The 57671-nt window shown below is 33.4% G+C and carries 51 protein-coding genes and 2 pseudogenes (2 of these 53 running past the window's edge); 29 read left to right on the top strand and 24 right to left on the bottom strand.

The window, feature by feature from the left end; genetic code table 11:
* Nucleotides 1-226 (bottom strand): annotated as a pseudogene (locus GSY47_RS22885) (cystathionine gamma-synthase); its annotated part reaches 920 nt to the left of the window's first position; the annotation flags it as partial.
* 192 nt (nt 227-418) lie between these two features.
* Here GSY47_RS22885 and GSY47_RS22890 point away from each other — a divergent pair.
* The gene (locus tag GSY47_RS22890) at nt 419-1162 is read left to right on the top strand and encodes a DUF3298 and DUF4163 domain-containing protein (protein WP_179004224.1); all 744 of its coding nucleotides are present in this window, start codon (nt 419-421) and stop codon (nt 1160-1162) included.
* A 92-nt stretch (nt 1163-1254) separates the two neighbouring features.
* Here GSY47_RS22890 and GSY47_RS22895 read toward each other — a convergent pair whose 3' ends face one another.
* The 3 genes from GSY47_RS22895 to GSY47_RS22905 all read right to left on the bottom strand — a co-directional run bounded on the left by GSY47_RS22895 (nt 1255) and on the right by GSY47_RS22905 (nt 4352).
* Nucleotides 1255-2400, bottom strand: a complete 1146-nt coding sequence (locus GSY47_RS22895) for an ATP-binding protein (RefSeq protein ID WP_179004223.1) — start codon at nt 2398-2400, stop codon at nt 1255-1257.
* 121 nt (nt 2401-2521) lie between these two features.
* The gene (locus GSY47_RS22900; protein WP_179004221.1) at nt 2522-3277 is read right to left on the bottom strand and encodes an SDR family NAD(P)-dependent oxidoreductase; all 756 of its coding nucleotides are present in this window, start codon (nt 3275-3277) and stop codon (nt 2522-2524) included.
* A 199-nt stretch (nt 3278-3476) separates the two neighbouring features.
* On the bottom strand, nt 3477-4352 hold the full coding sequence (locus tag GSY47_RS22905) for an aldo/keto reductase (protein ID WP_179004219.1): 876 nt from the start codon (nt 4350-4352) through the stop codon (nt 3477-3479).
* A 212-nt stretch (nt 4353-4564) separates the two neighbouring features.
* On the opposite strand from GSY47_RS22905, the gene GSY47_RS22910 reads away from it, so the two are divergent.
* The 8 genes from GSY47_RS22910 (at nt 4565) to GSY47_RS22945 (ending at nt 13936) form a co-directional block, all read left to right on the top strand.
* Nucleotides 4565-5569 carry an AAA family ATPase gene (locus tag GSY47_RS22910; RefSeq protein ID WP_177211766.1) on the top strand — a complete coding sequence of 335 codons (1005 nt, stop codon included), beginning with the start codon at nt 4565-4567 and terminating at the stop codon, nt 5567-5569.
* A gap of 141 nt (nt 5570-5710) precedes the next feature.
* The gene (locus GSY47_RS22915) at nt 5711-6574 is read left to right on the top strand and encodes a DUF58 domain-containing protein (protein WP_179004217.1); all 864 of its coding nucleotides are present in this window, start codon (nt 5711-5713) and stop codon (nt 6572-6574) included.
* 64 nt (nt 6575-6638) lie between these two features.
* On the top strand, nt 6639-8273 hold the full coding sequence (locus GSY47_RS22920) for a hypothetical protein (protein ID WP_179004215.1): 1635 nt from the start codon (nt 6639-6641) through the stop codon (nt 8271-8273).
* Entirely contained in the window at nt 8273-9274 is a 1002-nt protein-coding gene (locus GSY47_RS22925; protein WP_179004213.1) for a vWA domain-containing protein, read from the top strand. The genes GSY47_RS22920 and GSY47_RS22925 overlap by 1 nt, the downstream gene beginning before the upstream one ends.
* Nucleotides 9275-9417: 143 nt before the next feature.
* Nucleotides 9418-10452 (top strand): vWA domain-containing protein, encoded by a 1035-nt coding sequence (locus GSY47_RS22930; RefSeq protein WP_179004211.1) that lies wholly within the window; start codon nt 9418-9420, stop codon nt 10450-10452.
* A gap of 39 nt (nt 10453-10491) precedes the next feature.
* The gene (locus GSY47_RS22935; protein ID WP_179004210.1) at nt 10492-11259 is read left to right on the top strand and encodes a tetratricopeptide repeat protein; all 768 of its coding nucleotides are present in this window, start codon (nt 10492-10494) and stop codon (nt 11257-11259) included.
* 89 nt (nt 11260-11348) lie between these two features.
* Nucleotides 11349-13094: a BatD family protein gene (locus GSY47_RS22940; protein ID WP_179004208.1), complete on the top strand. Its 1746-nt coding sequence runs from the start codon at nt 11349-11351 to the stop codon at nt 13092-13094.
* A gap of 95 nt (nt 13095-13189) precedes the next feature.
* On the top strand, nt 13190-13936 hold the full coding sequence (locus tag GSY47_RS22945) for a tetratricopeptide repeat protein (protein ID WP_179004206.1): 747 nt from the start codon (nt 13190-13192) through the stop codon (nt 13934-13936).
* A gap of 83 nt (nt 13937-14019) precedes the next feature.
* On the opposite strand, the pseudogene GSY47_RS22950 reads toward GSY47_RS22945, so the two are convergent.
* The 3 genes and pseudogenes from GSY47_RS22950 to GSY47_RS22960 form a co-directional block, all read right to left on the bottom strand.
* Nucleotides 14020-15422: pseudogene (locus GSY47_RS22950) on the bottom strand (vWA domain-containing protein); the annotation flags it as partial.
* Nucleotides 15423-16006: 584 nt separating this feature from the next.
* Nucleotides 16007-16576, bottom strand: a complete 570-nt coding sequence (locus tag GSY47_RS22955) for a 5-formyltetrahydrofolate cyclo-ligase (RefSeq protein WP_179004203.1) — start codon at nt 16574-16576, stop codon at nt 16007-16009.
* A complete protein-coding gene (locus GSY47_RS22960; protein ID WP_179004201.1) occupies nt 16563-17540 on the bottom strand; it encodes a succinylglutamate desuccinylase/aspartoacylase family protein in 978 nt (325 codons plus the stop codon). Before GSY47_RS22960 ends, GSY47_RS22955 begins: the two co-directional genes overlap by 14 nt.
* 138 nt (nt 17541-17678) lie before the next feature.
* Between GSY47_RS22960 and uvrC the strand changes: the two genes are divergently transcribed.
* From uvrC to GSY47_RS23030, 14 genes are all read left to right on the top strand, one after another.
* A complete protein-coding gene (uvrC, locus tag GSY47_RS22965; RefSeq protein WP_179004199.1) occupies nt 17679-19478 on the top strand; it encodes an excinuclease ABC subunit UvrC in 1800 nt (599 codons plus the stop codon).
* Nucleotides 19479-19484: 6 nt separating this feature from the next.
* The gene (locus GSY47_RS22970) at nt 19485-20021 is read left to right on the top strand and encodes an XAC2610-related protein (protein ID WP_179004197.1); all 537 of its coding nucleotides are present in this window, start codon (nt 19485-19487) and stop codon (nt 20019-20021) included.
* A 52-nt stretch (nt 20022-20073) separates the two neighbouring features.
* Complete coding sequence (locus tag GSY47_RS22975; RefSeq protein WP_179004196.1) at nt 20074-22356, top strand: patatin-like phospholipase family protein; 2283 nt, start codon at nt 20074-20076, stop codon at nt 22354-22356.
* A 320-nt stretch (nt 22357-22676) separates the two neighbouring features.
* Nucleotides 22677-23834, top strand: a complete 1158-nt coding sequence (locus tag GSY47_RS22980; protein WP_179004194.1) for a homogentisate 1,2-dioxygenase — start codon at nt 22677-22679, stop codon at nt 23832-23834.
* Nucleotides 23835-24055: 221 nt separating this feature from the next.
* On the top strand, nt 24056-25216 hold the full coding sequence (hppD, locus tag GSY47_RS22985; RefSeq protein WP_179004192.1) for a 4-hydroxyphenylpyruvate dioxygenase: 1161 nt from the start codon (nt 24056-24058) through the stop codon (nt 25214-25216).
* Between the two features lie 298 nt (nt 25217-25514).
* Nucleotides 25515-26288: a DUF3108 domain-containing protein gene (locus GSY47_RS22990; RefSeq protein ID WP_179004190.1), complete on the top strand. Its 774-nt coding sequence runs from the start codon at nt 25515-25517 to the stop codon at nt 26286-26288.
* Nucleotides 26285-27226, top strand: coding sequence for a tryptophan 2,3-dioxygenase family protein (locus GSY47_RS22995; protein ID WP_179004188.1), 942 nt, complete (start codon nt 26285-26287; stop codon nt 27224-27226). Before GSY47_RS22990 ends, GSY47_RS22995 begins: the two co-directional genes overlap by 4 nt.
* Before the next feature lie 24 nt (nt 27227-27250).
* A complete protein-coding gene (locus GSY47_RS23000) occupies nt 27251-28471 on the top strand; it encodes a peptidoglycan DD-metalloendopeptidase family protein (protein ID WP_219071545.1) in 1221 nt (406 codons plus the stop codon).
* A 38-nt stretch (nt 28472-28509) separates the two neighbouring features.
* Nucleotides 28510-29130 carry a hypothetical protein gene (locus GSY47_RS23005; protein ID WP_179004184.1) on the top strand — a complete coding sequence of 207 codons (621 nt, stop codon included), beginning with the start codon at nt 28510-28512 and terminating at the stop codon, nt 29128-29130.
* 4 nt (nt 29131-29134) lie between these two features.
* Nucleotides 29135-29581 (top strand): hypothetical protein, encoded by a 447-nt coding sequence (locus tag GSY47_RS23010; protein WP_219071546.1) that lies wholly within the window; start codon nt 29135-29137, stop codon nt 29579-29581.
* Nucleotides 29582-29694: 113 nt separating this feature from the next.
* The gene (pgi, locus tag GSY47_RS23015; RefSeq protein ID WP_179004180.1) at nt 29695-31338 is read left to right on the top strand and encodes a glucose-6-phosphate isomerase; all 1644 of its coding nucleotides are present in this window, start codon (nt 29695-29697) and stop codon (nt 31336-31338) included.
* Nucleotides 31339-31667: 329 nt separating this feature from the next.
* The gene (locus GSY47_RS23020; RefSeq protein WP_179004179.1) at nt 31668-34985 is read left to right on the top strand and encodes a TonB-dependent receptor; all 3318 of its coding nucleotides are present in this window, start codon (nt 31668-31670) and stop codon (nt 34983-34985) included.
* A 115-nt stretch (nt 34986-35100) separates the two neighbouring features.
* Nucleotides 35101-35523 (top strand): hypothetical protein, encoded by a 423-nt coding sequence (locus tag GSY47_RS23025; protein ID WP_179004176.1) that lies wholly within the window; start codon nt 35101-35103, stop codon nt 35521-35523.
* A gap of 91 nt (nt 35524-35614) precedes the next feature.
* Entirely contained in the window at nt 35615-36106 is a 492-nt protein-coding gene (locus tag GSY47_RS23030) for a septal ring lytic transglycosylase RlpA family protein (RefSeq protein ID WP_179004173.1), read from the top strand.
* 30 nt (nt 36107-36136) lie between these two features.
* Here the strand turns inward: GSY47_RS23030 and GSY47_RS23035 are convergent, their stop codons facing one another.
* Complete coding sequence (locus GSY47_RS23035) at nt 36137-36592, bottom strand: DinB family protein (protein ID WP_179004170.1); 456 nt, start codon at nt 36590-36592, stop codon at nt 36137-36139.
* 81 nt (nt 36593-36673) lie between these two features.
* Between GSY47_RS23035 and GSY47_RS23040 the strand changes: the two genes are divergently transcribed.
* The 6 genes from GSY47_RS23040 to GSY47_RS23065 all read left to right on the top strand — a co-directional run bounded on the left by GSY47_RS23040 (nt 36674) and on the right by GSY47_RS23065 (nt 40629).
* Nucleotides 36674-37021, top strand: a complete 348-nt coding sequence (locus GSY47_RS23040) for an arsenate reductase family protein (RefSeq protein ID WP_179004168.1) — start codon at nt 36674-36676, stop codon at nt 37019-37021.
* Between the two features lie 274 nt (nt 37022-37295).
* Entirely contained in the window at nt 37296-38156 is an 861-nt protein-coding gene (locus tag GSY47_RS23045; protein WP_179004166.1) for a YicC/YloC family endoribonuclease, read from the top strand.
* A gap of 54 nt (nt 38157-38210) precedes the next feature.
* The gene (locus tag GSY47_RS23050; protein ID WP_179004165.1) at nt 38211-38594 is read left to right on the top strand and encodes a hypothetical protein; all 384 of its coding nucleotides are present in this window, start codon (nt 38211-38213) and stop codon (nt 38592-38594) included.
* Between the two features lie 69 nt (nt 38595-38663).
* Nucleotides 38664-39236, top strand: coding sequence for a guanylate kinase (gene gmk / locus GSY47_RS23055; protein ID WP_179004163.1), 573 nt, complete (start codon nt 38664-38666; stop codon nt 39234-39236).
* A gap of 109 nt (nt 39237-39345) precedes the next feature.
* Nucleotides 39346-39927: a nicotinate (nicotinamide) nucleotide adenylyltransferase gene (gene nadD, locus GSY47_RS23060; RefSeq protein ID WP_219071547.1), complete on the top strand. Its 582-nt coding sequence runs from the start codon at nt 39346-39348 to the stop codon at nt 39925-39927.
* Nucleotides 39928-40629 (top strand): hypothetical protein, encoded by a 702-nt coding sequence (locus GSY47_RS23065; protein ID WP_179004161.1) that lies wholly within the window; start codon nt 39928-39930, stop codon nt 40627-40629.
* 38 nt (nt 40630-40667) lie between these two features.
* Here the strand turns inward: GSY47_RS23065 and GSY47_RS23070 are convergent, their stop codons facing one another.
* The 16 genes from GSY47_RS23070 to GSY47_RS23145 all read right to left on the bottom strand — a co-directional run.
* Nucleotides 40668-42137 (bottom strand): nicotinate phosphoribosyltransferase, encoded by a 1470-nt coding sequence (locus GSY47_RS23070; RefSeq protein WP_219071548.1) that lies wholly within the window; start codon nt 42135-42137, stop codon nt 40668-40670.
* Between the two features lie 13 nt (nt 42138-42150).
* Nucleotides 42151-43086 (bottom strand): ADP-ribosylglycohydrolase family protein, encoded by a 936-nt coding sequence (locus tag GSY47_RS23075; RefSeq protein ID WP_179004157.1) that lies wholly within the window; start codon nt 43084-43086, stop codon nt 42151-42153.
* Between the two features lie 17 nt (nt 43087-43103).
* On the bottom strand, nt 43104-43556 hold the full coding sequence (locus GSY47_RS23080; protein ID WP_179004155.1) for a nucleoside 2-deoxyribosyltransferase domain-containing protein: 453 nt from the start codon (nt 43554-43556) through the stop codon (nt 43104-43106).
* A 2-nt stretch (nt 43557-43558) separates the two neighbouring features.
* On the bottom strand, nt 43559-44290 hold the full coding sequence (locus tag GSY47_RS23085) for a metallophosphoesterase family protein (protein ID WP_179004153.1): 732 nt from the start codon (nt 44288-44290) through the stop codon (nt 43559-43561).
* Nucleotides 44291-44292: 2 nt separating this feature from the next.
* Nucleotides 44293-44835, bottom strand: coding sequence for an RNA 2'-phosphotransferase (locus GSY47_RS23090; protein WP_179004151.1), 543 nt, complete (start codon nt 44833-44835; stop codon nt 44293-44295).
* 42 nt (nt 44836-44877) lie between these two features.
* A complete protein-coding gene (locus GSY47_RS23095; protein WP_179004149.1) occupies nt 44878-45384 on the bottom strand; it encodes an O-acetyl-ADP-ribose deacetylase in 507 nt (168 codons plus the stop codon).
* Complete coding sequence (locus GSY47_RS23100; protein ID WP_179004147.1) at nt 45381-45794, bottom strand: ADP-ribosylation/crystallin J1; 414 nt, start codon at nt 45792-45794, stop codon at nt 45381-45383. Before GSY47_RS23100 ends, GSY47_RS23095 begins: the two co-directional genes overlap by 4 nt.
* Nucleotides 45795-45800: 6 nt before the next feature.
* Nucleotides 45801-46328, bottom strand: coding sequence for an NADAR family protein (locus GSY47_RS23105; protein ID WP_179004145.1), 528 nt, complete (start codon nt 46326-46328; stop codon nt 45801-45803).
* A 9-nt stretch (nt 46329-46337) separates the two neighbouring features.
* Nucleotides 46338-47420 carry an adenylosuccinate synthetase gene (locus GSY47_RS23110; protein ID WP_179004143.1) on the bottom strand — a complete coding sequence of 361 codons (1083 nt, stop codon included), beginning with the start codon at nt 47418-47420 and terminating at the stop codon, nt 46338-46340.
* 176 nt (nt 47421-47596) lie between these two features.
* Entirely contained in the window at nt 47597-48472 is an 876-nt protein-coding gene (locus tag GSY47_RS23115) for a hypothetical protein (protein ID WP_179004141.1), read from the bottom strand.
* Between the two features lie 2 nt (nt 48473-48474).
* On the bottom strand, nt 48475-48807 hold the full coding sequence (locus tag GSY47_RS23120) for a hypothetical protein (RefSeq protein WP_068842008.1): 333 nt from the start codon (nt 48805-48807) through the stop codon (nt 48475-48477).
* A gap of 148 nt (nt 48808-48955) precedes the next feature.
* Nucleotides 48956-49789 carry a ribose-phosphate diphosphokinase gene (gene prs, locus GSY47_RS23125; RefSeq protein ID WP_179004139.1) on the bottom strand — a complete coding sequence of 278 codons (834 nt, stop codon included), beginning with the start codon at nt 49787-49789 and terminating at the stop codon, nt 48956-48958.
* 92 nt (nt 49790-49881) lie between these two features.
* Entirely contained in the window at nt 49882-55287 is a 5406-nt protein-coding gene (locus GSY47_RS23130) for an AAA domain-containing protein (RefSeq protein WP_179004137.1), read from the bottom strand.
* A 1-nt stretch (nt 55288) separates the two neighbouring features.
* Nucleotides 55289-56491, bottom strand: coding sequence for a M48 family metalloprotease (locus GSY47_RS23135; RefSeq protein ID WP_179004136.1), 1203 nt, complete (start codon nt 56489-56491; stop codon nt 55289-55291).
* 9 nt (nt 56492-56500) lie between these two features.
* Nucleotides 56501-57193, bottom strand: a complete 693-nt coding sequence (locus tag GSY47_RS23140) for an NUDIX hydrolase (protein WP_179004134.1) — start codon at nt 57191-57193, stop codon at nt 56501-56503.
* A gap of 114 nt (nt 57194-57307) precedes the next feature.
* Nucleotides 57308-57671, bottom strand: the 3' portion of a protein-coding gene (locus GSY47_RS23145) for a PKD domain-containing protein (RefSeq protein ID WP_179004132.1). 8 nt of this gene lie beyond the right edge of the window; 364 of the gene's 372 nt are visible here — the last part of the coding sequence; the start codon falls outside the window, past its right edge; it ends in the stop codon at nt 57308-57310.

A 57671-nucleotide genomic window follows, 5' to 3' on the forward strand; every position in this document is an offset into this window, starting at 1 on the left:
CAGAAGAAAATGCTAATCCGCGTGTACCATTTTCAATACTCGCCAATGCGTCTTCTAAAGCGGTACGAGTAGGGTTTGAAGCTCGGCTGTATTCGTAATCTGCTAAAGGTTTTCCTGGACTTGTCTGTACAAATGTTGATGTTTGATATACGGGAGGCATAACAGCACCTGTACTTGGATCATGATGTTGACCACCATGTATTACTTTTGTATTGAATTTCATATGTAAATGTTTATTATTTTTTTATTGGTTATATGTAATTAGCATATCTCCATTGGTATTTGCGACCAATTTATGGTCATGCTCATTTCATATAGTTATAAATTTTAAATCCTTAATTCTTTTACAAATTTACCGCTTAATTTATTTTATCGCGTCACAAGTTCTTACCTTTGTAGATAATTAACACTTTTTGATATGAAAAATTACATATTTATAATCTTTTTGTGTTTGATTTTTACAAGTTGCAAAAAAGACCTTTCATTTGAAAATGAAACATTTGAAGAAAAATCTACTAAGCCGTGCAAAAATGATTGCCCGAGTATCACAATAGAAGTTCCAGTTGCCAAAAATAAAAAAGTAATATCAGACAGTATCAATAAGAGAGTTTTTGCTGTCATTAAAGAGATTGTATTTTTTGAAGAAGATTCGGTAAAAGTCGACGATTATAAATCATTGGCAAAATCTTTTATTGCTTCTTATGAAGAAATGCACCAGAAATTCCCTCAAGACACTTTTGGCTGGGAAGCCAAAATAATTGGGAACATAGAATTTCAATCGGAACAGATTTTAAACTTAAAAATTGATCATTACACTTTTACAGGAGGTGCTCATGGCTATCAAGGTTACCGCTCTTTGTTATTTAATCCGAAAACAGGAAAAGCTATTTTCAACAATCAATTATTCAAAAACGAAAAAGAGTTTAAGGCTTTCGCCGAAAAGGCATTCCGTTCAAAATATAAAATTCCTGAAACAGCCAACATTAATGCAACAGGTATGATGTTTGAAAATGATAAATTCCAATTGCCACAGAATATCTTTTACACTTCTCAAGGTTTACTTTTATATTACAATTCATACGAAGCTGCTTCTTATGCAGACGGCCCAAAAGAGCTTATATTTTCTTATGATGAAATAAAAAAATATTTGAATTTTCAATAGACAACAATCCAATATTTCAATATTCTGTATGCAACAGCACTATGGCTTATCTCTAGAGAAAAACCTTTGTTTCTCTGAACCTTTGCCCCTTTCTACTGCACATCATATTTCATCTTACGCAAAACCCTTAATGCTTCTTTAAACGAAGAGTATACCTGTTTATAAGGTTTTAGAAGTAATTTAGCGTCAATTAATTTTTGTCTCGCATCTTCAAAACCATTCAAATGACAAATCATAAAAGTGGAAGGCAGATTTTCGAGATCTTTCATTTCGCGCTCCGATAATGTAATTTCTTTTTGAAGTTTTGCCAGCAATGCCATATTCGAATTGTAAATATGATATAGCATTTTTCTATTAAACTCCGGTGGCTGAAAAAGCATCTGACGATCTATTTTATAATAACCATTATCAAAGAAATGAATGGTTTGCTCTTCCAGCGGATAATAACTCGTTTTGTCATTTAAACCTAGAGGCACATATTCTGTAATGGTAAAGGTATCATCGTTATATTCAATAGTAACAACATCTTGTGCCGAATAAAAAAGTTTAATTTGTTCGTTGATTAATTCTATATCAACACGCGACAGAAACGTTTTTTCTCGCATTGTTTTTGGAACTCCAGCCCAGCAAATCACAAATAATTCTTTAAAGACATAGTATTTGGGCGACATATCTTTATGTCTGAAATTCATAAAATCGATAACGCCGTCAAGAGTATATTGAATACTGTTTCGGGAACTATTTTCGATTCCAATAACCGTTTCTGTATTCTGATTGCTTTTTTCGATTTCCTCGTGTTCTTCCAGCGGAATCGAGTTACTACCACGTCTTATGAAAACACTATTTGCTAAAATCGTATGAATTCCTTTTTTAAAGTATGAGATTTTACTTTTAGGTTTAATGGTAACCAAACCAATTACTTTGTCTTTTGGAAGATTTGGAAAAGGGACATTTTCGTATTGAATTTTAGGAGGATTTTCGAGAAAGGCATTGACCAGATTCTGAATTCGGCTGTCATCGAAGAAATCATCACCGACAATTTCATTATCCTGATCTTCTACTCCAACTACGATATAAGAATTATTGTTTGGATTTGAGTTTGATAAAGCACAAATGTGTTTCAAAAACTTACCTTTTCCTTCTCGAGAATGAAGATTCAACTGCCTTTTTTTATCATAAAAACTGCTTTCGTCATTATGAGCCAGAAGATTTTTAATTAAAAGGCGTTTATTGATCATAATCTAGTTTTTTGGCTACTAATTTACATTAATTAAAACTCGTAATCATTTAAATTTCATTCCATTTCATAACTCTAAATATAAAAAAGACGCACTCAAGTGCGTCTTTCTACAAATTTCATTAAATACTTTTCTTGACAATCGTCGAAGAAGCCTGTGCGGTACTCATTACGACTAAATCTGCAATATTTACATGATAAGGTCTTGAAATCACAAAATGAATAATATCGGCAATATCTTCTGCCTGCAGCGGATCAAATCCTTTATAGACATTTGAAGCTCTTTCGGCATCGCCTTTAAAACGAACTTCACTAAACTCGGTCGCAACCATTCCGGGATGAATACCGCCAACCCTAATTCCGAATGGATTTAAATCGATTCGCATTCCAGCTGTAATGGCATCAACTGCATGTTTAGAACCACAATACACATTTCCGTTTGGATAAACTTCTTTAGCGGCTGTTGAACCAATATTGATAATATGTCCAGATTGTCCCTCCACCATCTGCGGAATTATCGCTTTTGAAACATATAAAAGTCCTTTTACATTAATATCGATCATCGCATCCCAATCGTCTAAATCTCCGTTTTGAATGGGATCTAAACCGTGGGCATTTCCGGCATTATTAATTAAAACGTCGATTGTTGAAAAATCATTTGGTAAAGAACCAATCTTCTCTAAAACATCTTCTTTATCACGAACATCAAAAGCTAGAGAATGAACTTCTGTAAAAGCCGAAAGTTCTTTTTCAAGTTCTTCTAAACGATCTTTACGTCTTCCGCAAAGAATCACTTTATAATTGTTTTTTGCCAGAATCTGGGCAGTTGCTTTTCCAATTCCGCTTGTGGCACCAGTAATTAAAACTGTTTTTTTCATTTTAAATATTTTGTTTTAACACATAGAAACATAGATATACTTTGCTTAAAAAGGCATTTCATTTGCATAAATTCACATAGCTATGTGTAAGTGAAACGCTAAATTCATCTTTTTAAAAATATAAAAAATCTATGTTTCTATGTGTTTATTTTTTTGCACTCTAACTGAATACTAAAAACTGTAAACTGAACACTAAAAATTAAGGCACATCGTCGCCCATACTTTCTGTCCAGATTGCAAACCAGTCTTCTGTATCCATATCCAATTCAATTGCTTTTGACAAGGATTGAATTCTTGCAATATTTACAGTTCCTGCAATCGGAATTACTTTTGCAGGATGTTTTAAAATCCATGACAATAAAAGTGTATCAGCGCCTAAGTGATATTTCTCCAATAAAGTGGAGAACAATTTTTTCAAACGGCGAGTTTGTTTTGTGTCTTCTCTAAAAACAGTTCCAAGCGGATTCCATGATAAAGGACGAATTCCGTTAGTCTGCATATAATCTAAACTTCCGTCAGTCATAGCTTCGTAATGTGTTGCTGAAAACTGTACTTGATTATAGCTTACTTCTGTTTTTTGGCGAATTAATTCAGTTTGTGAACTTGTAAAATTTGAAAGTCCGAAATCAATAATTTTACCTTCTCCTTTTAATTTCTCAACTGCTTCAGCGATTTCATCAGCCTGCATTAACGGACTTGGTCTGTGCAGTAAAAAAACATCTACATAATCAGTCTTTAAATTTTTCAAAGATCCTTCAACCGACTTAATAATATAGTCTTTAGAATAATCGTAATGTTTGATTTTGTTTTCAGGGCGTTTATCCGCAATCATCTGAATACCGCACTTCGTAATTAATTGTAATTTTTCACGTGCAATCTTGCTTGCGTGAAAGGCTTTTCCAAAATCGGCTTCGGTCGTGTACGAACCGTAAATATCCGCGTGATCAAAAGTCGTAATTTTGTTTTCGATACTTACCTGTATCATGTTTTCCATTTCTTTGGTTGTAAGGTTTTTATCCCAAACTCCCCAATTCATAGTGCCTGAAATTATAGGCGATAAGACTGTTTTGCTCATAATAGTTATGCGTTATTTTTGGTAATAATTATGCTTTAATAAAACATAATCATCAAAGTTCTTAAAAATATAAAAATAGATTCACAATTAGTCCTTAAAATTAGGTGTTTGGTCGAAGTTTTAACCATTCTTTAACATCTTACTTATTAAAAAATATTCAATTTGCACTCTCAAAAATTAGGCGTTAAAATCAAGGTTTTAAAAATATTTATATGGAAGAAAATACAACGACTTTAGACATTAGAGCGATAAATGAAAAAATTGAAAGAGAAAGTGCTTTTATAGACCTTCTTACAATGGAAATGAACAAAGTTATTGTGGGTCAGAAACATATGGTCGAGCGTTTATTAATCGGATTGCTTGGACAAGGACATATTTTATTGGAAGGAGTTCCAGGTCTGGCAAAAACTTTGGCGATTAATACGCTTTCACAAGCGGTTCAAGGTTCTTTCAGCCGTATCCAGTTTACGCCGGATTTATTACCTGCCGATGTTATCGGAACCATGATTTACAACATTAAAGCAAACGAATTCTCTATTAAAAAGGGACCAATTTTCGCCAATTTCGTACTTGCCGATGAGATTAACCGTGCTCCTGCTAAGGTTCAGTCAGCACTTTTAGAGGCGATGCAGGAAAAACAAGTTACAATTGGTGACACTACTTTCAAATTAGACCGTCCATTTTTAGTATTGGCAACTCAAAACCCAGTTGAACAAGAAGGTACTTATGCACTTCCTGAAGCACAGGTTGACCGTTTCATGCTAAAAACTGTAATTGACTATCCAAAAATTGACGAAGAGCGTTTTGTAATCCGCCAAAACTTAAAAGGATCTTACGAGAAAGTAAATCCGGTAGTTTCTGTAGATCAAATTTTACGTGCGCAAGAAGCGGTTCGTGAAGTTTACATGGACGAAAAAATTGAGAAATACATCTTAGATATTATTTTCGCTACGCGTTACCCAGAAAAATACAAATTAGCCGATTTAAAACCGCTTATCAGTTTTGGAGCTTCTCCTCGTGGAAGTATCAACTTGGCTAATGCTGCAAAATGTTATGCTTTCATCAAACGTCGTGGTTATGTAATTCCAGAAGACGTTCGTGCCGTTGTTCACGATGTGTTACGTCACAGAGTTGGAATCACTTACGAAGCAGAAGCAGAAAACATTACTTCTGTAGACATTATCAACAAAATCGTTAACGAGATTGAGGTACCTTAAAAAAAGTGCTCAGTGTTCAGGTTTTAGTATTCAGTCAGCAAACTGATACTTTGATTCTTGAACACTAACAAAAGACAGAAAGACCTTTTAGAATTTGAACTTACTGAACACTTTCTAACTGATCACTGAACACTAAAAAAAATGGATACAAAAGAGCTTTTAAAAAAAGTACGGAAAATAGAAATCAAAACGAAAAGACTGAGTAATCATATCTTTTCGGGAGAATACCACTCTTCATTTAAAGGACGAGGAATGACGTTTAGCGAGGTGCGTCAATACCAATACGGAGATGATATTCGTAACATCGATTGGAATGTAACCGCACGCTACAACGAAGCTCACGTTAAAGTATTTGAAGAAGAACGCGAATTAACCATGGTTTTAATGGTTGATATTTCGGGTTCGGAATCTTTTGGTTCTAAAAATCAATTTAAAAAAGACATCGTAACCGAAATTGCGGCAACGATGGCTTTTTCGGCTACACAAAACAATGACAAAATTGGTTTAATCTTATTTTCTGATACTGTAGAATTATATATTCCGCCCAAAAAAGGACGTTCGCATGTACTTAGAATCATTCGTGAATTGATCGAATTTGAACCAAAGAGTCATAAAACCGACATTGCTCAGGCTTTGAAATTTTTATCCGGAACACAGAAAAAGAAAGCGATCATTTTTATGATTTCCGATTTTATGTCTGATTCTTACGAGCATACTTTAAAAATAGCTTCTAAAAAACACGACATCACAGGTGTTCGAGTATACGATATCCGCGAAGAAAAAATTCCTAATTTAGGAATGGTAACGATGCTGGATGCGGAGACTGGAAAATTACAATTGGTTGATACACGTTCAAAAGCAGTTCGCATGAATTATGAGAAACATTATCAGGAAAAATTGAATTATTTTAAAGATACCTTCCGTAAATCTGGAGCAGGAATTGTCAACACCAGAGTTGACGAAAATTACGTAACTAAACTATTAGGCTATTTCAAATCACGATAAAAATCTGGCAATTTTGATTAACAAATCAAAAATCGTTAATCTAAAATCAACAATCGTTACTCAAATGAAATTTAAACTTTATATATATTTATTGTTCTTTTCTACTATGATTTTTGCGCAGCAAAAACCAGTAGAAACCAGCATTGATACTACAAAAAACAAAATTGGTGCAGAGTTTAAACTGACACTTAAAACTGTCGTAAGCTCAAAATCAAAAGTTGAATTTCCAAAACTTAAAAATATTGGGCCACTAGAAGTTATTCAATCTTATCCTGTTGATACGGTTAAGAAAGATGACAACTATGAGCTAGTTAAAAAATATGGTTTAACGCAGTTTGATTCTGGTCGTTACACGATTCCAAGTGTTAAGATTTTAATTGATAAAAAACCTTTTTATTCTGATTCTCTTAAAGTTGAAGTGGCTAATGTAAAGGTGGACACTTTACAGCAAAAAATGTATGATATCAAAGATATTTCTTCTGTAGATGAAGGAATGGGAACTTGGTGGATTTACGTTTTAATTCTTTTAGTTATTATCGGAATTGGGGCTTTTGTTTATTGGTATGTTAAAAAACGTCAGCTGAAAAAGATTGAAGAAGAAGTTTATAAAACTCCTATTGAAAAAGCGACAAGTTTATTAAACAACCTTGAGAAAAAAGAATTAGTTCAAAAAGGAGAAATCAAAGAATATTATAGTGAATTAACCGATATCGCCAGAAATTATATCGAAGAAGCCATTCACATTCCAGCAATGGAAAGCACCACTTCTGAATTGATTCAAGCCATCAGAACGGCATCGACTCAAAAGAAAATGACTTTGACGCCTGAAACGGTTGAGAATTTAGAACGCGTTTTACGTCAGGCCGATTTGGTAAAATTTGCTAAATCAAAACCATTAGATTTTGAAATTACTGATGATAGAAATAAAATTCAAAAAGTAATTTTAACGTTGGATAATGCAATTCCAACAGAAGTTCCTGAAGATGTTGAAGATCAATTATTGAATGAAGCGCAAAGACAAAAACAAATACAGGCACAGCTTTGCAAAAAAAGAAATGCACGAATTGGTTATTCTGTTGCAGCTGTAATCTTATTGTTGTTTGTAACTACAACTTATTTTGTGGTTACTAAAGGTTTCAATTATGTAAAAGACAATATAATTGGCCATCCTTCTAAAGAATTATTAGAAGGAGAATGGGTAAAAAGTGCTTACGGAAGTCCCGCTGTTTTGATTGAAACTCCAAAAGTTTTAAAAAGAATGGATACTGAAAAAGTACTTCCAAAAGAAACGATGGCGTTGATTAAAGAAATGCAGCTATTTGTTTATGGAAGCATGATTGACAATTTCTATGTAACCGTTTCTACCGCCAAATTTAAACAGCCAACTGATATCGATTTGGCAAAAGCCCTTGAAGGATCTTTAAAAGTAATGGAAGCTCAGGGTGCTCAAAATATTATTGTAAAACAAGAAGATTTCCAAACAAACGAAGGCATTCAGGGAGTTAAAGGTTATGGAACAATGTCTATTCTAAATCCGGCAACTAAAACAAGTACTAAAGCATATTACGAATTGCTACTTTTCAAACAAGATCAAGGTTTACAGCAAATCCTGATTTTACATGAAGAAGGTGATACTTATGCAAACGAGATTACCACTCGAATCTTAAATTCTGTTGAACTTCAAAGAGCAAACAACTAATGGGCAATTTCAGTTTTTTAAATCCAGAGTTTCTTTGGTTGTTTATATTAATTCCGATTGCGATAATCTGGTTTTTATTGAAACGCAACCAGCAGTCGGCTACCTTAAAAATGAGTTCGACGGCAGGATTCCAAAACAGCGAATCTTTATTGGTTAAATTAAGACCTTGTTTGTATGTTTTCAGAATTTTAGCTTTAAGTTCGCTGATTATTGCACTGGCAAGACCAAGAACTGTAGATATCAGCAATCAGACTAAAACAACAAAGGGAATTGATATTGTTATGGCAATTGACGTTTCCGGATCTATGCTGGCAAAAGATTTAAAGCCTAATCGTATGGAAGCTTTAAAAAGAGTGGCAGCCGATTTCGTTGAAGAAAGACCAAACGACAGAATTGGATTGGTTTTATACGCTTCTGAAGCTTACACCAAAACTCCGGTTACCAGTGATAAAGCAATCATTCTAGAAGCTATAAAAGGCATTAAATACGACACCACTCTTCAAGACGGAACTGGAATTGGAATGGGATTGGCAACTGCTGTAAATCGTTTAAAAGACAGTAAAGCAAAAAGCCGCGTTATTATCTTACTGACTGATGGTGTCAACAACGCAGGGTTTATTGAACCAGAAACTGCAGCCGATATTGCAAAACAATATGGAATAAAAGTATACACAATTGGTCTTGGAACTAACGGAATGGCAGAATCGCCATACGCTTATGCACCAAACGGAGGTTTCTTATTCAAAATGCAGAAAGTAGAAATCGACGAAAAACTGATGAAAAATATTGCTCGTAAAACAGATGGAACCTATTTTAGAGCAACCAGCAACGATAAATTAGCAGAAATATACAACGCAATCAACAAATTAGAAACCACTGAAATTCAGGAATTGAAATTCTATGATTATGATGAAAAATACAGAGCTTTTGTTTTATTTGCAGGCTTTTTATTATTGCTTGAAGTGGGTTTAAGAAATACAGTATATAGAAGCTTCATTTGATTTTTTCAAAATCAAAAAATTCCAATTTTAAAATTCCAAATAACAAATTGGAATTTGGGATTTTTAGAATTGGAATTTAAAACAAGTTTGGAATTTGGAATTTATCTCAACAGTTATTTGAGATTGGAATTTTAAAAATATTTATGGAATTAGACGAAAAAAAATATTTATATCTTTTAATACTTATCCCAATTGTGGTGTGTATTTTCTTTTTCAACATGTATTGGAAAAGAAGAAAACAGCTGGAGTTTGGAGATTTGGAAATGGTAAAAAGATTAAGTCCTGAGAAATCAGTTTTTAAACCGGTTTTAAAAATTGTTGTAATTCTTTTGGCACTTACCTGCTTGATTATTGGTTTAGTAAATCCGAAAATCGGAACTAAAATGGAAACCGTAAAACGAGAAGGTATTGATATTGTTTTTGCGGTCGACGTTTCTAAAAGTATGCTTGCCGAAGATGTTGTCCCAAGTCGTTTAGAAAAGAGTAAACAATTGGTTTCTCAGATTATAAACAATCTAGGAAGCGACCGAATCGGAATTGTGGCCTACGCAGGAAGTGCTTTCCCTGTTTTACCGATAACATCAGATTACAGTGTTGCCAAAATGTTTTTGCAAAGTATGAGTCCGGATATGGTTTCGTCACAAGGAACTTCTTTGGATGAAGCCATTCGATTATCAGCTACTTATTTTGATGAAAAAAGCAAAACCAGCAAACTATTAATCCTAATTTCTGATGGGGAAGATCATTCTGAAGGTGCGACAGCTGCGGCAGAAGAAGCCAATAAAATAGGAATGAAGATTATTACAATTGGTGTTGGAACAGAAAAAGGAGGAACTATTCCGTTAAAAGAAAATGGTGTTGTAAGAGGATATCAAAAAGATCAAAACGGACAAACTGTAACTACCAAATTAAATCAGGAAGGTTTAAAAACAATTGCCAAAGCAACTAAAGGTGGTTATGTTTATGGCGGAAGCACCAAAGAAGTTTTAGAATATATAAAAAATGCTTTGAACAATATTCAGAAAACTGAATTTGAAGCTACGCAAATGGCAGAATTTCAATCCCAGTTTCAATGGTTTATCGGATTTGCATTTTTACTGCTTTTCCTTGATATTTTCTTATTGGAAAGAAAAACAAACTGGATCAAAGAGTTGGATTTATTTAACGAAAAGAAATAAATGTTCAGAGTGAAATTCAGAACAGAAAACAAAATTAGAATGAAAAATTTACTTCTTTATATTTTACTAACGGTTTCTTTTGCGGTTTCTGCACAAGAGAAAGACAAATCATTGCCTGGAGCCAATGAAGAATATAAACAGAATAAATTTGTTGATGCTGAGGCAAACTATAGAATTTCGGAATCCAAATTTCCTAAAAGAGCAACAGCGCCATATAATTTAGGAAACACCATTTACAGACAAAATCAGATTTCGGAGGCGAAATACGCTTACGCGAAAGCAATAAAAAATGCCAAAACAAGACCTGAAAAACATAAAGCTTTTCACAACCTTGGAAATACTTTCATGAAAGAGAAAGATTATACGCAGGCAGTTGAAGCTTACAAACAAGCCTTACGTAATGATCCAACAGATGAGGAAACGCGTTACAATTATGCTTACGCCAAACAAAAACTAAAAGAAAATCCGCCGAAAAACGATAACAAAGACAAAAATAAGGATAAGGACAAAGACAAGGATAAAAACAAAGATAAAGACAAGGACAAAAATAAAGATCAGAACAAAGACAAGGATAAAAAAGACGACAAAGGCGATAAGGACAAAGACAAAAAAGACGGTAAAAATGATCCTAAGAAAGACGACAAGTCTGACAACCAAGGACAGCCAAAACCACAGCCAGGCGGAATATCTAAAGAGCGTGTTCAGAATTTATTAGATGCGGTAAACAACGAAGAAAAGAAAATTCAGGATAAAGTTAACGCTCAAAAAGTAAAAGGAAACCCTAAGAAAACAGAAAAAGACTGGTAAAATAAGTTGAATCGTTTAATCGTTTTATTTGTTAATTACAAAACGGTTAAACGATTAAACAGTTAAAACAAACAACGATTAAACAAGTAATGAAAAGATATTTAATTCTATTTCTACTCACTTTTCAAGGACTTATGGCTCAGGTGCAATTTGAAGCCAAAGTCAGCAAAAACACACTTGGATTGAACGAAAGACTTCGTATAGACTTCATCATGAATGTTGACGGGGATAACTTCGAACAACCTGCTTTTGAAGGATTCAGACTTGTTGCAGGACCAAGTCAGCAAATCAGCCAGTCTTGGATAAACGGAAGAAGTTCTTTTCAAAAAATTTACTCTTATATTTTACAGCCGGAAAGAAAAGGAGCACTTCTAATTAAACAAGCTGCGATAGAATACAATGGACAAGTTTATAAAACTTCTCCGATAAAAATTACCGTTACCAACGCTGTTGCACAAGAAAGAGATCCTAGCGACAGACCTCCTGGATCACCAAACGAATTATTGAATTTGGTTGCCGAAATTTCAAAAACAAACCCGTATTTAAATGAACCAATTACAGTCGTTTACAAACTGTATTTCAATAACATTGGTGTTACTGGTTTTAAAGAATTGGCTAAACCAAAATACAATGATTTTTGGAACCAAAATATAGACATTAAACAATTGGCCATTGAAGAAGGAACTTTTCAGGGACAGAGATGTTATTATGTCATCTTAAAGAAAACTATTCTATATCCTCAAAAATCAGGAAAACTCACAATTGAACCTCTTTCACTCGATATTGGGGTACAATTACCAACAAATCGACGCGATATGTTTGGCCAGATAATTATTACTGAAGACAATAAAATAGTATCTGCAGGAGCAAAAACCATAAACGTAAGACCACTTCCTGAAAGCACAAAACCAGAAGGTTTTACAGGTGCTGTTGGTAAACTGAACTTTACCGTTACACCATCCAAGACAACACTTAAAAATGGCGAAGGTCTTGATTTAATTGTTAGTGCACAGGGAACTGGAAATATGAAGTTATTTACGCTTCCAAAACCTGTTGTGCCGAATGCATTGGAAATGTACGATCCTGTTCATGATGAAAGTGTAACCACTTCATTGGCCGGAATGTCTGGAAGAATTTCAGATAAATATACTATCGTTCCTCAATACAGAGGAAAATATGCGATTAAACCGATGCAATTTTCATATTTCGATTTGAATTCTGGTACTTATAAAACCATAACCTCAAAAGAAATTATGGTTGATGTTCTGGACGGACCAACACCGGCAGAGGCAAATACCGGATCTGCTTCTAAAAATGCAACTGCTCAAACGGATCATTTTAAAAACATCAAATCTAAAACAGTTTTAACAGCTATTGCTAAAAAAGAGTTTTACGGTTCTAATTTATATTTAGGTTTATTATTTGCGCCTTTTATCATCATTCCGCTTATTATTTTAGCTAAGAAGAAAAAAGAGGCTATCGATAGTGATGTTACTGGAAACAGAATTAGAATGAACAATAAACTGGCGAAAAAGTATTTGTCGCAAGCGAAAAAACATCTTAACAATAAAGAACCTTTCTATATCGCATTAGAAAAAGCAATGCATAATTTCTTAAAAGCGAAATTGCATATAGAAACTTCAGAAATGAGTAAAGACAATATCAGAGAATTATTATTGTCTAGAAATGCTAATGCAGAAACCGTTCAGAATTTTATTGATCTGACTGAAAACTGTGAATTTGCACGTTATGCTCCGGCATCAAGCGCTTCGATTCAACAGGATTATAACAAAGCGGTGTTGATTATTTCTGAACTAGAAAAACAGATTGTTTAGTTTTTTTTTACCGCAAAGTACGCTAAGAAAATTGATTTAGATTGCGTCGAATTTAAGTTCGCAAAGTTGAAGATCTTATTACAATATTTTAGAAAATGAAAAATATACTATATCTCTTTTTATTCATCTCACAAGTTTTCTTTGCGCAAGGACGCTTTGAAGCAGGAAATGCGTTATACCAAAAAGGGCAATACAAAGAAGCTGTACAGGTTTATGAAAACATAGTAAAGGAAGATAAATTACATTCGGCTGAATTGTATTTTAATCTTGGAAACTGTTATTACAAACTAAATCAGGTCGCACCCTCGATTTACAATTATGAAAAAGCGTTGGTTTTAAAACCAAATGATCCTGAAACTTTAAACAATTTGAAGTTTGCAAAAAAGCTGACAATTGACGAAATTAAAGAAGTTCCAAAAGTTGGTTTTGCCAAACTGATTCAGAACTTTACTTCTATTTTTGATTACAATATGTGGGCAAAAATTGCTGTCGCAATAGGTTTTGTCTTTTTACTAAGTTTCATTGGTTATTACTTTTCAAAAGCGACCATTGCAAAAAGAATCTATTTTGTGGGAATGTTTATTTTTTTAGTTGCTTTTGCGTTAAGCATTTCAGCTGCTGTATCTGAAAAACGTCATTTTGATAACGATCGTGTTGCCATTGTTTTTTCTGAAATGAGCCAAGTTCGTGCAAAACCTCAAAAGTCTGCAAATGGCATTATACTATTGCACGAAGGAGCAAAAGTTTATGTTCTGGAAACTACAGCTGAATGGAAAAAAGTAGAATTAACAGATGGAACACAAGGCTGGATTGAATCTTCTACAATTAAAGAAGTTAAATAAAGTTTTATAATATTTAAATAAAGAAATCCCAAATTCCAAAACAACATTGGAATTTGGGATTTCTTATTTTTTGGAATTTCAAATTAATTTACAGCATCAACCAATCGAACAAATTCTGATCTATAACCATCTTCATCATTTTGCAAACCAGATTTTGCCAGTTTTTTAATCTCTGAACTTGAAGTGTTAGCAATGTATTTTGACTCACGAAGTTTTAATCCGAACCAGGAAACAGCAGTTGAAAATTTGAAATCAGGAGAACTGTTTTCCAGATTTGTTTTCTTATCTGCTATTACATTTACTATTTCAATACTTCTATCGCCATCAGGTTTTTATATCTGAATTTCACAGTTGCCAGTTCATCACTGTAGTTTCCGTCTGCCTTTTGTGTTTTGGTATATTTCAAATCTGACGGAACATAATCGCTTTCTACACCAACAGGAATAATTTCATATAAAGCTGTAACCGAATGTCCGCTTCCTAATTCGCCCGCATCAATTTTATCATTTTTAAAATCTTCTGCATTTAGTTTTCGGTTTTCATAACCAATCAATCGATACGCCTGCACATGTTTCGGATTAAACTCAATCTGAATTTTTACATCTTTCGCGATAGCGAACATTGAACCTTTAAATTCTTTTCCAAGAAAACGATTTGCTTCCTGAATATTATCGATATAAGCATAATTTCCGTTTCCTTTATCGGCAAGAATTTCCATTTTAGAATCTTTGTAATTTCCCATTCCAAAACCTAAAACGGTTAAGAAAACACCCGATTCTCTTTTCTGCTCAATCAATTTCAGCATATCATCATCGCTTGACGCACCAACATTAAAATCACCGTCAGTAGCTATCACTACTCTGTTGTTTCCGCCTTTGATAAAATTTTCTTGCGCCAGTTTGTAAGCCAACTCGATCCCTTCTCCACCGGCTGTGCTTCCACCCGCATGTAAATCATCAAAAGCATCCATAATTTCCTCTTTATCTTCTCCCGAAGTTGGTTCCAAAACTACTCCAGCCGAACCTGCATAAACTACAATCGAAACCCGATCTGTACTACGAAGTTCTTTAACTAAGATTTTCATAGATTCTTTCAACAATGGGAGTTTATTTGGTTCATCCATCGAACCCGAAACATCTACTAAAAAAACCAGATTAGTAGCTGGCAAATTTGCCATTGGAATGTCCTTTCCCTGCAAACCAATTTTCAGTAATCGGCTATTTTTATTCCACGGACAGTCACTGTATTCTGTATTAATTGCAAATGGATGCTGTCCGTTTGGCTGTGGATATTTGTATTTAAAGAAGTTGATCATTTCTTCCACACGAACTGCATCTTTTGGAACTTTCTGTCCTTCATTAATAAAACGGCGAATATTGGTGTAAGATGCATTATCAACATCTATAGAAAAAGTAGAAAGTGGTGTTTTAAGCGGAGATTCAAACGGATTTTCTTCTAATCCCGCGTAACTTTCTGTGTTTGGCTCGGGAATATATTCTTCGTCTAAAGCGGAATCAGTTGTTGCTACTGCAATTTCACTTGCATCTGCACTCTCTTCTGGCGCATACGCTTTCTTACAGCTGAAAATAGTAAGTACGAGGAATGCCATCATAAAGAAATTAAGATTTCTCATAAAGTAAATTTTAAAAAAATTAGTAAATAGATTTTGGTTTCAAATAAGGACTAGCATTCCGGATGTACTAGAAGTGATTATTTGCAATTTTCGAGTATGCAAAATCGTGCCAAAAATTTTACAAATATTTTTCTGACTTAAAAATAAAATGAGAAACCTTGATTTTAGAGGAAATTATGCTCGATTTTTTTTCCAAAGAGTAAAAGAAAGTGGTTAAACTTTGGCAAAACGTTGCTAAGAAAAAGGGCGAGATGGAATTATTACAAAATTTCAATTTTAGTTTTTCTCAAAATGCTAAAAATAAAGCCCGTGGTTTCAACCACGGGCTATATTTTGAATATTAGGATTTTTATTAGACTTTGAAAAGAGTTAGATAGAATTAAAATGGATTAATCTTTGAAATCCTTTTAATCTGTGGCAACTATATTTTGTAAAATTTAAAACTGGTAAACTTTCTCTGGCGTAACACAATAATCCAATTTAATATCAGATTCAAAAACATCATCGATCTGGTTTACAGCTTCAAAGAATGAAAGTCCTATTTTGATGGTTTCGGGTTTGCATTCAGCGAGAAATTTATCGTAGAAACCTTTTCCGTAACCAATTCGGTTTCCAAAAATATCAAAAGCCAAAAGCGGTACAAAAACTACTTCAACTTTTACAGAAGGTACTTCGATTCCGTCAACAGGTTCGGGAATATTGTATTCGTTCTTTTTGATTTTGGTATTATCTGTTAAAAGAAAATGAGTCATTTTTCTAGTGTCAAAATCACTTTTAGAAATCAGGATTTCTTTGTCTTTTCCAGAAAGTAAATGCAGGACAAATTCTGTATTGACTTCTTTATGTTCTTCGATTGGGAGAAAAACATGATAATAAATTTTGTCCCAAATGGGCATTTGGATTAATTGATTGGCAATCGCCAGACTTCTTTCTTCTATTTCATCAAAAGAAAGTGCTTTACGGAGATTTTTATATTGTATTCGGAGTTCTTTTTTACTCGTCGGCATTGTCTGGAGTTTTAGATAAATGGTAAATGGCATCGCCTTCATAAACAATTGGCGAATGATTGGCATTGATCACATAACCATCGTGCGGTGCTTTGATTTTCTGTTCAAATTTCCCAAACGGATCTGTAATAATCGCTAAGATAGTGCCTTTGGTTACAAATTTTCCAATCAAATTAAAATCATGCAATAAACCAGAACATTTCGCACGTAGCCAAACCGATTGTTTAATATAAATCGAAGGTGTTAAAGCGGGCTCCGCAATTTGCTTCGAATCCAACATCTGTAAGTAATGAAGCAAACGTTTGGTTCCTAGAACGCCTTGATTGGCAATTTCATTATTGATGTCTAAAGATTTTCCGCCTTCAAAAAGAAGCATTTTTACATTGGCATTTTCAGAAGTTTTTCTAAAAGAGCCATTAATATTTTTAGAATACAAAGTAAACGGCGCATTAAAAACATCGGCCAAAACTTTTAACTCGGGATTATTTTCAGTAATTCTAATTTGAGGCGCATTGAAACGGCTTGCTCCTCCCGCATGAAAATCGATCGCATAATCTAAAATCGGTAAAATTTCTTCGACAATATGATAAGCAAATCGGCTGGCAAGCGAACCTTTTTTACTTCCCGGAAAAACTCGGTTTAAGTCACGGCCATCTGGAAACTCTCGCGATTTATTGACAAAACCATACATGTTTATTACCGGAATGCAGATAATCGTCCCGCGTGAAGGTCTGTTGATTTTTTTACTGATAAGCTGGCGCACAATTTCAACACCATTTATTTCGTCGCCATGAATTCCTGCCGAAAATAAAACAGTCGGCCCTTCATGTTTGGAACGACGGACAATAACAGGAATATTTAGTTTTGTTGTAGTATGAAGCCGAGCAATTTCGACGTTTATCGTTCTGTGTTCTCCCGGCAAAATTGATTCGCCAAAAATAACCAATGGAGTACTATTTTTCATTTGGAATTATAAAATCTAAATATAGAAATTATTCTTTTGATTTCGTAAATTTGAAACTAATTCAATGTTAAGCTTCATTTTCAAATCGGAATGGTTTTTGAAAAAAGCTTTTTCAAATATCTTCAGAAATAAAATAGAATGCAAAAACCAGCCTTAGATCTTCAAATTTTAACTTTGCCAGACAATCCGGGCGTTTATCAATATTATGATAAGGACGGGAAAATTTTATATGTCGGCAAAGCCAAAAATTTAAAAAAAAGGGTTTCTTCCTATTTCAATAAAATTCACGATACAGCGAAAACCAATGTATTGGTAAAGAAAATTGTAACTATAAAACACATCGTAGTTCCAACCGAAACCGATGCGCTTTTATTGGAAAACAATTTAATAAAAACACTTCAGCCGAGATATAATGTATTGCTTCGTGATGACAAAAGTTATCCGTGGATCTGCATTAAAAAAGAACCTTTTTCGAGAATATTTTTGACAAGAAGAATGGTCAAAGACGGCTCAGAATATTTTGGCCCGTACACGAATTTCAAAATGGTTTATACGATTCTGGACTTGATTAAAGAATTGTATCCGCTTAGAACTTGTAATTATGATTTGAGCGAATCCAATATTAATTCCGGTAAATTCAAAGTTTGTCTGGAATATCATATTGGTAATTGCAAAGGCCCGTGCGAAGGTTTGGAACCTTTGGAAGAATACCAAAGACAAGTCAATGCGATTCGCGAAATCCTGAAAGGAAACTTCAAAGAAAGTTTAAAAGATTTCAAGAAATTGATGAACACTTATGCGCAGAATCTTCAGTTTGAAGAAGCACAGAAAATCAAGGAAAAGATTGAAGTTCTAGAGAATTATCAATCCAGATCTACGATCATCAATCCTAAAATTACCAATATTGATGTTTTCTCTATTGTGTCTGACGAAAGTGCGGCTTATGTCAATTTCCTTCAGATTTCTCACGGTTCGATTATTCGTTCTCATACTTTAGACATCAAGAAAAAATTGGATGAAAGCGATGAAGAATTATTAGAATTAGCGATTGTAGAATTGCGTGAACGCTTTCAGTTATTATCCAAAGAAATCATAGTTCCTTTCGAATTGGATTTAGGCGAAAACATAAAAGTAACCGTTCCGCAGCTTGGCGACAAAAAACAAATTCTGGATTTATCGATTCGAAATGCCAAATTCTATCGCATCGAGCAATTGAAACAATTACAAATTGTTGATCCAGATCGACACGTTAACCGAATTATGGCACAAATGCAGAAAGATTTACGTCTTCCTGTTGAGCCTCGACATATCGAATGTTTTGACAACTCGAATATTCAGGGAACAAATCCAGTTGCGGCCTGTGTCGTATTTAAAGACGGAAAACCAAGCAAAAAAGATTATCGCCATTTTAACGTCAAAACCGTTGAAGGCCCAGACGATTTTGCTTCGATGACCGAAATTGTGTACCGCCGTTACAAAAGATTATTAGACGAAAACGAACCACTTCCACAGTTAATCATTATTGACGGTGGAAAAGGGCAACTTTCTTCGGCTTTAAAAAGTATTGATGAATTAGGATTACGAGGTAAAATTGCCATAATCGGAATTGCAAAACGTTTAGAAGAACTTTTTTATCCGGGCGATTCTATTCCGTTATATCTCGACAAAAAATCAGAAACTTTGAAAGTAATCCAACAGTTGCGAAACGAAGCGCATAGATTCGGAATCACTTTTCACAGAGACAAACGAAGCAAAGCCGCATTGAATTCTTCTGTAGAAAGCATTCCGGGAATTGGAGAAAAAACCATGACAACCTTAATTCAGCATTTTAAAAGTGTTAAAAGATTAAAACTGGCTACAGAACAAGAAATTGCAACCGTTATAGGTGTTTCTAAAGCCAAAAAAATTGTCGATTTTTATCATCCAAAAGAAAACTAATTCACTTTGAAAAAAAACTTTTTACATATCATCCTGTGTTTGTTTTTTTCTATTTCGTATAGTCAAAGCGATATTTCATTTGTACAAAAAGACAAAAGTAAAATCGAAATAAGCTTTAAAAATAAAATTGGCACTAGCGACGAAGAATATGAGCAAGCAGCAGAAATAAAAAATATTCGAACCGGAAAAACTCAAATTATCAATAACATTGAAGTTTCGATCACAGGAAAACCATCGCATTTAGAAATAAACGATTATAATTTTGATGGTTTTACTGATTTCGCTTCTTATCATACTGATGACGGAATGGGAGTTTATACCATTTATCAGATTTTTGTCTTTAATCCGATAACAAAACAATTCGAAAGCTTGCAATTTCCGTCGAACTTTAGTCCAAAATGTGATATGTTTTGCGATGTGAAAGTTGATAAAATCAAAAAGACATTAACCTCGAGTTGCAGAGGCGGTGCAAGAACTCATTCTGATGTCTGGAAGTACGATAAAAACAAAAAGTTAATACTTTCAAAAACAGAATCATTTTAAGAATAAACCAAAAAAAATTGCCGACTTTTACAAAACTAACTTGCAAATTTTTATGCGCCAAAATCAGCTGTCTTTTTTAAATATCTCATCAAAAGAACTTCTTTCAAATACCATTTGGAAAGCGGTTTCTGTGATGTTTGCCTTGTTAGTACTTTTTTCACAAAACTCCTTTTCGCAGGAAGTGAAAAAAGACAGTGTAAAAAGACCTAAAATTGGATTGGTTTTAAGTGGTGGTGGCGCCAAAGGTTTTGCGCACATCGGAGTTCTTAAAGTTTTGGAAGAAGCAGGAATCAAAATCGATTACATCGGCGGAACAAGTATGGGATCTGTAATTGGTGGATTGTATGCTTCTGGTTACAATGCCTCACAAATTGATTCTATTTTCAAAAAAACCAATTTTGATGAGCTGATAAGCGATTATATTCCGCGTTCCTCCAAAAACTTTTATGGTAAAAAGAATGACGAATTGTATGCGATTGTTTTACCGTTCAGTAATTTCAGGGTCGGCATTCCGGAAGCACTTTCTAAAGGAATGTACAATTACAATTTATTGAGCAGTCTAACTCGAAATGTTCGTCATGTTCGTGATTTCAATCAATTGCCAACTCCTTTTTTATGTATTGGAACAAACATCGAAACAGGCGAAGAAGTTTTATTGAATAAAGGAAATCTAGTTCAGGCTATGATGGCGAGTGCGGCTTTTCCTTCCCTGTTTACTCCCGTAGAAATTGATGGAAATTTATTAGTCGACGGTGGTGTTGTAAACAATTATCCAATTAATGAAGTTCGTAAAATGGGTGCCGATATTATTATTGGTGTCGATGTTCAAGACGATTTAATGAAGAGGAAAAACCTAAAAAACGCCACTCGTATTTTGGTTCAGATTACCAATCTGCAGTCTATTGACAAAATGAAAAACAAAATAAAAGACACTGATGTTTACATTAAACCAGACATTCGTGATTATGGCGTAATTTCATTTGATAAAGGAGAAGAAATCATCCGAAAAGGAGAAGAAGCTGCTTTTGCCGTTTATGAAAAAATCAAATCATTGTCTAATGAAACTACTTTTTATAAAAAACCAAAACTGAAAATTGCTTCAGATACACTTCAAATTCAGAAAATTAATACGGACCAATTAGATAATTATACCAAAGAATATATTCGCGGTAAACTTCGTTTTAAACCTGGAAGCACCATTACGTATGATAATCTAAAAACCGGAATTAACAATTTAAATGCAACGCAAAACTTTAGTACCATTTCCTATTGCTTACAGCCCGACGGCGAAAAAGATGATTTGGATTTAGTTCTTAGAGAAAACCCAACGCAAACCTATTTAAAATTGGGACTTCATTATGACGGACTTTATAAAAGCGGTATTTTATTGAATCTTACTCATAAAAAAACATTTCTAAAAAATGATGTTACTTCTTTGGATATTATTTTAGGAGATAATTTCAGGTATGATTTAAATTATTATGTTGAAAATGGATTCAATATCAGTTTTGGTTTCCGTTCACGACTGAATCAATTTAATCGAAATGTAACTACTAGTTTGAGTAATCTTGTTTCGCAAAATCCGAATGTCAATTTGATCAATGTCGATTTTATGGATCTGAACAATCAGGCTTATTTTCAAACTATTTTTGTACAGAAGTTCCTTATGGGCGGTGGTTTAGAATATAAATATCTGAAAATAAATTCTCCAACTCTTTCCAATGTAGAAAACATAATAGATAAAAGCAGTTACTTTAGTGCCTTTGCCTATTTAAAATACGATTCATTTGACGATAAATATTACCCAAGTTCTGGATTGTATTTTTCTACAGATCTGCAAACTTATCTGGCATCTTCAGATTATACCAATACTTTTAAGCCATTTTCTATGGCAAAAGCTGAAATTTCTTTTGTGGATACCTTATTTAAAAGAGCAACCTTTAAAATTGATGCCGATGCTGGTTTTACTTTTGGGAACACCAGTGTCCCTTTCTTTAATTATATATTAGGAGGTTACGGTTACAGCAAAATCAACAACTTCAATTATTTTTATGGATATGATTTCTTAAGTATTGCCGGAAACAGTTTTATCAAAACCGGGATTACGTTAGACTACGAAATTTTAAGAAAAAATCATATTAACCTTTCTGCCAATTTTGCTAATTTAGGAAATGATATTTTCAGCGGTGTCGATTGGATTTCGATGCCAAAATACACCGGTTATGCTATAGGCTACGGATTAGAAACGATTATTGGCCCAATTGAGATTAAACAATCCTGGTCTCCAGAAATGTCAAGAGGTTTCACCTGGTTCAGCATTGGATTTTTGTTTTAGGATTTTATTGAGGAATAGTTCAATAAAATCGTGCTATTTTTTTACTATGTAAAAATTATATCAAAAAAAATTACAATATCTTATAGTTATAAATAATATAATTTCTATTTTTACTCGCGAAAATTTACGACATTTGTTATAATGAAAACAAAATGGACAGGTTTATTAGAGTATCTTCAATTCCTCATCAAGAGAAATCCTGAATGAAGCTATCGAATTGAGATAATTAGTCAATACTAAAATTGACTTGATTATCTGTTCACACAATTCAAATTTTTCGAATTATCTAATTAATTTAAAAATTATCTAATTGAAAAGCCATGCCATTATATCATAAACTTGGAGATTTTCCTCAAAAGAGACACACCCAATTTGAAAAACCAAACGGAGGTTTTTACTACGAACAATTATTTGGAACCGAAGGTTTTCACGGACATTCGTCATTATCTTATCATGTTCATAGACCTACACAGGTTAAAGAAATTTTAAACTCTTATTCGGTTGAACCAAAAATTGCAATCGGAAAAAATATAAAATCATTACTTTTTAAAGGTTTTGAATTAAAACCAGAAAACGACTTTTTAGACAGCCGAAAAGCCATGTTAGTCAATAAAGACTGTATTATTGGTTTAGCAGCACCAAAAGAATCGCTTCGAAATTATTTCTACAAAAATGCCGATGCCGATGAAATGCTTTTCATCCATAAAGGAAAAGGAAAATTAAGAACCATGTTAGGAAATATTCCGTTTGAATATGGCGATTATTTGATTATTCCGCGCGGTATTATTTATCAAATCGAATTTGAAACAGAAGAAAACAGACTATTTTATGTAGAATCGTATTCTCCATTTTATACTCCAAAACGATACAAAAATCAATCAGGTCAGCATTTAGAACATTCTCCTTTTTGTGAGCGTGATTTTATTCTGCCAACTGAATTGGAAACACACGACGAAAAAGGCGATTTTTTAATTAAAATCAAAAAAGAAGGCATGATGCATGAAGTTATTTATGCCACACATCCTTTCGACGTTGTAGGCTGGGACGGCTATAATTTTCCTTACGGATTTTCAATTCACAATTTCGAACCTATAACGGGGCGTGTCCACCAACCGCCACCGGTACATCAAACTTTTGAAACGGCCACTTTTGTCGTTTGTTCATTCTGCCCAAGACTTTACGATTATCATCCAAAAGCCATTCCGGCGCCATACAATCACAGCAATATAGATTCTGACGAAGTACTCTATTATGTTGATGGCGATTTTATGAGCCGTAATAATATTGAACAGGGTCATATCACTTTACACCCAAAAGGAATTCCGCACGGACCAGCGCCAGGCGCAATGGAACGTAGTATTGGTCATAAAGAAACTTTAGAATTAGCTGTTATGGTGGATACGTTCAGACCATTAATGGTTACTGAGGAAGCTATGGGGCTTGATGACGGGCAATATTACAAATCCTGGACGGAGTAACTGATCGAATTTAACCGCAAAGTTCGCAAAGGATTTTTCGCAAAGTTCACAAAGACTTTAATGACGTTTTACTCGAATGAGTTCGCAAAGCTTTGCGTTCTTAGCAATTTTACAAAATCATTCTCAAAAAAAATCTTTGTGCACTTTGCGTTAAAAAAAAATTAAACACAACATTTCGGTTTTTACAAATAAGCAATTAACCGATTAAACAAATAAACATCATGAGTAAAGAAGTAAAATCAGTAGAATACGGATTAGAGAAAATATTTGAAGGAGCACAAGATTTCCTTCCATTATTAGGAACAGATTATGTAGAATTTTATGTAGGCAATGCAAAACAATCGGCACATTATTACAAAACAGCTTTCGGATATCAGTCCTTGGCTTATGCCGGATTGGAAACTGGAGTAAAAGACAAAGCTTCTTATGTTTTGAAGCAAGACAAAATCAGAATTGTTTTGACGACGCCATTAACAGCTGATTCTCCAATCAACGAACATTTGAAAAAACACGGCGACGGTGTAAAAGTTGCTGCACTTTGGGTTGAAGACGCTACAAAATCTTACGAAGAAACAATGAAACGTGGCGCACGTTCTTTCATGGAACCAACTGTTGAAGAAGATGAATTCGGTCAAGTGATCCGTTCTGGAATTTACACTTACGGAGAGACGGTTCACATTTTTGTAGAAAGAAAAAACTACAATGGTGTTTTCTTGCCAGGTTATAAAGAATGGAAATCAGATTACAATCCAGAACCAACAGGATTAAAATACATTGATCACATGGTTGGAAATGTGGGTTGGAACGAAATGAATACTTGGGTAAAATTCTACGAAGACGTTATGGGATTTGTGAACTTTTTATCTTTTGATGACAAACAAATCACTACAGAATACTCTGCGTTGATGAGTAAAGTAATGTCAAATGGAAACGGAAGAATAAAATTCCCAATCAACGAACCAGCAGAAGGAAAGAAAAAATCACAAATTGAAGAATATTTAGATTTTTATGGTGGCCCTGGAATTCAGCACATCGCTATTGCTACAGATGATATTATCAAAACGGTATCTCAGTTAAGAGCACGCGGCGTGGAATTTTTATCAGCTCCTCCTCATACTTATTATGAAGCAATCCCTGAAAGATTAGGTGTCCACATGGATATGATGAAAGAAGACATCAATGAAATTGAAAAATTAGCAATTATGGTGGATGCCGATGAAGATGGCTACCTTTTACAAATATTTACCAAACCTGTTCAGGACAGACCAACGCTTTTCTTCGAAATTATTCAAAGAATGGGTGCAAAAGGGTTTGGTGCAGGTAACTTTAAAGCGTTGTTTGAATCAATTGAAAGAGAACAAGAATTAAGAGGAACTTTGTAAAAACGCATTTTTTTTGCATTTAAACGAGGATTTCACCAAAAAACCATGCTTTTTTTGCAAATGTTATGTTAAACTTGACTTTGGCTATTTGAAATCTGAACTTTCTATCTATCTTTGCACTCGCAAATCAGGAAGGGGTGGTTTCCTTCCGAATTGATATAAATTTCATAATTTATAGTTTTTTGGTTAGTTAATAGCATAAAAACTCAGTCATCCTTGACTGAGTTTTTTTGTTTTGGTACATTTGGAATAGAATTTGCATTTATTTATCTTTATAATAGAATGTAAAAAATGTACTATGAAAAAACTCATATTCACTATATTAGCCCTCACTTGTTTAGCTTTCGATTCTCAAAAAGGAGATTCATTTGACACGGGAGAATTCTTTAAATTCCGAATTCACTATGGAATTGTAAACGCCGGTTACGCTACACTAGAAATAAAAGATGCCACAATCAGCAATAAAAAAGTTTATCATGCGGTTGGCAAAGGTTATACAACCGGGATGTCTAAATTCTTTTTTAAAGTAGAAGATTTATATGAAAGTTACTTTGACAAAGAAACCGGAAGCCCTTATAGATATGTTCGAAAAATTGACGAAGGAGGTTATACCAAAAATCAGGAAGGCTTTTTCAATCAAAATGAAAATAAAGTTTTAGTAAAAGATTATAAGCGAAAGTCCGAAAAAACAATCGTAGTCACTGATAATGTGCAGGATATTGTTTCGTCTTTTTATTTTTTGAGAAACCATCCCAGTATTGACAAATTGAAATCTGGTGAGGCCATTACAATTGATATGTTTTTTGATGATGAAATCACAAAATTTAAGTTAAAATTTATAGGTCGTGAAGATATTACAACTAAATTTGGCAAGGTTTCCTGCATGATTTTCAGACCTCTTGTTCAAACCGGAAGAGTCTTTAAAGAAAAGGAAAGTTTAACACTTTGGATTACAGACGACGACAACAAAGTTCCAATTAGAATTAAGGCAGATCTGGCAGTTGGTTCCCTAAAAGCTGATCTCGATGAATATAAAGGATTAAAAAGTCCGCTTAAAGTAAAAAACAAATGAATTTAACTGATAATTCAGAAGCAATTTTAAAAGAAATTGATCTTAAATTTCAAGCCATAAATCAAAAAACTGATGTACAGTTAGAAGGATTGCTTTGGGCTAAACCAATCACCTATTGGGATTACATTCAAACCGATGCTTTATTAAATTTACAAATTCAACGTACCACACTTCCTGACGAAATGGTTTTTATTATGTACCATCAGGTAAACGAATTAATCTTTAAAATGATTTTGTGGGAAATTGACCAGATCGCCGAAAAAGAAAATATTCAGGTTGATTTTTTCAGCGAAAGACTTTCAAGAATTACCCGTTATTTTGACATGCTTACCAATTCGTTCAGCATTATGGAAAACGGAATGGAAGTAGATCAATATATGAAGTTCAGAAATACGCTTACACCTGCAAGTGGTTTTCAAAGTGCACAATATAGAATGATTGAATTTGCCTCTACAGATGTGATCAATTTAACAGACCGCAGATACAAAGCTAACTTTGACGAAAACACTGATCTTGAAACCAGTTTCGAACATTTATATTGGCAAGCCGCAGGAAAAGATTATCACACTGGCGAGAAATCTTATTTACTTCAAGAATTCGAAAACAAATACAAAGTTCAATTCTTGAGACAAATGTCAACTTTTAAGACAAAAAATATCTGGCAAAAGTTTTCCCAACTTCCAGACACGGATCAGCAAAATCCTGAATTAATTTCGGCTATGCGCCATTACGATAAAACGGTGAATATCACTTGGGTTATGCAGCATCTTAATACTGCTAGAAAGTATATTTTGGAAAGCGGAAAAGGTAATGGGGAAGCTACAGGAGGAAGTGACTGGCAAAAATATATGCATCCAAAATACCAAAGACGCATCTTTTTTCCTAAATTGTGGACCGAAGAAGAATTGTCCAATTGGGGAAATGAAACCGAGGTTTAATTTCGCCGCAAAAATCCCAAAAGTTTGAAAAAAGCAGTCGTAATTTTAATTGTCTTGTTTTCTATTTTTTCATGTAAAAAAGCTGAAGAAAAAGTAGAAACGAAAATTACTAAACCAACAACCAAAAAAATAGAATTCGGTTTTAATTACGCAGATTTCAATGTTGTTAATGATACAATTTCTAAGGGAGATTCTTTCGGATCGATTTTACAAAGCCAAAATATTGGAAACAAAAAAGTACATGACATTGTAGAACAAGTTAAAGATTCTTTCAACGTAAGATCCATTCGTTACAACAAACCTTTCACATTGCTTCGATCAAAAAACAAAACCAACAATCTTCAGGTTTTTATTTACCAGCCCGACGCTTTAAGTTATTATGTAATTGATTTACGAGATAGTATTGCCAAAGCTTATAAAAAAATAAAACCTGTTACTTTTAAAAGAAAAATGATTGGCGGGGTTTTAAAAAGTTCTTTATCTGAAACTTTAGGCAACGAAAGTGTAGAAACCGCTTTGGCCAGCAGAATCACAAAAGTATTTTCCTGGTCTATTGACTTCTTCAAACTTAAAAAAGGAGATCGTTACGGATTGATTTTCACAGAACGATTTATCAACGGAAAAACCTATGACGGTGTTGAAGATCTTGAAGCTGCATTCTTTGAATATAAAGGTAAAATCGTTTATGCTTTTCCATTCGAAAAAGATACTACTTCTGGAAAAATTGAATATTATGATGACGAAGGAAAAACGCTTAAAAACTTCTTCTTAAAAACACCAATTAAGTTCAGCCGAATCACTTCAAGATTCACCATGAATAGATTTCACCCTGTACAGCACACTTGGAAAGCACATAAAGGAACTGATTATGCGGCTCCAACTGGAACACCAATTTCCACTACAGCATCTGGAGTTGTTGAAACTACAGGATATACAGCAGGAAACGGAAACTTTGTAAAAGTAAAACACAACGGAACCTACTCTACTCAATATTTACACATGTCAAAAATCCTAGTTCGCCGTGGTCAGCGTGTAACACAAGGACAGACTATTGGTTTGGTTGGAAGTACAGGTTTAGCTTCCGGACCTCATGTTTGTTACCGTTTCTGGAAAAATGGTGTTCAGGTAGATGCACTTCGTTTGAATCTCCCAACAGGAGAATCTTTAACAGGAAGTGACAGAACCCGTTTCATGCAACAAATTGAACCTTTGAAAAGAGAATTGGACAGCATTGGTAATTTGTAATTAATTTCTTTTTTGAAATCTTTTTAAACTAAAAAGTCATGAAAAATGAACGTCTTAGAACTATTTACCATGAGACTTTTTCTGGCTTAAGATTATTTTACAGAGATACCAGTCTTGTTGAAAATCTAATTTTAAATTATAAAGTCGGACAGATTATTCAAGAAAAAGGGTTTACTGACATGAGCTCGATTGGCGGAGGACTTTCTGGAAATCTGAGATATTTAATTGCGAGTTCCCATCCAAAAGATTTGTCAAAATTTAATCCTGATTCGGCAAAAATTGGTCATTATCTTTTAGATTCAATTGCCTATTTTAAAGTATTAGACATTCAGAAAATCGGCAACAAAACTCAGGTTTTTCTTTTGAATATTCCTGATATTTCTATTTCACTTTTCAAAAATTCCTCTTCTAATTTAGAAGAAGAAATTATAGAAAAAGCACAAAAACGCTTTCGCGAAAAAATCGATTTGCCTTTAATTTCAGAATTACAAACCAAAAATTGGAAAGAAAGAACTAGACTTCCTCTTGGAATGGACGAAAATGGATTATTGTTTTTTGATGACTCTAAAATTAAAGCAGAATCTCCAAAAAGAATTGATGTTGATATTACTAAGAAAGTTATAGAAATTAATAAAAAACCTTGGTGGAAGTTTTGGTAATTATATGAAAAACGGGATTTTATATTTTACATTTCTAATTTTATTTTCCTGTGGAAATCAACCATATGAATTGCGATTTGATAAGTATGAAGATTTAAAAGAGACAACAAATCCAAGAATTAAAGGATGGTTTCCCAATATTATCAATTCTGATTCTTATGATTTGAGAAGCGATTCACATCTTAATATTTGTGATTTTGTCAAATTCAGTTATTCTGAAAACCAGAGTTATGATTCTATTTTCTTAAAAAATCCAAAAGTTACAGTCGTTTCATTTCAACAAAAAATAAAAGAAAACGAAAATTTCAAACCAAAATGGTTTCCCAATTCTGAAGAAATAAATCTAAATGATTTTGAAATTGTTTTAGCAGATGGATTTGATGTTGCAAGAAAAAAATCAGCAAAAGAAATATTTTGTATTTGTAATCCTAATCATTTTCCAATTCGATAATTTATCATAAAACGTTTTCGTAACTAATTGTTATATAATCGCGAACCTCTCCTCTTTTAAAAGTTAATTCAGTATTTTTGTGTTTCATAGAACAAACTCAATTATAGATAAAAATGGCTTTAAACACAACAAACCCAACTGGGACTGAAGCGTGGAAAAATCTGCAAAACCACTATAACGCAATTCACGAAACCACCATACAAGAATTGTTTCAACAAGATAGTGCACGTGCTGAAAAATTTCATTTACAATGGAATGACTTTTTAGTAGATTATTCAAAAAATAACATCAGTCAGGAAACTGTTTCTCTTTTATTAGAATTAGCAAATTCTATCGGATTAAAAGATGCAATTTCTCAATATTTTGGAGGAGAATTAATCAACCAAACTGAAAATCGTGCTGTGTTACATACCGCTTTACGTGCTCCAGAATCAGCAGTTATTACTGTTGATGGAGAAAATGTAATTCCGGAAGTTTACGAAGTAAAAAACAAAATCAAACAATTTACAGAAGAAGTTATTTCTGGCCAGAGAAAAGGATACACAGGAAAAGCTTTTACTGATGTTGTAAATATTGGAATCGGTGGTTCTGATCTTGGCCCTGTAATGGCAGTTGAAGCTTTACAGTTTTACAAAAACCATTTAAATACTCATTTCGTTTCCAACGTTGATGGTGATCACGTAAACGAAATCATCAAAAAATTAAATCCTGAAACTACTTTATTTGTAATTGTTTCTAAAACTTTTACGACTCAAGAAACACTTTCGAATTCAGTAACTATTAAAGAATGGTTCTTAAAGTCGGCAAAGCAGGAAGATATTGCTAAACATTTCGTAGCAGTTTCGACAAACATTCAGAAAGTAACAGAATTCGGAATTAATCCAGACAATGTTTTCCCAATGTGGGACTGGGTTGGAGGAAGATTTTCTTTATGGAGTGCAGTTGGTCTAAGTATCGCTTTGGCTGTTGGTTTTGACAATTATAATGATTTATTGAAAGGAGCCAATGAAATGGACGAGCATTTCAAATCAGCAGAATTTGATGAAAACATTCCAACAATTTTGGCTCTTTTAAGCATTTGGTACAATAATTTCTTTGGAGCAGAAAGTGAAGCTTTGATTCCGTACACACAATATTTATCAAAATTAGCTCCGTATTTACAGCAAGCCTTTATGGAAAGCAACGGAAAAAGTGTTGGTCGTGACGGCAAACCTGTTAACTACCAAACGGGAACTATTATCTGGGGAGAACCGGGAACAAACTCGCAGCATGCTTTCTTCCAATTGATTCACCAAGGAACAAAAAGAATCCCAACAGATTTCGTTGGATTCGTACAACCACTTTATGGAAACGAAGATCATCACGATAAATTAATGTCAAACTTCTTCGCTCAGACTGAGGCTTTAATGAATGGAAAAACAGAAGCTCAGGTTCAGGCAGAATTTGACAAACAAGGTCTTTCTGCAGACAAAGCTTCTTACTTGTTACCATTTAAAGTTTTCACAGGCAACAAACCAACTAACACTATTTTAATTCAAAAACTTACACCAAAAAGTCTAGGTTCTTTAATAGCATTGTACGAGCATAAAATTTTTGTCCAGGGAGTTATCTGGAACATTTTTAGTTTTGATCAATGGGGAGTTGAATTAGGAAAACAATTAGCCAATTCTATTTTAGATGAAATCAATTCTAAGACTGTTAAAAGTCATGATAGTTCAACTTCATTTTTGTTGAATCACTTCTTAAAGAATAAGTAAAAAGTAAAATTTAAAAATTTCATAACATTTTGGAACGCCTTAATTTAACCTAAATTAAGGCGTTTTTTCGCATAAAACACCGACAAAAGACATCGAAAATTCGTCAATTTGCACGATATAGATTACAACTCAATTAGAATAATTGCATTTTTAACAAAAAACCAGTATCAAAATTCAATAAACCAATATTTTTATTATCAAAAAGAGAAAAATTCATTTTAATGCGCAACACAAAAGACAAAAGTTATTTTTCTTAACATTTCGATAACATTATCTGAGTTAATTGTTATAATTTTGCCAAAAACAAATAACAAAAACAAATGAAGAAAATGAAAAGAATTATTTTTATTTTAATTATTTTTCTATCAGCCTTAGGCCATGCCCAAGTTACAGGCTCGGCAATGTCAGGAACTGTTAGATCAAGCAAAGGGGAGGCACTTCCTGGGGCAACTGTTGAAATTGTTCACAAGCCAACAGGAACAAAGTACTTCTCCACAACTGATTTTGACGGTGGATATGCTGCACAAGGTTTAAGACCAGGAGGTCCTTACACCGTTAAGGTAACTTATATTGGTTACAAAACAACAGAAATTACAGATATTAACGTTGGTTTGGGTAACAACCTAACCGTAAACGTAAAAATTGACGAAGAATCTAATGCTCTTCAAGAAGTTGTTGTTTCTACAAAATCAAAAGGAAATTTCAACAAAGGAAGAACTGGTGCTTCTCAACAATTCACAAACAGAGAAATTACTGCAGTTCCTGTTACAGGAGCTCGTTCAATAAACGCTGTTACAAAATATAATGCAAATGCTGGTGCAAATGGAACTTTTGGTGGTCAGGATTCAAGACTAAACAATTTCACAATTGACGGTTCTGTTTTCAACAATGGTTTTGGACTTGGAAACGAGTCTCAAGCTGGAGGTAGAACTGGTTCTACAGCTATTTCGCTTGATGCAATCGAACAATTACAAGTAAACATTGCTCCTTTTGACATTCGTCAATCTGGATTCTTAGGATCAGGAATTAACGCTGTAACAAGAAGTGGAACAAATGAAATCGAAGGATCTGTTTATAATTCTTTCAGAAGCAACAAATCTAGTTTCATTGGAACTCACGCAGGAGCTGTAGATATTGTGCCTGGGAAATTTAACGAAAAAATCTGGGGAGCACGTATTGGAGCGCCAATCATCAAAGATAAATTATTCTTTTTTGGTAACTTCGAAACTATTGACAACGTAAGTCCTGCAACAACATGGACATCTACTGGATCTCCACAAGGTGGTGCTCAAATTTCAGCTCCAACTTATACTGAAATGCAGACTCTTTCTAACTACATGAGAGATAACTTCAATTATATTACTGGTCCTTGGGAAAATTATGATGCTGCAAAAACATCTAAAAAATTCTTAGCGAGAGTTGACTGGAATATTAATGACAACCACAAACTTACAGCTCGTTACGTACACCACGATTCTTCTTCTGATGAGTTAACTTCTAACTCAAACTCATTAGGTTTTGGAAACAGAAGAACAAGTGCTTTAGCAATGTCTTTCAAAAATAGTGGATACACAATTTTAGATAATACTAGATCTATCGTAGTTGAATTAAACAGTAAATTTAGCAACTCTTGGTACAACAACTTCATTGCTGGTTACGATAAGCAAATTGAAGATAGAGGTTTACAAGGTGGTGGATTATTCCCAACTATCGATATTAAAAATGGTACTGCTAACTACATTTCTGTTGGTTTAGATCCTTTTACACAAGGTAACAAACTTTCATATTCAACATTACACTTTACAAATAACTTAACTAAAACTATTGGAAAACATTCTATTGTTTTAGGAGCAAACTTTGAATACTTTAAATCGAGTAACTTATTCTTCTCAGGATCAAACGGAGTGTATGTATTTAACTCATTAGCTGATTTTTATGCTGCTGCTGATCAATCATTGGCTAATGGTGGTGCTCCATCAACTGCTACAATAACTTCTCCAGCACGTTTTCAATATAGATATTCAGCTTTACCAGGCGGTGAAGAGCCATTACAGATCTTGAAAAGTAACAAGTTAGATTTATATGCACAGGATGAAATCAAACTAAGCGACAAATTTAAATTATCTGTTGGTCTTAGAGCATCTAGAGTTTGGTTTGCTGACACTGCTTTAGAAAATCCAGCAGTTACTGCAATGACTTTTGCTAATGGTGAAAAATTCAATACTGGTGAAATGCCAGATGCACAATATTTGTTTGAGCCTAGAGTAGGATTCAACTTAGACTTAAATGGAGATGCTTCAACTATCGTAAGAGGGGGATCAGGAGTATTCACAGGAAGAGCTCCATCTGTATACTTATCAAACCAAATTGGTAACAATGGTGTACTTACAGGTTTCATCGACGTAAGTGGTGCTGCTTTAGCGGCTGGAGGTTACGGTTTTACACCAAGACCAGCTGAGTATTTTACTCCGACAACTCCTACATTACCAACTACTTTTGATTTAGCTTTTACAGATAAAAAATTCAAATACCCACAAGTTTGGAAAACAACTATGGCAGTTGACCAAAAACTTCCATTTGGTTTTGTAGGTACTGTTGAAGGTATTATACAGAAAAACATCAATGCAATCGATTATTACAATGCTAACTTCGCTGCTCCAGTTGGAACATTTGCAGGTAATGATAACAGACCTAGATATTCTCGTACTGATGCTGGAACAAGAGTAAATAACAACGTTTCAAATGGAATTGTTTTAACTAACTCTGATGAAGGATATTTCTACTCTACAACTTTCAAATTAGAATATCCTTACCAAAATGGTCTTTGGGGATCGTTCGCATACACGCACTCTAAAGCTACTGATTTAATTTCTCCGGGTTCTATTGCTTCTGGTTCATGGACTGGTGCTAGATCTATCAACGGAAACAACGATTTACAAGTTTCTAATTCAAATAACAATACACCTCATCGTTTAGTGGGAGTAATTGGATACAAAATTGAATATGGAAAAGGTTTAATTGGTGGAGCAACATCTATCAACTTAGGATATATCGGAGAAGTTGCAAGCCCTTTCACATACGCTTACAGCGGAGATATGAATGGTGATAGAGTAAATGGAAATGATTTAATTTATGTACCAAACAGTGCTAATGAATTACGTTTTGCTCCTCTTACAGTGTCAAGCACTGTTGGTGGTGTAACAACATCTAGAACTTATACTGAAGACGAACAAAGAACTGCATTTGATGCTTACATCAATCAGGACAAATATCTTCGTACAAGAAGAGGTCAATATGCTGAAAGAAATGGAGCTATTTTACCAATGTTACACAGATTGGATTTATCTGTAACTCAAGACCTTAATATTAACATCCGTGGTAAAAGAAACAGTTTCCAATTTAGAGCTGATATCTTGAACTTTACAAATATGTTAAACAGAGATTGGGGTGTTACACAAAGACCAACTAATGCAAACGTATTAGCTTACAATTCAACTACTGCAGGTAACGTTCCTGTTTACCAATTGGCTACTCAAACAGACCCAAATGGAAACAGATACTTAATCAAAGACACTTTCCAAAAAAATGCGTCTACATTTGATGTTTGGCAGGCTCAATTTACAATCAGATATATCTTTGGTAAATAATTTGATTTCTAAATAGAACCATCCTAAATAATAAAAACGGCATTGACTTTTAAGTTTAATGCCGTTTTTTTTTAGTCATTTTTGTTATATTTGTTTCAAACAAAAAACAAGGTTTATGTATAATTTTCTACAAAAATTTCACTCTGGCTGGGCATACTTAGCATTGCTTCTTTTGCTTGTTGCAGTGGTAAATGCCATCATCGGAGTTACTTCAAAAAAAGAGTTTACTGCTAAAGATCGTAAAATTGCTTTATTTGCTTTAATTGGTACTCATACCCAATTATTGATTGGCCTAATACTATATTTTGTTTCTCCTCTTGGAAAAGCAGCTTTTGGACAAATGTCTAATGCAGAACTTAGATTAACATCATTAGAACACCCACTAATTAATCTTATTGCTATCATCCTAATTACAATTGGATGGTCTAAACATAAAAAGCTAATCAATAGCGAAGCTAAATTTAAAACCTTTGCTATTTTTTACGGATTAGGATTATTGCTTATTTTAAGTAGAATTCCTTGGAATCTTTGGTTCTAGAAAATACCAATTAAAAGCCCTTTTTCAGGGCTTTTTTTATCTCGGCATATTATTTGTACAAACTCCCCCCAAGTCTGAAAAACAATAACCCATGAGAAATAAAAAAAATATTTTATTCGCCACAATCGCTCTGACTTTAATTAGCGGCTTTACTTATGTGATAAGTCAAACCAAACCTACAACAGAACCCAAAATCATTCAAGACACGGTTAAAAATGCAAGACCAAACATTATTGCATTACCTGTAGATTCTGTCTTTATAGACAAAGGCTTAAAACTTAAACCATACAAAAAAAACGCTCATGCCTCCTACTACGCAGATCGTTTTAATGGAAAAAGAACCGCAAGTGGAGCCCGATTCAACAACAACCAATACACAGCTGCTCATAAAAAAATTCCTTTTGGGACAAGAGTAAAAGTAACAAACGAAGCCAACGGAAAATTCGTTATTGTAAAAATTACAGATCGCGGTCCTTTTGTAAAAACTCGCGAAATAGATTTATCTAAAAGAGCTTTTATGGATATTACCAAAAATAAAGGTGCAGGTGCCATGAAAGTCACCATTGAGACTATAGTAGAATAAAAAAATCCCGCTTTTAGCGGGATTTTCTATTTAAACTAATTTTCTTAAAGTCATTGCCATTCCAGTATGAATTCCTTCGTGATAATTATTAAAATCTAATGCATCTTGGACATTACTCAATGTAAATCCCATACTGGTAGTATATTCATGATAATCTACGAAAAGACCGCTGGCAAAATCATTTTTAGTTTTTTCTAAAGTCGAAGAAAGGAACACTTTAATCTCATCAACCTCTGCTTGTGAAACATCACCTTCTGGTTTAGTTCCTTTTTTGTATTTCTGAATAAATTCTTCTGAAACCATAGTTGGAAGACCTGATAATTTGTAAACTAAAACCTGTTGTGAAGAAACACAATGTCCGATGTTCCAAATAATATTATTATTAAAACCCTGCGGAATTTTGTTTAGCTGTTCTAATGAATGACTTTCTAAAATTTTTAAAAGAATTTCTCTTATTGTTTTTTGCACCTCAAAAACTGAACTCATATAATTATTTTTTTTTCTAAAATTAGGCATTTTTAAGTTTCAAATGAATTTTCTTTGCAGTCTAATAAAATTCAAAAAGTCATGAACAAAATATATTACTTAGCCTCTTGCGATACCTGTAGAAAAATCATCAAAAGTTTACCAGAAAATGATTTAGTTTTTCAAGATATTAGACAAGATCCAATTACTGAAGAACAGCTTGAAGAAATGTATAAACTTTCAGGCAGTTATGAAGCGTTATTTAGCAAAAAAGCACAATTGTATAAGTCTATGGATTTAAAGAACAAATCTTTAACCGAATCTGATTTTAAAAAATACATTTTAGAACATTACACTTTTTTAAGTCGTCCGGTTTTTATAATTGATGGTAAAATTTATATCGGAAACAGCCAGAAAAATGTTGCTGAAGTAATAAAGGCTTTGAGTTAGATAAATACTCTTTTAAATACGATTGCCCGCGTGAGGGATAGAAGGAAGCTACCGAAGTAGCCCGGATAGCCCGACCTTGTTGCAATAAAAGGGCGAATACTCACAAAGTAAGTTTGCCCTTTTATTGCAACAAGGTCACGCCCAAATCACCTTTGAAAATTGATAAAATTTTAGAAAAAAAGACATTAAACGGCTTTTCTCTTTTACAGAATAGTATTTTACGTCATAAACAGAGCAAACTTTTAATTATCTTTGCGCCTTTATACTCAATTATATGATACAATCTATGACAGGGTTTGGCAAAGCTTCTTTGCAATTGCCTACAAAAAAAATTACGGTTGAAGTAAAATCTTTAAATAGTAAAGGGTTAGATTTAAATGTAAGAATGCCATCGCTTTATCGTGAAATGGAATTAGGCTTACGAACTCAGATTTCAACAAAACTGGAAAGAGGAAAAATCGATTTTGCTATTTATGTAGAAAGTACTGCCGAACAGACTTCGACTAAAGTAAATGTTCCTGTTGTAAAGAATTATATTGCGCAATTGAGAGAGGTTTATCAAGATGCCGATGAAACGGAACTAATGAAAATGGCAGTTCGTATGCCAGACACCTTAAAAACAGAACGCGAAGAAATTGATGAAAATGACTGGGAGCAAATTCAGGTAATTATTGACGAAGCTTTACAAAACATCTTAAGTTTTAGAAAAGACGAAGGAGAATCTCTTGAAAAAGAATTCAATCTTCGAATTGGAAATATCCGTCAATATATGAATGATGCTTTGGCGCTTGATCCAGAACGTGTTCAGGCAATCAAAGATCGTCTGCAAACTGCAATCTCAGAATTACAAGTAAATGTTGATGAAAACCGTTTTGAGCAGGAATTAATTTATTATTTAGAGAAATTAGATATTACGGAAGAAAAAGTTCGCTTAACCAATCATTTAGACTACTTTTTAGAAACCTTAAACGGTTCTGAAGCCAATGGTAGAAAATTAGGTTTTATTACTCAAGAAATGGGTCGTGAAATCAATACTATGGGTTCCAAATCGAATCATGCTCAAATGCAGAAATTGGTTGTCATGATGAAGGATGAATTGGAGAAGATTAAAGAACAAGTGTTGAACGTTCTTTAAATTAAAAAAATCCCTTATTACTCTTTCTTAGGCATGAAAACTATTTTTAAAATCATGGAGAAAGTTTTCCTGCTAATCTGCATAACGATTCTAGCAGATCGCTGTAATATTCCTCCTAAAGAATTTACTCTTATAGGAAAATGGAAAGCAATAGAATCAAGCGGACTTGATGTATCCAAAATGTTTTATATTGATATTGAAGATGGGGAAGAAATAACTTTTGAGAAAGGAAACATTGCAATTGATCATCTAAAAAATAAGGGTACATATGAAGTTTTTGAAAATAATCTTCATATTGTCTTTCCAAAAGACGAATACTATTACATTATCAGTCGTCATGAAACTGACCCTGATAAAATGTATTTAACACCAACAGATGAATATTATAGCATTCTTTGTGATGAAGGTTGCGCTTTTTTATACAAAAAAATACAATAAACAATTTCAATATAAATAAAATATTGAATTAAGGCTTAAGCTCAAAAGCCTAAAATAAAAGCACATATAATGAACAAAGGAAAATTAATTGTTTTTTCGGCACCATCAGGATCAGGAAAAACAACTATCGTAAAACATTTACTAGGGAAAGAAGATTTAAACTTAGAATTTTCGATCTCGGCAGCATCTCGTGATCCACGCGGAGAGGAAGAACACGGAAAAGATTATTATTTTATTTCGTTGGAACAATTCAAAAAACACATTAAAGCCGAAGAATTCTTAGAATGGGAAGAAGTGTACCGTGATAATTTCTACGGAACCTTAAAAGCCGAAATCGAAAGAATCTGGGCAATGGGAAAAAATGTAATTTTTGATATTGATGTTGCAGGTGGATTACGTATCAAACATAAATTTCCTGAACAAACTTTAGCTGTTTTCGTAAAACCGCCAAGCGTTGACGAACTAAAACGCAGATTAAAACAACGTTCTACAGAAAGTGAAGATAAAATCAATATGCGTATTGCAAAAGCTTCTGTGGAATTGGCCACTGCTCCTCAATTTGATACTATTATAAAAAACTACGATTTAGATACAGCTAAAGAAGAAGCTTATCAACTTGTAAAGGATTTCGTAAATAAATAATTTTATTCCGCAGAGATACACAAAGAAAAAACACAGAGATTCGCAAAGCTATTTTAAAACTTTGCGAATCTTTGTGCTATCTTAGCGAATCTCTGTGAAACTTTAAAAAATGAAAATAGGCCTTTATTTCGGAACATATAATCCCATTCATGTTGGGCATTTGATCATTGCCAATCATATGGCTGAGTTTGCCGATTTAGATCAGATTTGGATGGTCGTTACACCTCATAATCCGTTGAAGAAAAAAGCAACTTTATTAGACGACCAACAGCGCCTTCAAATGGTTTTTCTGGCAACAGAAGATTACCCAAAGATAAAACCGTCGGATATTGAGTTTAAATTACCGCAGCCGAGTTATACTGTAATTACTCTCGAGCATTTAAAAGAGAAATATTCAAATCATGAATTTTCTTTGATTATGGGAGAAGATAATCTGAAAACGCTTCATAAATGGAGAAACTATGAAGTCATCCTCGAAAATCATGATATTTATGTGTATCCGAGAATTTCGGACGAACCCGAAAATGTCGAATTAAAATCGCATCCAAAAATTCATGTTATTGATGCACCGATTGTAGAGATTTCTTCTACTTTTATTCGAAACAGTATTAAAGAGGGGAAAAATATTCAGCCTTTACTTCCTCCAAAAGTTTGGGAATATATTGATCATAATAATTTCTATAAGAAGTAAATGCTTTTTTCTGCTTCAATTTTTATTCCTGAAAAACCTAAATTTTTCAATTTAACCCGATCCGAAAAATTATCATATATCTCTCTTGGGCTAATATTCGCGTATGCTTTAATTCTATTGTTAATTGAACGTTTTCTAGATTATAAACTACCCCAATATTTTTATTATCCAGTGATAATTCCTTTAATATTACAGATAGTAAGTTCTATTATTAGGTTAACTGAATTTGAAAACCTTAATGGATATTTCGAAGGAAAAATTTCATTTGAAGAAAACTTTTTAACGATAAATGAAATAGAATATAAATACTCTGATTTAGAAAATCTAGTTATTTATGGAAATTCATTTTCTGGAGAAAAAACAAAAAACTATAGATATGGCCCAATGTATGGGAATGGTGTCGAAAATTTAATCTCATTTACTTATAACGAAATTAAAATAGAAAAACACTTTCAATTAATATCAGAACGACATCTTGATCAATTACAAAATGCTTTAGTCCATATTATCACAACAGAAAAACTTCCTTATAAAAGAGAACACCTTAATTTCATCAATAAAGAATATAGATCATTTATCCTCTTCGAATTATTCATTGGAAAATTGATTAAAGAAAAAAGAATGGAATGTCATGAGGGAATCCATCTTATTGGACTTAAATCAAAAAAAGCTAAAGAATTTGAAGCAAAATACTGCAATTAAAAAAGCCTGAACTTACATTCAGGCTTTCGTTTTTAAAATTAAGCTTCGATACTTACTTCACTTTTTACTCTAGTTCTAATCTCACTCAGCGATTGATCCACTAAAAGTTTTCCATCTCTGAAAACCTCTTTCAATTCGCCTTGTTTTTCTTCTTCCCAAGACACATTATCACTTAAATGATACTTCCCGTCGATTAAATCAATTTTCATCAATCCTTTGGCTGATTTTTTCGTTCCGTCATCCGTAATCGGATCTTTGAAGATCGCTCTTCCTTCTCCGTTTACTTCTCCGTAAGTCGCTTTCATCGCGAATCCGAAAGTATCTCTGGTATTGTATTGATACGTGAAAGATCCAATTCCTAAAACGACATTGGTAGAAGCAAATCCTTTTTCTTTTAATCTTTCACAGATTTGAGTGGCTCTTGCTACCGTAATACTGTCTCCATAAATAGCACCAATCTGTGGCACCAATTCTTTGAATCCTTTAGCATTTGTTGTACCGCCAAAAACATCCCAAAGCAATTCGATTACGCCTTTCTTTTCTTGTTCTGTTTTTCCATCAGGATTTCCGCAGATAATTAGAATTGGGTCACCACTGTCAGGACGAATTACGACTTTACCTTCTCTTGAAACGATATCTTCTCTCAACCTTGGAAGATAATCCGTTAAAACTTTCCATAAATCCCAAGTATCAGAAACGATAGAAACAATTCCTTTTGGATATACTTCTGTAATTAATCTTTTGAACGTTTCATACTCCCCTTCTGTGGTTCCCATACACATTACAGAATGTTCTGTTGCGGCAACTGAACCTGCTACTAATTCCTGATCTGAATTGGCTTTGTAATATTCTTCTAAGAAATCAATAGCCGGAATGGTATCTGATCCTGTAAAGCTTAATAAATGTCCTGCCGCAGAGGTTAAAGAAGCTTCGATACCGCCCATTCCTCTCATTGAGAAATCATGCGCCTGCCAATCTACAAATTCTGGGACAGATGAAGTTTCTGAAGCATATTTATCCAATACTTTTCTGTACTCTTTTGCAATGGTTGCTGAGTTACAAGGAAGCCAGATTACGGCTGAAAGCAAAGTTTCAAAATAATTGGTCAGCCAGAAAAATTCCGGAATGGTATTGTACATCGTAAACATTGGCACTCGCAACGGAACGCTTGCTCCTTCTGGCAAAGCTTTAAAGACCATCGGAATATATCCTAAATCGTGTAAATCTTCGATATGTTTTGTACCGACTTGGTTTTCGCCCAAATAATTATTGATTCTACGAGAATATTTTTTAATTACTTCTTCTTTTGGCTGTTTGAAGAAATACTCTTCAAAATCATGAATAATGTATTTTTTAATGAAATACTGCAATCCGAAAAAGATTACCTCATCAACTTCTTCAAGTCTTGATTTTCTTGGTGTCCAGTTAGAATATACTAAACTTGTTCCATCTGGGTATTGTCTTCTGTGGTCAACTTTGTAACCATCGGTTAATAATAGTGGGTTCATATATTTTTTCTATTTATATTTTTTGTGATAATCGGTATGCTAAATCTTCAATATCATTGGATCTTGCCAAATTGTCAATCCACTTTTCTGGAATATTTTCAATTCCGTAATAAATTCCTGCCAATCCTCCAGCAATTGCACCCGTTGTATCGGTATCTTCTCCTAAGTTAACTGCTTTTAAAACTGTTTTTTTATACGAATCAGAATTTAAAAAACACCAAAAACTGGCTTCTAAACTATGCAGTACATACCCAGATGCCCGAATTTCATTTTCAGGAAATGTCCAGATATCATTTTTCAATAGCTTTTCAAATAGTTGAATTTCGACAGGATTATATTTTTTATCTTCTAAAAACTTCGAAAGAACGTTTTGCATTTCTTTATAAGCTTCGAATTTATCTTTATCTTTTAAAATCTCCAAACAATATACAACATAAATAAAGCAGGCAAACCCTGAACGAAAATGAGCGTGTGTAATTGATGAAACTTCTTTTACCTTTTTATAGATAACTTCAATATCATTCTCTTTCTGAAGATAAAAAACTAATGGCAAAATACGCATTAAAGAACCATTGCCATTATCTTCTTCAAAAAAATTACCCGAATTTCTAGCTGATTCTCCTTTTACAACTCTTGCCAAAGAATGTTTTGTAGTGCCGCCAATATCAAATACTTTGTTATGCGCTCCCCAATATCCTTCCTGCATCCATTTTACAAAAGTCAGAGCCATATCTTCTATATCGTAACCTTTGCACAGACTTTCGGCAGTACAAAAAGCTAATGAACTATCGTCGCTAAATGTTCCAGGCGGCTGATTCCAGGACATAAACCCCATCATATCGACAACTGGATCCTGTTTTAATTTTTCTCTTGATTTAAATTCAACCGGAACGCCTAAAGCGTCGCCAATTGCCAAACCAAATAAACCTGATTCTATTTTATTTTTCATGATTTTTTCCCTTCCTATTAGTCAAGCAGATTTTGAATTAATTCGTCTAAAGTTTTAAACTGCTCCACTCCATATCTTTCGCAAACAATATCAATGTTTCCTTTACGCCAAAAATCTTCTTCCACAACCACTTTCATCTTTTTAGATTGTGCATAAAGCCCAAATTCCAGTAAAGAAATAGGTGACATGGTATTGGCTACAAAATACATGATAATGATGTCGGCTTTTTCTAATGCATTAAGTTCCCAATTAACCTGCTCTTTAAAATTAGGATTTTCTATCGTTTGTGACCAACTGCTGTCCCATTCCTTTCTTCTGGGATTAAAAATAATGTATTTGTCTTGCAACTGTTCTTCGCAATGTAATTGCCAGTTAATCGCTTTATCCATTTCTATAGAACCAGCTAAAAAAATGGTTTTGACATCATTCTGAAATGGTATTTCTTCGGGTGATCTAAAAATTCTTTTCATGACTATTTATTTCTTCCTTTTTCATTTGGATAAAATGTCTGCACAGCATCACTTTGCCAAAATTGCTTCGTTTCGACATCTATACAGCTCAACTTTCCATAAAAACCTGCTCCGGTATCTATGTTCCAAACATTGCATCCCTGCATTGGAATTTCGACATCATAATTTAATGTTGGCGTATGACCAATATAAATTTCATTAAAAAGCAATAATCTTTTTGGGTATAAAATGGAATTTTTCTGAATTCTTTTATCCATTGTCAGAGCCATTTCCCACAAAGTTCTATCCCATGAATAATTGGTTTTGTAATGTTCTTTTTCTGGCCCATGCATAGATGAAAATCCAGCATGAATAAACAAATTGTTGTTTTCGTCTACAAAATAATCTTTCATTGAATTGAAGAAATCACGATGTTTTTGTTTTTCTGAAAGTTCAATAGCATCATAACTTTCTATCGTTGATTTTCCTCCGTGCAGAAACCAAATATCGTTTATAACATCATTCTCTAACCATTCCTGACACCAGACATCATGATTTCCTTTGATAAAAATGCATTCTTGTTTTTGAGACAATTCAATGAGAAAATCAATCAGTTGTTTGGATTCGCTCCAACCGTCAACATAATCACCCAAAAAAACAAACTGGTCATTTTCTGAATAATTGATTCTTTCTAATAACTGAATTAAGGCTTTTAATCCACCGTGAATATCTCCAAAAACTAGGGTTCTTTTCATTTTTAAAACTCAATATATTTTGCCGGAACTTCATCTGTCAACCAGACATTGTTTTCGGATAAATAAAATTTAAATCCGTCTCTAAACATTTCCCCGCTTCTAACAGTTAAAATCTGAGGAATTCCTCTTCTGCTTCCTACTTTTGTTGCCGTTTCTTTGTCTTTGGAAAGATGAACATGCTGACGGCTCATTTTTTTCAAACCTTCATTTCTGATATTTTCCATAAATTTTCCGACTGTTCCGTGGTACAAATATTCTGAAGGTTCTGTTTCTGCTAAGTCTAATTCAACCGAAATAGAATGTCCCTGACTTGCTCTAATTTTCGTTTTATCTTCGTTATAAGCGAAACGCTTTTTATCATTATTTTCTACAACATAATCCAAAAGTGCAGCATCGAGACGATTTCCTTTTTTAGTACATTTTGCTATTAATTCATTGACATCTGCCCAGCCATTCTCGTCTAATTTTAATCCGATTTTTTCTGGCGAATGTCTGAGCACCAGACTCAAAAACTTGCTGACGCTCTTTGCTATATTTTCATTCATTTTAATTTTTTTTTCTACCTGTGAAATGTTCCGACGGAACATCTACAAAAGTTTTTTGTAAATCTTGTAATTTTCATCATCGAAGCAGACAAATATTACCTTTTCTATTTTTTCTGATTTATCGAAATCTTTTATCGTGTTTACTGCAATTTCTGCTGCTTTATCTTTTGGAAAATGATAAATTCCAGTACTAATATTCGGAAAAGCAATAGATTTTATTCCATTTTGAATAGCCAGATTCAAACTATTTTTGTAACAGTCTGCTAACAATTTAGATTTCTCCTCTTTATCGCCATTCCAAACTGGGCCAACTGTATGAATAACATATTTAGATGGTAAATTTCCTGCCGTTGTGATAACCGCTTCACCTGTTTTACAACCGCCCTGTTTATTTCGAATTTGAACACATTCTTCTAAAATTGCTTTTCCTCCTTTTCTATGAATTGCACCATCAACTCCGCCGCCGCCCAGTAAAGAAGTATTTGCAGCATTTACAATGGCATCAACATTAAGTTCAGTTATATCTGCTTTTAGAAGTTCTAAAATCATTTTTTAAATTCATTTAATTTGTCCATTAGTCCAACATTTGAACTTACTTCTGAACGATCTGTGAAATGTACTTTTACTACTTCAATTTCACCAATAATATTAGAATTGAAATCATTTAAATCTTCAGACGGAATCCAAAGTTCATTGTGATTTTTATCGCCAACATTTTGGATTTCATACTTTTCTAGAAAAGAAGTTTTAACTTCAAAAGCAGTAATAATTCCAATAAATCCTGAAAATTCATCAACGGTATTCCATTCAAAAGCAATTTGTTCTGCATATTGCTGATTCATTACCGGATAAAAAATAGGCTGCCATTCTAATCTCGGAGGAAAGGACTTGTAACCTAAATCTGCTATCAGTTCCATTTCTTTTAATCCAACAGGTCGATATAATCTTGTTGTATCCATAATCATTTATCTCAATTCATCTCTAACTTCCATCAAAGCAAAACCCAACAAATTCAAACCTTTCCATTTTTCAGGATTTAGCGCCTGAGTATGATCGCTTGCCATTCCAATTCCCCAAATTGGATCAACTGGACTTGCTTCTACAATAACTCTCTCGTTAGTGTTTAAAAGAAAGGTTTTCAAATCAGGATTTTGATTGAATTTGTGATAGTTTCCCTCTTTTACAATTTCAAATCGGTTTTCTAACCAAATTTTATCGTCGTAATTTCTCACTTTACGACCTAACTTTTTGGCTTCGGCTGGAGAATTGCATTTTATGATTTTATCTAAAATTTCTTGGTCTTTGAATAATTCGGCTTTCTTTGCCATCATCCAGTGTTCCGCTGTCTTGTAGGTCACACCATTTTCTTGAAATGAACTTAACCACCATTGACTAAAGCAAGTTTTAGTAATCGTTCCGTCTTTACTTGGTTGATGTCCCCAGAAAAATAAAAACTTACTTTCCGGAGCTATAGTGTCTATATTGTATTTCATTTTTTCTATTTATTGAAACAAAGAAGTAATTTCTTTAAAATCTTTTGAATCGGGCGAAAATGATCCGTAAATAGAATTAAAATCCGTTGTCAGTTTTTCAAATTCATACTCTTTTTCAAGCTGATCCATGCAGGTTACTACCAAATTTCTTTTTACCATTGGACTATAAGCCGCATCTAATTTTAAAGCATAATTCAACAAATCGTAATCCAGATCCCCAAATCTGAGCTGTTTTTGATATTCGTTGAAAACACAGGTTTCTTCTTCGTTATTTTTTAATTGTATTTCTCTTTCATTCGGCATCCAGCCATGTCCGTGCCTTGTGGTGTAACTTCTGGTTATATAATAAATTTCTACTGCTTCGACCTTCAGTTTATTGCAGATTTCAACTGCATTTTTTGAAGTTGTACTGGCATAGGTCACATTTGGAAAAACGCCGTGATCCATGTCAAGCAGTATTCCCTGGCTTCCTTCAAAAATTAAATTATCGTATTTTGATAGGAAAGTATAATCGGCAATATTCCAATTTATGTTATCAACTGCCTCTAGATAAGCCTGAATTTCTTCGTCGATTCCACTTTCATTTAAAAATCCATAGTAGTATGCGATTTGGTTTAACTTTTCTAAAAGCATTTCTCGGGGCGCAATCAAGTCTATGGCAAACAATTTATATGGCCCTTCGTTTCTTTTCATGGTTGAACCAATGCCTTTTCCACAGGTTCCGTGATCAATATTTCTCACATTTCCTCGATTGTGCCAAACATCAAAAGGAGTAGTGACTTTTGCTAAGGGATGAATGTATAAATCCAGATTAGCGTTTTTTTCTTTCAATTCTTCTCTTTCATTAAATAAAAAAAGCGGATGAATTGTACAGTGTTCACTGTAATAAGAGGGAAGTCCTCGTAACGCACCACTGGCAAAACTAGAATGAACGTGTTTTTGATTGCCAATCATAACCGTATGCGCCGCCTGCTGTCCTCCCGAAAACCGAATAACTATAGATTCAGGATTTTGTTTTGCCAGAAAATCTGTTGTTATTCCTTTTCCTTCATCACCAAATCCTAAACCTATAACTATTTGTGCTGTTTTCATTTTCACTTAATTGTTGCGTAATTATTTTTAAACACATAGAATCATAGACTTTCGAAACTAAAAAAAGGCATTTCACTTGCATTAATTCACATAGTTGCTATGTGTTAGAAACTAGTTTCTTTCTTTAATCTTTCAAATTCAAAATAAAAATCTATGTCTCTATGTGTTTAAAAAATTTAAAGCATTTCTATACTATCTAAACCTGTGTCGTTTGTATCAGAAACTGGTATAGTCCCTAAACCTGAACCTGAATTTTTATGTTTATCGCAGATGATTTTCTTGATTACATTTGGAATTTCCCTGTGATCTTCTATTGATAAACAGTTTTGTCCTAACAATTCTTTCCATTCCACATCGGCATTAATCGCTTGTCCTGAATGCAAGACACTGATATGATATACATCGTATCTTTTTTGCGCTTCTGCCAATAATTCAAGATGTGTATAAGTCTGCTGTCCCTGACCCATAATTTCTTTAATTGCTGATGCAGGAAGTGTTTTTAAACCTGGCTCATCACCTACTGTAAACAACAATCCTTTTTGCCCTCTTTTTTCGAAAGCATCTGTTTTGGTATGAAAGGCTGCGAAATACCACGCTAAAAGATAACTTTCGCCGGCATTTCCTCCTCCTCCACCTTCAATATAAGTTCTTGTCAACCACATATCCAGCTCTTCGTCACCAGATTCAAATTGCCCTACTTGCAAAGGATATCTGTCACATTCGTGATCTCCGATTCCTAAGAATAAAAGTGCCGGATCCGGAACTCCGCCTTGAATAATTCCTCCCATTAATTTTGGAAGTCCTTCTTTTATCAGTTCATGCGGAATATGCCCCATACTTCCTGTAACGTCCAGTCCTAAAATAATTGGAACTGTATTGGGATGAACTTCTGAATCTCTCGCTTCTCTAAAAACCACTCCATTCGGATTCATAGATTCATGCGCCATTCTTAGTGCATTCTGTGTAAATATCTCGCTAGCTGATTTGCTGGCATATCCTACTTTTTTTGCTCTGTCTTCACGAGCCCCGAAATCATATCTTGTACCTCCCATGACTAAAATGTTTTACCAAATAAATACTCAAATCTCTTTTTTGTTACTTCAAACTGGATATTCAAATTTCTGATGGTCAGCGCAAGCTCCATATCTTTTTGTACAAAAGCTTCTGGCTGAAAATCGGCAAAGGTTAAACTGTTTTTATCCAGCGGACTAATATCGATCAATCCTTCTTGTTCTCTTTCGAGTCTTTTTATTTTTAATTCGATATCTTCGACTCTTCGTCTGTATATTAATTCTGAATCCTCACCAATTGTTTTGGCTCTGTCTTCTCTAATCTGATCATTGTTTCTTCTTAAAGATTCAATAAATCTTGGTTTTAAATCGCTCATTGTTTTGTGGTTTTTGTTTCAGGTTTTTCTTGTTTCAAGTTGTGCACTGAACTTAAAATTTGGGTTTTAAACCGGAAACAGTTAATAGTATTTTTTTGTTTCAGGTTTCAGGTTTAAAATTTCACGTTCCTAAAAGCAAGATGAAACTTTAAACTAATTGATCCAATCCGATCACTTGAACACTTTCGCCTTCAAAGTCTTTAAAAGAGTTCGTTGTAAAAATGCCGTCAAAGCAATTTAAAACTTCGAAACCTTTATTGAAAATTCCGTGGCTTACGGCTAAGTACAGTTTTCCTGCATTTTTCTTTTTCAATTCTTCGGCAAGACCAACAAAGGTTCCGCCTCCGTCACATATATCATCTACAATTAAGCAATCCATTCCCTGTAAATCCTCTTCGTACACTTTAAATCCAGATAATTTTCCTGTTTTTACATCTCGGCTTTTACTGCATTCTACAACCTCAACACCGCCTAAAAATTCAGAAACTTTGTAGATTTTCTTTAAAGCGCCTCCATCCGGAGAAATCAATTTTACGTTCTGACCAATTTTATTTAGCACTTCTTTGATAAAAGTATAGTTCGGGATTACAGTACTATTATTCAATAAAGCCGGAGTTACTTCAGAGTGTGCATCAAAAACAAACACTTTATTCAATTTCATGGCATTGATAATGTCTGCGTACACCTTTACAGATAAAGGTTCTCCAGGAATCATAACACGATCTTGTCTCGCAGCAGGGAAGTACGGAATAAAAAGATCGATGATCTTAACGTCCATTCTGCGTAACGCATCAACTGTGATACACAACAAACCTAAATCGTTGAATGAATTCAATCGGTGTGTAATCGTTACTTTCTGATTCACATCAAAATCCGGATTGATTTTAATGTGCGGTTCTCCGCCAGAAAATGTAAAACTTTGAAATTTGATTTCTTCCTGATTTTGAATCGGAGCGAATTTTGGGTCGAGATTTAGTATCATAGTTTTTTTAGTTTGCGTTAATTATACGCAAATGTAGAATTAAATTTTGAATAAACAATTTATTTTGTGTAAAAATTACGCAAAGTTATAATTTAAGATTCTTTAAAATATTCTTTTGCCAGTTTTTGGGCTATTAATTTTCGTTTTTCTTTTATCGCATTATCCTCACTATCAAAAGTTTTAACCATTTTTTGTCCTTTGGTTCCTATTCTTCCGTACTGCACAATAATATTTTTATCCTGTTGGCTTATTTCCCAAAATTTATTACTTCCGTTTGAAGTATTAAGGTATCTTTCAAAAACAACATTTCCGTTTAAATCCTGATTTTGGTTTTCTACTTCAATGGTTTCAATGTCTGTATTTAAACTTTCTATTTCTTCTTCTTCAAAGAAATATTCGTTTTTAAGTGCCGCACCGATCATTTTTAAAACTCTTGGTTTGTTTTCTATCCAGTCTTTGATGTAAATCTGACAGACATTCCAGCCGTTGTTTTTTAGAATTTCTGGTCTCAAAAGATATTGCTCCAAAATATCGTCATTGGCATAATGAACATGGTCATCAATCATAATTCCTAAAACAAATTCTTCGTCTTCGTCTGTTTTTTTGATTCCCAAATGGCATTTAAATTTACTCTGACCTACATTTTTAACTGTAGAATAGCCCATTTTAGAAATCTCATCCTGAATTTGATCGGCAATGATGCTCGAAGTTGCAGTGTTATTTTTATTGTTAATAGAATTCAGAACATTATTAGCGGCTTCTACTTGTCCTAAACTAACCAATTCGGCATATTGAAGATATTTTCTAAAATAATTAGCCCCTTCATTGTATTCGTTTTTAATGTCAAAATATTTGATCGAACTTACAACGCACATGCTTTTCTTTGCTCTGGAAAAAATAACATTCAAACGTTTTTCCCCGCCGCGTTTGTTGATCGGACCAAAATTCATCAGCATTTTGCCATTAGGATTATAACCAAAACAGGTACTCATAATAATAATGTCACGTTCATCACCTTGTACATTTTCCAGATTTTTGACAAAAAGCCCCACAAATTGATTGTTTTCAATTCGTTTATATTCTTCTTCCAATAAGTTTTCAAAAACTTTATCATCTATACAAAGTGCTTCAATAGCAGTTTCAATTTCGTTTTGCTGTTCCATTGAAAAAGCGACAATTCCTATACTCTGTTCTTTATTCTGCATTAAAATTTCGCGAACTATATTGGCAATATACTGTGCTTCTAATGTATTTGAACGATTATTATAAACACCATTTTTAATATAATGATACGATATCGGTTTAGAAAAAAGCTGTTCTAAATTAGCTTTCGCATCTTGTACCTTTTCAACAATAATAGGTTCAGAAAATTTACTATGATCTTTTAAATCTGGAATTGTAAGCAGCTTACTATCATAAAAAGAAGCATTTGAGAAACCAATTAGCGCCTCATGTTTACTGCGATAATGCCATCCTAGCATAATAGACGGAAATTTTCGCGCGCCTTGTGTCAGGAAACTATCGGCATCCAAAGAAAAATAATCATCATCTTCTTCTGTAGCATCTTTCCATAAATCATCTTGATTTCCTGATGAACTGCCAAAGAAATTACTTGGAGGCATCTGCATTTCATCACCTACAATAATGGTTTGTTTGGCTCTATAAATCGGCACAAGTCCTTCTTCAAGTGTAATCTGGCTCGCTTCATCAAAAATTACGACATCAAAATAGTTTTCGTTTACAGGTAAAGTATCCGAAACGCTCAATGGACTCATTAACCAAACGGGTTTTATTTCTCGGATAATTTGTCCTGAATCTGAAGAAGCTAAATCACGTATTGATTTAAATCTGATGCTCTTGCTGAATTCATTTTCCAGAATTTTTCTTCCTTCGGTTATTGATTTTTTTGCTTCTTTTTGATCTGCCGTCATTCCGGAAACAGACATCTCTGAAGTTAAAATCAGTTCTTTAAGATTACTGATTTGTTTCGCAACAATATATTTCCCATTCAATTCTAATAAATCGGCATACCTTTTTTTTATCCTTTGAATGGAAGTATGCAGCATATCCATGTTGAATTTTTTATGCGTATAATTTATAGCATAATACTTTTCTAATGATCTTTCCGCCAAAGTAATTTTGAGATGTTCAAGCGGGATTTTCTTTGTCTTTAACAACTGAATTACAGACGGATTTAAATCTTGAATTTCATCAAAAAAAGAAGCATATAAATCAAAATAAATCTTTTTGGAATTGATCGCAGTTATCTCATTTTCTATCTCTGATAAACTTAAATTTTCATAATTTTCGATGCTGTTAACTAAAGAAGAACTTACTTTTAAAAATAAATTCTTGAGCTCTACAACTTCTTTTCTTTCTGATTTCTCTAATTTTTCGCCAAACTTTAAAATCGTTTCATCCAGTTCTTTCTTAATCGTTTCGGTATGGTATTTCAATTCAAATAAATCACCCAGATTATATTTGCCTTCGAAATCAGTTTTTAAAGTATTGAACTTTTCTTCCTGTTCAAACTGAGCACAATAATTCTCTAGAACAACAACCAAACTCGGTTTTACAGCATGTTTATTGATATCGTAAACAGCAAGAATCTCATTTTTTGCTTTTTTATAATCTGAATTTATAAAATTAAAAAAACTGTTTTCGTTCTTTCTGATTATTTCTAAAGCGTTTTTAGCATCGGTTTCAGATATATTCGTTTTCCAATACGGATATTGTTTGGCAGACTTTTCGATGTCATTTCTTAATTTTAATAACGTCTGAACATCGTTTTCCAGCGATCTGAAAATACTGCTGTTCGGCTCTAATAATTCGGCCATATTAGCGTCAAAATAGACAAAAGTTGCCATTGCTCTGCGCAAGAATTTCTGAAGCTCAAAAAAGGTATCTATTTCTGGTGGAATGGAAATAAAATCTAATCGTTCTGAAATATTTTCTAATATCTCCTGACTGTTTTCGAGATCATTTTTTAAGTCAGATATGTTCTTGTAATTATGGAATACATTTGTTTTAAAAAAACGGAAAGGATGCACAGAAAAAAACTCAGATTGATTGGTTTCCAGATTTATCGCATACCATTTCTGTAAAACTTCCTGATTTCTATTCCAGTCCTGCAAACCAGCTTTATCATCCAGGGTATTAAGATTATCTAATAAAGCTTTGTGTGTACTAGAAACTAAAACATCAAAAAGAGATTTAATGGTCAGATTGTTTTCGGCATCAATTTCTGCATTCATAAAATCATGAAAAGATGCTACTTTATTAATTTCATTATCAATTTCGCGAACCAGTTTTACGCGGTTATCTGCTATTGCTTGAAATTTGTTTTTAGAAGCCGTAAAATCGTTGAATGTCTTTTTTAAATCTAAAATGAACTCTTTTTTATCGGCTTGAGAATCGTGAATCAAACAGCATAAATCGTCTAATCCCTGATTTTTTAAGCGATAAAAAACCACATCGAGCGCGGCACGTTTCTCGCAGACAAACAGTACTTTTTTCCCTCGGGCAACATAATTAGCAATTAAATTGGCAATAGTTTGCGATTTTCCGGTTCCTGGCGGTCCTTGAATAATATAACTTTCGCCGGTTTCAGAATATTTTACCGCATTGTTTTGTGTCGGGTCACTCGCCACAACATTAAACGTTTTGGTAAAACTATTTCCTGATTCCAGTTCGTTTTTAAAATTTTTCTGCGCTAGAGAATCAAACAGATTTTTGAAAACATTACTTTCTATATCGCTCTCAATAACCTGATTGTAATCGCGCACAAGAGACATTTTTTTATAATTAAAATTACCCAGAATCAAATTACAGGTATCAAACTCCCAGCGAAAAGGATTTATATCACCTTCGTCAAGTTGGTAAAACTCTCTTTCTATCGTTTTGTTTTCATTAAAAAAATGCGCATTTCTTTTTATATCACTATTTATCAAATATTCTAAAGAAGAAGCATGTGTAAAAACATAATTACGAAATAACTCTAACCCATACGGCTGAAAATTTTCCTGCTGATACGAATAACTCAAACTGCGCTGATCCTGAATTGCTTGTTTCTTTTTTGAGCGTTTATTAAACTGTGTCAGAATTTGTTTGGCCTGAGAATAGATTAGTTTAATTTTGGGTTTGTCAATATAATCCAAAACAATTCCTGAATTGTTTTTTTCAACCTGCACACGCAATAATTCATAAACCGATTCGATTTTAGTTTCAGAAAGCTGAATTCTTTCTGGAAGTCGAATGTCGTATAATTCTTTGAGGACATTTGCCAGAACTGGATTTACCTCAACTTCAGAATCCAGAAATTCTAAAGAATATTGATCTTTCAAGCCTTTTTTCTTTGTAAGTGTTACAGAGGCCAAAAGCAAAGGCGAAACTATTTTCTCTGAACTATTTTCTTTTGTGTTAAACCAGTTCAGATTACAAATAACCAATTTTAACTGGCTGAAACCATATTCATTAATATCTTTATTGGCTTCTAAACGTATTTTATCGAGAGTGGGCACAATATACGTATTGTCTCCAATTTCTAAATATTTATTAAGCGAAATAGTACTGGTTTTGCTTATTTTATTTGATATTTCCTCATTCCAGTAGAAAATAGAATTCGGATCGATATTTTTATAATCTAAAGCTTGCGGTACGGAAGAAACCGTAAGATTTAAGAATTTTAAATTGGGCTGAAAGTATAAAAGTCTGTTGCGTTTGCTGTTATCAAATAATCTATTACGGAGTTTTTCGTGAATAAACTGTTTTTTATTCTGAACTTTAGAATCAATCAGACTCGATAAATCGTATTCATTTTCAGGATCGTAATCTCTGTAATTTTTAAGTTTTTCGATTACTTCATTAACATCTTTCCATCTTTTATTTCGGTTTAATTCGGTCATTCCGAGAATAATATTCGCAATTGCAGGATTTATTTTACTGTTAAGAAAATACATTTTCTTGCGGTATTCTACAAAACGCTTTACATCGTCAAGAACTGTAAAATCAAATTGAAGCGTGATACTGGCCAAAATCATTCCCAAAACAAAAATATCCGTTACAGGATCATGATGCCCAAATTCAAATTCAAAACAGCCGTAATCTTTTACATAAATAGCTTTTTTAGTATTTGTTTCTTCGTTTTCCGAAACACTTTTATCACCAAATTCACTTACTACATTCTCGCCTATCTCAGTTGTATTATAATGAAGTCCTGAAATTTCGAATGCCTTGCTTTTACTAGTAAACAATTCCTGAATTGGTTTCAAATTTTGTTTTACTTCAAATGCATTATCGGCAATATGAAGGTGTCCGTTTTCGATATAAATCGAAGAAATATTGTCTAGCGAGGCTACTTTTCCCTGATTATGGATAGCAGAAACTGTTTTTAGTAAAGGCAGTATTATCGCAATAATATCATCGCTTGAAAATGTCCCTTTTTGAAAATTTTCGGAAATGAATTCGTAAAAAGCTGATTCTTTTATTGGTGCAGCCATCTTAATAAGTATTTTCGAGATCAGATTGTAAAATAGTGTTTAATGTCGCAGTACACTTTTGACTAAAAGTTTTATACGTCTTGTCAGTGAGATTTAATTCCTTTTTCAAAATCACCTTTATCTCCTCTTCAAGTCCTAATTGTTCAGAAATATCCAAAATATGCCCTATAAATGCTTCCTTGAGATCAGGATCGCATAGTGCAAAATCCAGCATTACATAACCATAGTACTCTTTTAGATTTTTCCTGCTGTTTTCTATTTTTAGTTTGAATGTCTCATCAATAATAATATCATTTTTTCTGTCTGCATTAGAAAAATACTGTTTGTACATCGCAATACAATATTCAGATTGTGCCCATTTTGGTTTTAAAATAATCGATATTAATTCTTTTGTTACATCAAAAACCAATTTTTTGGTAAATAAATTTAATTGATGAAGATCGATTTTGCCTGAAATAATTTTCTCTGTTTTAGAATAAAAATTGGCATTATCATTTTGAAAAATTTCTAATGACTTAGCACGAATAAAATTTTCGGGATGTGTTTCGCCTTCTGAACCTTTTTGGATTCTTTCGAGAATTTCGTCGGCTTGTTTTAAATAACTTTGGGCAGAAACTTTTTCTAAACCTGTATTCAATTTAACCAAAGTTTCAATTGTAGTTTCCAGACTTCCGCTCACTTTTAGCGCGCCGAGATCACAAAATAATTCAGTATAAAGCTGATATAATCTGGATGTTTCGTAATAAAACAATTCACTTTTAGGATCGCTGGCAATAGTATTTATGATTCTGTTTGTGATTTCAAAATCGCCATTTTCTAAATTAAAAAGCAAAATATGCGACAATTCATGCCCGAATAAAACCAGTAATTCCTCCTCATTCAGCAATTTTAAAATAGTTCCGGAAAGAATAATATGTGCTTCTTTTTCAAAAAAAACAACTCCTGCATTATTGCCATCCATAGATTGCGACTGATAAATCGTAATCGGAATAATAATCCCCAATTTATCTTTTGCAACTTGTAAAATTTCATACACTTTTGGTTCCGTCTGCGGATCTATGCGATAGGAATTTTTTAGTAAATCGGTTTTGTATGCTTCTTGTTGTTCTACTTTTACTTTTTCTTCAGAGAACCAAGACCATGTTTTATCTTGTTTCTTGAAATAATCTCTTAAATCAGAATGAAACGGAAATGGTTTAATCATAATGTTATTTTAAGCAAATTTTATTTCGAAATGAAAGCCGTCTTTTGCCAAATCATTATATTTCTTCTTATTAAATCGAAATAATTTGGCAGGACGTCCTGTTTTTATTGGCGAATAATTTTCTGTTTCTTCTACAATTCCAAAACTGAGTATTTTTTTTCGGAAATTACGACGTTCTATTTCTTTTTCTAAAATGGTACAATAAAGATTCTCAAGATCTGAAAAAAGGAATTCTTCCGGTAATAAATCGAAGCCAATTGGTTCGTAAGTCAATTTTGCTTTCAATCTTTCAATTCCTTTTTGAAGTATACTATTATGATCGAATGCCAAAGGTGGAATTTCATCAATCTTAAACCATTGTACTCTTTCAGCATCTGTATCTGCTTTGATTTCTAAATTGGAAGCATCTACTAAAGCATAATAAGCAACAGAAATTACACGGTTTCTGGAATCTCTGTAAATATCATCTCCAAAAGTATATAACTGTTCCATAAACGTAAGCTGTACATTGGTTTCTTCGTGCAGTTCCCGAATAACCGCATCACTCAGAGATTCTGAATTCTGAACTAAACCGCCCGGTAAAGCCCAATATTTTTCTGAAGTTCCAAATTGCTGTTCAATCAATAACGCATACAAATCATTGTTTTTATAACCAAAAACAATCGCATCAACCGCAATTCTAATATTTTGCAAATTTTCCATAATCTAAAATCGTATCAAACAAATATAACGAATGAGAGTCAATTTTATAATCTAATGCAAAAGCATAAATTATAAAACTGACTCTCACTAAATATCTTTTTCTTTTTCGGTTATCTAATTTACCGTAACATTTTTCTTTGGGCTTACAGTACAACTTCCTCCGTCTTTGGAAAGTGTTACATCTGCTTTTACTTCAAATGTTCCAGTCGCACTGTAAGTATGCGATACAGCTCCGGTAGTTCCAGTTATAGTTTGCGCAGGAGTTCCGTCTCCAAAAGTCCATTTTACAGAAGTTACGGTATTGCTGCCGCTATATTGAATAGAGTAATTAATTATTTTCGAATTTGTTCCATCTGGCGAATGTTTTAATTCGGTTAAAATAGAATCACCAAAACAGTCTACAATTGCCGCATCATCGCTCTTACTGCAAGAATTGATCATAAAAAACACCATGGTAAACATTAAAACTGTTGCAATC

It is taken from the genome of Flavobacterium quisquiliarum, assembly GCF_019308285.1.
GTDB classification, from domain to species: Bacteria; Bacteroidota; Bacteroidia; order Flavobacteriales; family Flavobacteriaceae; genus Flavobacterium; species Flavobacterium quisquiliarum.

What these genes read in the sequence shown, in the direction of transcription:
- GSY47_RS22890 (WP_179004224.1), top strand. Translation starts at nt 419, where the DNA reads ATGAAAAATTACATATTTATAATCTTTTTGTGTTTGATTTTTACAAGT.
- GSY47_RS22895 (WP_179004223.1), bottom strand. Translation starts at nt 2,400, where the DNA reads ATGATCAATAAACGCCTTTTAATTAAAAATCTTCTGGCTCATAATGAC.
- GSY47_RS22900 (WP_179004221.1), bottom strand. Translation starts at nt 3,277, where the DNA reads ATGAAAAAAACAGTTTTAATTACTGGTGCCACAAGCGGAATTGGAAAA.
- GSY47_RS22905 (WP_179004219.1), bottom strand. Translation starts at nt 4,352, where the DNA reads ATGAGCAAAACAGTCTTATCGCCTATAATTTCAGGCACTATGAATTGG.
- GSY47_RS22910 (WP_177211766.1), top strand. Translation starts at nt 4,565, where the DNA reads ATGGAAGAAAATACAACGACTTTAGACATTAGAGCGATAAATGAAAAA.
- GSY47_RS22915 (WP_179004217.1), top strand. Translation starts at nt 5,711, where the DNA reads ATGGATACAAAAGAGCTTTTAAAAAAAGTACGGAAAATAGAAATCAAA.
- GSY47_RS22920 (WP_179004215.1), top strand. Translation starts at nt 6,639, where the DNA reads ATGAAATTTAAACTTTATATATATTTATTGTTCTTTTCTACTATGATT.
- GSY47_RS22925 (WP_179004213.1), top strand. Translation starts at nt 8,273, where the DNA reads ATGGGCAATTTCAGTTTTTTAAATCCAGAGTTTCTTTGGTTGTTTATA.
- GSY47_RS22930 (WP_179004211.1), top strand. Translation starts at nt 9,418, where the DNA reads ATGGAATTAGACGAAAAAAAATATTTATATCTTTTAATACTTATCCCA.
- GSY47_RS22935 (WP_179004210.1), top strand. Translation starts at nt 10,492, where the DNA reads ATGAAAAATTTACTTCTTTATATTTTACTAACGGTTTCTTTTGCGGTT.
- GSY47_RS22940 (WP_179004208.1), top strand. Translation starts at nt 11,349, where the DNA reads ATGAAAAGATATTTAATTCTATTTCTACTCACTTTTCAAGGACTTATG.
- GSY47_RS22945 (WP_179004206.1), top strand. Translation starts at nt 13,190, where the DNA reads ATGAAAAATATACTATATCTCTTTTTATTCATCTCACAAGTTTTCTTT.
- GSY47_RS22955 (WP_179004203.1), bottom strand. Translation starts at nt 16,576, where the DNA reads ATGCCGACGAGTAAAAAAGAACTCCGAATACAATATAAAAATCTCCGT.
- GSY47_RS22960 (WP_179004201.1), bottom strand. Translation starts at nt 17,540, where the DNA reads ATGAAAAATAGTACTCCATTGGTTATTTTTGGCGAATCAATTTTGCCG.
- uvrC (WP_179004199.1), top strand. Translation starts at nt 17,679, where the DNA reads ATGCAAAAACCAGCCTTAGATCTTCAAATTTTAACTTTGCCAGACAAT.
- GSY47_RS22975 (WP_179004196.1), top strand. Translation starts at nt 20,074, where the DNA reads ATGCGCCAAAATCAGCTGTCTTTTTTAAATATCTCATCAAAAGAACTT.
- GSY47_RS22980 (WP_179004194.1), top strand. Translation starts at nt 22,677, where the DNA reads ATGCCATTATATCATAAACTTGGAGATTTTCCTCAAAAGAGACACACC.
- hppD (WP_179004192.1), top strand. Translation starts at nt 24,056, where the DNA reads ATGAGTAAAGAAGTAAAATCAGTAGAATACGGATTAGAGAAAATATTT.
- GSY47_RS22990 (WP_179004190.1), top strand. Translation starts at nt 25,515, where the DNA reads ATGAAAAAACTCATATTCACTATATTAGCCCTCACTTGTTTAGCTTTC.
- GSY47_RS22995 (WP_179004188.1), top strand. Translation starts at nt 26,285, where the DNA reads ATGAATTTAACTGATAATTCAGAAGCAATTTTAAAAGAAATTGATCTT.
- GSY47_RS23005 (WP_179004184.1), top strand. Translation starts at nt 28,510, where the DNA reads ATGAAAAATGAACGTCTTAGAACTATTTACCATGAGACTTTTTCTGGC.
- GSY47_RS23010 (WP_219071546.1), top strand. Translation starts at nt 29,135, where the DNA reads ATGAAAAACGGGATTTTATATTTTACATTTCTAATTTTATTTTCCTGT.
- pgi (WP_179004180.1), top strand. Translation starts at nt 29,695, where the DNA reads ATGGCTTTAAACACAACAAACCCAACTGGGACTGAAGCGTGGAAAAAT.
- GSY47_RS23020 (WP_179004179.1), top strand. Translation starts at nt 31,668, where the DNA reads ATGAAAAGAATTATTTTTATTTTAATTATTTTTCTATCAGCCTTAGGC.
- GSY47_RS23025 (WP_179004176.1), top strand. Translation starts at nt 35,101, where the DNA reads ATGTATAATTTTCTACAAAAATTTCACTCTGGCTGGGCATACTTAGCA.
- GSY47_RS23030 (WP_179004173.1), top strand. Translation starts at nt 35,615, where the DNA reads ATGAGAAATAAAAAAAATATTTTATTCGCCACAATCGCTCTGACTTTA.
- GSY47_RS23035 (WP_179004170.1), bottom strand. Translation starts at nt 36,592, where the DNA reads ATGAGTTCAGTTTTTGAGGTGCAAAAAACAATAAGAGAAATTCTTTTA.
- GSY47_RS23040 (WP_179004168.1), top strand. Translation starts at nt 36,674, where the DNA reads ATGAACAAAATATATTACTTAGCCTCTTGCGATACCTGTAGAAAAATC.
- GSY47_RS23045 (WP_179004166.1), top strand. Translation starts at nt 37,296, where the DNA reads ATGATACAATCTATGACAGGGTTTGGCAAAGCTTCTTTGCAATTGCCT.
- GSY47_RS23050 (WP_179004165.1), top strand. Translation starts at nt 38,211, where the DNA reads ATGGAGAAAGTTTTCCTGCTAATCTGCATAACGATTCTAGCAGATCGC.
- gmk (WP_179004163.1), top strand. Translation starts at nt 38,664, where the DNA reads ATGAACAAAGGAAAATTAATTGTTTTTTCGGCACCATCAGGATCAGGA.
- nadD (WP_219071547.1), top strand. Translation starts at nt 39,346, where the DNA reads ATGAAAATAGGCCTTTATTTCGGAACATATAATCCCATTCATGTTGGG.
- GSY47_RS23065 (WP_179004161.1), top strand. Translation starts at nt 39,928, where the DNA reads ATGCTTTTTTCTGCTTCAATTTTTATTCCTGAAAAACCTAAATTTTTC.
- GSY47_RS23070 (WP_219071548.1), bottom strand. Translation starts at nt 42,137, where the DNA reads ATGAACCCACTATTATTAACCGATGGTTACAAAGTTGACCACAGAAGA.
- GSY47_RS23075 (WP_179004157.1), bottom strand. Translation starts at nt 43,086, where the DNA reads ATGAAAAATAAAATAGAATCAGGTTTATTTGGTTTGGCAATTGGCGAC.
- GSY47_RS23080 (WP_179004155.1), bottom strand. Translation starts at nt 43,556, where the DNA reads ATGAAAAGAATTTTTAGATCACCCGAAGAAATACCATTTCAGAATGAT.
- GSY47_RS23085 (WP_179004153.1), bottom strand. Translation starts at nt 44,290, where the DNA reads ATGAAAAGAACCCTAGTTTTTGGAGATATTCACGGTGGATTAAAAGCC.
- GSY47_RS23090 (WP_179004151.1), bottom strand. Translation starts at nt 44,835, where the DNA reads ATGAATGAAAATATAGCAAAGAGCGTCAGCAAGTTTTTGAGTCTGGTG.
- GSY47_RS23095 (WP_179004149.1), bottom strand. Translation starts at nt 45,384, where the DNA reads ATGATTTTAGAACTTCTAAAAGCAGATATAACTGAACTTAATGTTGAT.
- GSY47_RS23100 (WP_179004147.1), bottom strand. Translation starts at nt 45,794, where the DNA reads ATGGATACAACAAGATTATATCGACCTGTTGGATTAAAAGAAATGGAA.
- GSY47_RS23105 (WP_179004145.1), bottom strand. Translation starts at nt 46,328, where the DNA reads ATGAAATACAATATAGACACTATAGCTCCGGAAAGTAAGTTTTTATTT.
- GSY47_RS23110 (WP_179004143.1), bottom strand. Translation starts at nt 47,420, where the DNA reads ATGAAAACAGCACAAATAGTTATAGGTTTAGGATTTGGTGATGAAGGA.
- GSY47_RS23115 (WP_179004141.1), bottom strand. Translation starts at nt 48,472, where the DNA reads ATGGGAGGTACAAGATATGATTTCGGGGCTCGTGAAGACAGAGCAAAA.
- GSY47_RS23120 (WP_068842008.1), bottom strand. Translation starts at nt 48,807, where the DNA reads ATGAGCGATTTAAAACCAAGATTTATTGAATCTTTAAGAAGAAACAAT.
- prs (WP_179004139.1), bottom strand. Translation starts at nt 49,789, where the DNA reads ATGATACTAAATCTCGACCCAAAATTCGCTCCGATTCAAAATCAGGAA.
- GSY47_RS23130 (WP_179004137.1), bottom strand. Translation starts at nt 55,287, where the DNA reads ATGGCTGCACCAATAAAAGAATCAGCTTTTTACGAATTCATTTCCGAA.
- GSY47_RS23135 (WP_179004136.1), bottom strand. Translation starts at nt 56,491, where the DNA reads ATGATTAAACCATTTCCGTTTCATTCTGATTTAAGAGATTATTTCAAG.
- GSY47_RS23140 (WP_179004134.1), bottom strand. Translation starts at nt 57,193, where the DNA reads ATGGAAAATTTGCAAAATATTAGAATTGCGGTTGATGCGATTGTTTTT.